Annotated in this window: 35 protein-coding genes (2 of these 35 cut by a window edge); 8 read left to right on the top strand and 27 right to left on the bottom strand. The window is 40.0% G+C overall.

Features of this window, described 5'->3' with window-relative positions; translation table 11 throughout:
- A protein-coding gene (locus tag IQ10_RS01265; RefSeq protein WP_144448667.1) for an S-layer homology domain-containing protein crosses the window boundary here: on the top strand, positions 1-861 show its 3' portion. 450 nt of this gene lie to the left of the window's left edge; the window shows 861 of its 1311 coding nt (coding positions 451-1311); its start codon lies off the left edge, out of view; the stop codon is at positions 859-861.
- A gap of 55 nt (positions 862-916) precedes the next feature.
- Here IQ10_RS01265 and IQ10_RS01260 read toward each other — a convergent pair whose 3' ends face one another.
- Positions 917-2155 (bottom strand): L,D-transpeptidase family protein, encoded by a 1239-nt coding sequence (locus tag IQ10_RS01260; RefSeq protein ID WP_144448666.1) that lies wholly within the window; start codon positions 2153-2155, stop codon positions 917-919.
- A 173-nt stretch (positions 2156-2328) separates the two neighbouring features.
- Positions 2329-3636, bottom strand: coding sequence for a stalk domain-containing protein (locus IQ10_RS01255; RefSeq protein WP_144448665.1), 1308 nt, complete (start codon positions 3634-3636; stop codon positions 2329-2331).
- A 270-nt stretch (positions 3637-3906) separates the two neighbouring features.
- Here IQ10_RS01255 and IQ10_RS01250 point away from each other — a divergent pair, with 270 nt between their 5' ends.
- From IQ10_RS01250 to IQ10_RS01240, 3 genes are all read left to right on the top strand, one after another.
- Positions 3907-5571 (top strand): M14 family zinc carboxypeptidase, encoded by a 1665-nt coding sequence (locus IQ10_RS01250; protein WP_144448664.1) that lies wholly within the window; start codon positions 3907-3909, stop codon positions 5569-5571.
- 61 nt (positions 5572-5632) lie between these two features.
- Complete coding sequence (locus tag IQ10_RS01245) at positions 5633-7282, top strand: stalk domain-containing protein (RefSeq protein ID WP_144448663.1); 1650 nt, start codon at positions 5633-5635, stop codon at positions 7280-7282.
- A gap of 351 nt (positions 7283-7633) precedes the next feature.
- Positions 7634-9547: a copper amine oxidase N-terminal domain-containing protein gene (locus tag IQ10_RS01240; protein ID WP_144448662.1), complete on the top strand. Its 1914-nt coding sequence runs from the start codon at positions 7634-7636 to the stop codon at positions 9545-9547.
- A 123-nt stretch (positions 9548-9670) separates the two neighbouring features.
- Here the strand turns inward: IQ10_RS01240 and IQ10_RS01235 are convergent, their stop codons facing one another.
- The 3 genes from IQ10_RS01235 to IQ10_RS01225 form a co-directional block, all read right to left on the bottom strand.
- On the bottom strand, positions 9671-10966 hold the full coding sequence (locus IQ10_RS01235; protein WP_144448661.1) for a copper amine oxidase N-terminal domain-containing protein: 1296 nt from the start codon (positions 10964-10966) through the stop codon (positions 9671-9673).
- A gap of 349 nt (positions 10967-11315) precedes the next feature.
- On the bottom strand, positions 11316-13790 hold the full coding sequence (locus IQ10_RS01230; protein ID WP_144448660.1) for an S-layer homology domain-containing protein: 2475 nt from the start codon (positions 13788-13790) through the stop codon (positions 11316-11318).
- A gap of 339 nt (positions 13791-14129) precedes the next feature.
- Complete coding sequence (locus IQ10_RS01225; RefSeq protein WP_144448659.1) at positions 14130-15833, bottom strand: S-layer homology domain-containing protein; 1704 nt, start codon at positions 15831-15833, stop codon at positions 14130-14132.
- A 737-nt stretch (positions 15834-16570) separates the two neighbouring features.
- On the opposite strand from IQ10_RS01225, the gene secA2 reads away from it, so the two are divergent.
- Positions 16571-18934 (top strand): accessory Sec system translocase SecA2, encoded by a 2364-nt coding sequence (gene secA2 / locus IQ10_RS01220; protein ID WP_144448658.1) that lies wholly within the window; start codon positions 16571-16573, stop codon positions 18932-18934.
- Between the two features lie 6 nt (positions 18935-18940).
- Positions 18941-19849: an accessory Sec system S-layer assembly protein gene (locus tag IQ10_RS01215; protein WP_144448657.1), complete on the top strand. Its 909-nt coding sequence runs from the start codon at positions 18941-18943 to the stop codon at positions 19847-19849.
- 46 nt (positions 19850-19895) lie between these two features.
- On the opposite strand, the gene IQ10_RS01210 is transcribed toward IQ10_RS01215, so the two are convergent.
- The 4 genes from IQ10_RS01210 to IQ10_RS01195 all read right to left on the bottom strand — a co-directional run bounded on the left by IQ10_RS01210 (position 19896) and on the right by IQ10_RS01195 (position 27909).
- Positions 19896-22358 (bottom strand): S-layer homology domain-containing protein, encoded by a 2463-nt coding sequence (locus tag IQ10_RS01210; RefSeq protein ID WP_144448656.1) that lies wholly within the window; start codon positions 22356-22358, stop codon positions 19896-19898.
- A 461-nt stretch (positions 22359-22819) separates the two neighbouring features.
- Positions 22820-23380 (bottom strand): TetR/AcrR family transcriptional regulator, encoded by a 561-nt coding sequence (locus tag IQ10_RS01205; RefSeq protein ID WP_144448655.1) that lies wholly within the window; start codon positions 23378-23380, stop codon positions 22820-22822.
- Positions 23367-26510, bottom strand: coding sequence for an efflux RND transporter permease subunit (locus IQ10_RS01200; RefSeq protein WP_144448654.1), 3144 nt, complete (start codon positions 26508-26510; stop codon positions 23367-23369). Before IQ10_RS01200 ends, IQ10_RS01205 begins: the two co-directional genes overlap by 14 nt.
- Before the next feature lie 4 nt (positions 26511-26514).
- Positions 26515-27909 (bottom strand): efflux RND transporter periplasmic adaptor subunit, encoded by a 1395-nt coding sequence (locus IQ10_RS01195; protein ID WP_144448653.1) that lies wholly within the window; start codon positions 27907-27909, stop codon positions 26515-26517.
- Between the two features lie 524 nt (positions 27910-28433).
- Here IQ10_RS01195 and IQ10_RS01190 point away from each other — a divergent pair.
- Positions 28434-33494 carry an S-layer homology domain-containing protein gene (locus IQ10_RS01190; protein ID WP_144448652.1) on the top strand — a complete coding sequence of 1687 codons (5061 nt, stop codon included), beginning with the start codon at positions 28434-28436 and terminating at the stop codon, positions 33492-33494.
- A gap of 327 nt (positions 33495-33821) precedes the next feature.
- Here the strand turns inward: IQ10_RS01190 and IQ10_RS17890 are convergent, their stop codons facing one another.
- The 3 genes from IQ10_RS17890 to IQ10_RS01180 form a co-directional block, all read right to left on the bottom strand.
- Complete coding sequence (locus IQ10_RS17890) at positions 33822-33980, bottom strand: hypothetical protein (RefSeq protein WP_158639951.1); 159 nt, start codon at positions 33978-33980, stop codon at positions 33822-33824.
- Between the two features lie 134 nt (positions 33981-34114).
- Positions 34115-35539: a TolC family protein gene (locus IQ10_RS01185; RefSeq protein ID WP_144448651.1), complete on the bottom strand. Its 1425-nt coding sequence runs from the start codon at positions 35537-35539 to the stop codon at positions 34115-34117.
- Between the two features lie 187 nt (positions 35540-35726).
- Positions 35727-38453 (bottom strand): S-layer homology domain-containing protein, encoded by a 2727-nt coding sequence (locus IQ10_RS01180; RefSeq protein ID WP_144448650.1) that lies wholly within the window; start codon positions 38451-38453, stop codon positions 35727-35729.
- 650 nt (positions 38454-39103) lie between these two features.
- On the opposite strand from IQ10_RS01180, the gene IQ10_RS01175 reads away from it, so the two are divergent.
- On the top strand, positions 39104-40126 hold the full coding sequence (locus IQ10_RS01175; RefSeq protein ID WP_158639950.1) for a C40 family peptidase: 1023 nt from the start codon (positions 39104-39106) through the stop codon (positions 40124-40126).
- Positions 40127-40353: 227 nt separating this feature from the next.
- Here IQ10_RS01175 and IQ10_RS01170 read toward each other — a convergent pair whose 3' ends face one another.
- The 15 genes from IQ10_RS01170 to IQ10_RS01100 form a co-directional block, all read right to left on the bottom strand.
- The gene (locus tag IQ10_RS01170; RefSeq protein ID WP_144448648.1) at positions 40354-42291 is read right to left on the bottom strand and encodes a S8 family peptidase; all 1938 of its coding nucleotides are present in this window, start codon (positions 42289-42291) and stop codon (positions 40354-40356) included.
- A 32-nt stretch (positions 42292-42323) separates the two neighbouring features.
- Positions 42324-43466, bottom strand: coding sequence for an acyltransferase (locus tag IQ10_RS01165; RefSeq protein ID WP_158639949.1), 1143 nt, complete (start codon positions 43464-43466; stop codon positions 42324-42326).
- 169 nt (positions 43467-43635) lie between these two features.
- Positions 43636-45567, bottom strand: coding sequence for a 5'-nucleotidase C-terminal domain-containing protein (locus IQ10_RS01160; protein WP_144448646.1), 1932 nt, complete (start codon positions 45565-45567; stop codon positions 43636-43638).
- A gap of 140 nt (positions 45568-45707) precedes the next feature.
- Positions 45708-47114: an N-acetylmuramoyl-L-alanine amidase gene (locus IQ10_RS01155; RefSeq protein ID WP_144448645.1), complete on the bottom strand. Its 1407-nt coding sequence runs from the start codon at positions 47112-47114 to the stop codon at positions 45708-45710.
- Positions 47115-47512: 398 nt separating this feature from the next.
- Complete coding sequence (locus IQ10_RS01150; RefSeq protein WP_242009656.1) at positions 47513-49108, bottom strand: C40 family peptidase; 1596 nt, start codon at positions 49106-49108, stop codon at positions 47513-47515.
- A 220-nt stretch (positions 49109-49328) separates the two neighbouring features.
- Positions 49329-49598, bottom strand: coding sequence for a DNA primase (locus IQ10_RS01145; protein ID WP_144448644.1), 270 nt, complete (start codon positions 49596-49598; stop codon positions 49329-49331).
- Between the two features lie 399 nt (positions 49599-49997).
- A complete protein-coding gene (fabZ, locus tag IQ10_RS01140; protein ID WP_144448643.1) occupies positions 49998-50423 on the bottom strand; it encodes a 3-hydroxyacyl-ACP dehydratase FabZ in 426 nt (141 codons plus the stop codon).
- Between the two features lie 248 nt (positions 50424-50671).
- Positions 50672-51004: a DNA-directed RNA polymerase subunit beta gene (locus IQ10_RS01135; protein WP_144448642.1), complete on the bottom strand. Its 333-nt coding sequence runs from the start codon at positions 51002-51004 to the stop codon at positions 50672-50674.
- A 57-nt stretch (positions 51005-51061) separates the two neighbouring features.
- Positions 51062-51904, bottom strand: coding sequence for a flagellar hook-basal body protein (locus tag IQ10_RS01130; protein ID WP_144448641.1), 843 nt, complete (start codon positions 51902-51904; stop codon positions 51062-51064).
- Between the two features lie 125 nt (positions 51905-52029).
- Complete coding sequence (locus tag IQ10_RS01125) at positions 52030-52851, bottom strand: flagellar hook-basal body protein (protein ID WP_144448640.1); 822 nt, start codon at positions 52849-52851, stop codon at positions 52030-52032.
- Positions 52852-53055: 204 nt separating this feature from the next.
- Positions 53056-54060 (bottom strand): rod shape-determining protein, encoded by a 1005-nt coding sequence (locus IQ10_RS01120; protein ID WP_144448639.1) that lies wholly within the window; start codon positions 54058-54060, stop codon positions 53056-53058.
- A gap of 109 nt (positions 54061-54169) precedes the next feature.
- Positions 54170-54457 carry a sporulation transcriptional regulator SpoIIID gene (gene spoIIID / locus IQ10_RS01115; RefSeq protein ID WP_144448638.1) on the bottom strand — a complete coding sequence of 96 codons (288 nt, stop codon included), beginning with the start codon at positions 54455-54457 and terminating at the stop codon, positions 54170-54172.
- Between the two features lie 97 nt (positions 54458-54554).
- Positions 54555-55211, bottom strand: a complete 657-nt coding sequence (locus IQ10_RS01110) for a 3'-5' exonuclease (RefSeq protein ID WP_367613644.1) — start codon at positions 55209-55211, stop codon at positions 54555-54557.
- A 63-nt stretch (positions 55212-55274) separates the two neighbouring features.
- The gene (locus IQ10_RS01105) at positions 55275-57200 is read right to left on the bottom strand and encodes a DUF294 nucleotidyltransferase-like domain-containing protein (RefSeq protein WP_242009655.1); all 1926 of its coding nucleotides are present in this window, start codon (positions 57198-57200) and stop codon (positions 55275-55277) included.
- Positions 57163-57671: the final stretch of a sodium:solute symporter family protein gene (locus tag IQ10_RS01100; RefSeq protein WP_144448636.1), read on the bottom strand. Its footprint extends 1153 nt past the window's final position; only the last 509 of its 1662 coding nucleotides appear in the window; the start codon falls outside the window, past its right edge — the gene reads right to left on this strand; the stop codon is at positions 57163-57165. Before IQ10_RS01100 ends, IQ10_RS01105 begins: the two co-directional genes overlap by 38 nt.

Genomic DNA, 57671 nt, shown 5'->3' with positions numbered 1-57671 from the left:
CAAAAAGAAAATCTATCACGCTTATTTCAAACGATTAAAAGACTTAATCCTGATGCAGCCGTTTATATATCAGGCTATTATCAAGCGTTCCCGTACCTTGCTAAAGAGCAACTTGCAGAGCTAGATTCCATATTTCAAGCACTAAATGGAACGATTCAGCTAACAGCAACTGAAAACAATGTCCATTTCGTTCCGCTAGAAGGTATTTTTGATTATGATGTGACTACTTATTTGCCTAATCAAACGGACATACATCCTTCAATTGAGGGATATGAACAGATTGCGAATGCTTTTATTACGTCGTTTCAAACAAAACCAATGATTACATTTGAAGACGTCCCTGAGAGCTACTGGGCTTATTCAGACATTTCACTGCTCGTCAACCAACAGATTCTTAACGGTATTTCAGATACGCATTTTGGCATACACATGCCGATTACAAGAGCGGAAACAGCTGAAGCTTTGTTAAAGTTAATCCCGTTCGATCAATCAATACCTGAAGATCCTGGTTTCGCCGATGTTAGTGAGTCAGATGATGCATATTATGCGATTGCTAAGCTCACGCAGGCTGGTGTCTTTAATCAAGCAGAGAGGTTCTATCCTGATGCCCCGTTAACTAGAGCACAGATGGCAAAAGTATTAACCGTTACGTTTAACTTACAGGAGGATGACGAGGCATCCGCGACTTTTAATGACGTGTCTGCTTCTCATTGGGCACATCCATATGTTGATGCTCTTGTTTCTTCCAATATCACAACAGGATATCCAGATCACACCTTTAGACCAGATACAGAAACAACGAGATCACAATTTGCTGCTTTTCTTGTCCGTTCTTATTATCACCTCGGTCAACAGCGTTAAGAAAGAACCAGCTTAGGACTTGTGCCTAGGCTGGTTCTTTTAACTTTGGTGGAATCTATTGATTAACCGTAATATGAAGTTTATTCGTAGCTGCGTCCCAAGAAATTCCGCCAGAGAATGTTTCGGTCACAGCTCGTGCTGGCAGATACAAGCGACCCTCTTTAATAATAGGTGCTGCAGGTAAGGTAGTGCTTAGTTGATTGATCGTTGCTGTTTTTTCACCTGCAGTTACGATCATCGTTCTTCCTTGATGTGAAGCATGAACAGTTTGTGACTGAGAGTTATAGGTGAAGCTTACACCGAGCCATTCAAAAATATTGCGCATTGGTACCATTGCCACACCTTCTATCATAAACGCATCACCAGCAACGGCGTTACCGTTTAACGTTACATTAATCGGTCTCGTTGTTGGGCCCGGGTCTGGCTTTTTAGGTGATGTTAACGAAACAGTGCGACTTGCTTTATTCCATTGGACTGTTGCCCCGAGAGCTTCACTGACAAAACGTGTTGGGACAAATGTATGGTTGTTTTCGATAGACGGTGCCACATCAAGCAAATACGTCTGCCCGTTTATTTTTGCTCGTTTTGAGCCGATGGTTAATTGAATGTTTTTCCCGTCCTTTGAAGCGGTCACAGTTTTTGTTTGGGCATTCCACCTGACTGATGCACCAAGCGCATTAAAAATCGAGCGCATTGGAACAAGAACACGATTATCACGCATAAATGGATCTGCGCTCACATGAATAGCCTTGCCATCTACTTGTACTTTAATAGGAGGAAGTAGGTTATAGCCATTTGCTGTAGCCACTTGCTCAAATGTCCTCGATGAACGAACAATGACGACATCTGTTTGGAGCTTAACTCGATCAAAGAGCCAACGAATATCGCTATTATGCATTCTGACACAGCCAGCACTCACATAATTTCCGATAGAAGCCGAATTGTTATTCCCATGAATTGCATACGTTGTTCCATACGTTCCACGTGCATCTAAGCCGAGCCAGCGATCTCCAAGCGGATTTCTTGGATCTCCACCAGGAATACCATCCTTGTAATAAGGACGGTTTTTAATTTTATTCACAATCGGAAAGCGCCCCTCTGGTGTCAAATCCGTGGTTCTACCTGTTCCTACAGGAAAGGCGCGAATAAGCTCCCCATTTTCAAAGAATGCTAGTTCATTCGTCGACTTATTAATAATGATTAGCTGCCCTGTTGAGGCAGCCTCTGTCATTTTCGGCACAAATATCGCCATGACCCCAAGCATGAGCATAAAAGCAAATATCCATTTTTTCATCATTTTCCCCATCTTTCTTATCTCTCTCTTTTTTCTCTCTATTAATCTATTAAGCTTCTAGTAAATATATGACTACTATTTTTCTGTTAAAACGTTAGTTAGTTACCAAGAAAAAGAATAAGGCTTTCTCATCCTAGGTTGCGCGCATAGGCTCATCAACGTTTTCTATTCACCTACTTCCAAGGTTTGTAAAAATTAATCGTGTAGTATGGCTTATCACCGCGGAAAGCGACGCCTGCTCCAGCCCGCTCAAATGTGGGCGCAAGAATATTGCGACGATGCCCATCAGAATTCATCAGCGCCTGATGAGCAAAGATTGGATGAAACTGCCCCATCGCTAGGTTTTCTCCTGCAGATTGAAACACAATCCCGTCACGATCAAAACGATCAAACGGAGACAATCCTTCTAAGTTTGTATGGCTAAAGTACTCATTTACTGCCATGTCATCACTATGTTTTCTAGCTGTTATCGCTATTTTATCGTCCCAGACAAGTGCTCCCTTTCCTTCTTTTAAACGTGTTGCTTGTATTAAATGAAACATATGCTCTTCATATGAAGCGCGGAGCTCCTCAGTCGCTTTTCCAAAGTAGCTTAGCTGAGCCATTTCCACGTCTTTTGCAATAATTTGAATCGCTGTTACATGATTGTTACGTAATATATCATAAAATAATGTGAAATAAAACCCATTTCCTTCAAAAATATTCCATTCTCTGTTTCCATTATAGCGAAAAACTTGTTCTTTCTTTGCAATCGTATGAACTGGTGGCATACTTGCTTGTGCGAGAATATCCTCTCGTGTTAACGATGCATGGAATGGAAGGTGACGAACAAGTGAATGACTATTTGTGTAGAATGCAACAACCTTCTTATCCTCAATCCCAATATGAATATGACCATCACCTACTTGATAGATAAGCCATTCAAAGGAATAGGCACTCCCAACTGTCGCCATTGGTTCTCCAAGTCTAGTTATTACTTGATCAACAGAGTCACCGATCCAAAGAGAAGCAATAGAAGGTGACTGAGACATCGTATTCTCAAGTGTACTTTCTGGTGCATCAGCCACAACCCTAATTAATTTTGCTTCTGGGTCCCAATTAACAGCAGCGCCAAGTGCTTCTGAAACAAAACGAAGTGGAACATAAGTTGTTTGTGATTCAATAAAAGAAGGAGTCGATAAGGTAAACAGCTTCCCATCTATGTATGCATGGTGCCTTCCAACGGGAATCTCGACTTTGTGACCATCTTTTACAACGCTAACTGATTTTGATGCAGAATCCCATTTCACACCTGCCCCTAGTGCTTGAAAGACAGGTCTCATCGGAATATAGGTGGTGCCTTGCTTCACTTGCACATCCTTTTTCATCTGAAGTAGTTGCTGATCGACGTAAACCCGTACGTTCTCATTTGAAGCATCAGCTTTCCCTCCTACACTAATGACGATAAACATGAGCAAAACCATTGCGATATACCGAGTCATCTCTATCCCTCCTACACTCTTCTATTTAATGTAATAAGAAGCGAAATTATTTTTTCTACATTTTTACAGTTATTTAATTCTGCACAAATATGTTAAAAACCTACTTAAGAATCAATTCCCTTTTTATTCGAGAAAGAAACTAGAAATCCAACATTATTCGTCACTATTTCACACTCATCCCATAATTTGTGATTGACTTCTATTAGGAGAACCTATTAATCTACAAGTAGTCTCATTTTTTTACAGAATTTGATAAGGACGTGACCTTTTATGGTATCACCTAGACAACGCTTCTCACTTATCTTGCTGTTTACTCTACTCATTTTTATGCTTCTACCATCCACGTTTGCAAAAGCATCTATTGTGAATCCAAAACAAGTTTATTCTTATCAACAAATGGAGCGAGATATCAAGACGCTTGCTGATACATACCCTGGTTTAATCGAGTATCACATCATTGGTGAAAGTGAATTTGGACGACCAATCTATGCCGTTTCTCTCGGAAATGGTCTCTCTACTTCCTATATAAATAGCTCAAACCACGCCCGTGAATGGATCACGACTAATTTAACGATGTACATGATTGATCAATATGCAAAAGCTTACAGTGAGCGTAGATCAATCGGCGGATACGATGTAAGGTCATTGCTTGATAAGCACCAAATGTGGTTCGTTCCAATGATCAATCCCGATGGCGTTATGCTCCAGCAGCAGGGCTTACCTTCTGTACCATCTGGAGAGCATGCCTCAGTCGTATTCATGAACAATAACAGCTTTAATTTCAAAAGATGGAAAGCGAACGGAAAAGGAATTGACTTAAACCGTCAATTTAACGCAAATTGGGCTAACTTAGCCAACAGTCCAGGTAAACCAAGCTTTGCCAATTACAAAGGGAAGGCACCGCATTCTGCAAAAGAAGTCAAAGCAGTGCTTGAGCTAACAGAAAAGATCAAGCCTGAAATGGCCGTTTCCTACCATAGCAGCGGCCAAATTCTTTTTTGGAACTTTCATCAACAAGGAGCTCAACTAACCCGAGATCGTGCTCATGCTCGTGCGATAGGACAAATGACTGGCTACAGCCTAATGGGACGCCCATCTTCAACGGGAGGTGGCGGTTATACGGATTGGTTTATCCAGGAATATAAGAAGCCCGCTTTCACACCAGAGCTAGGCACGTTTGTCGGGGCAACGAATGTTCCACTTTCACAGTTTGATCGCATTTGGAATCAAAATCGACTTGTTGGCCTCTACATTGCCCGTGAAAGTCACAAAATGTTTGAAAGCCGCCTCCTTAACACGTATGCACCTGTTTCCATTGAAATAAATGGTGAACGTATTCCACAAGCGGGAGGATCTTTCAGTGTGCACGGTCGAACTGTCGTGCCACTGCGCAGTATTTTTGAAAAACTCGGGGCGCAAGTTAAATGGGATGCAGCTAACCGTGAAGTCGTTATCGCATCAGCAGGTACAAATGTACGGCTACCTGTTCACCGCCCATATGCGTATGTAAATGACGAAAAAACGGCTCTAGATGTCCCTGCTCTATTAGTAGATAACCGGACATATGTCCCTGTTCGCTTCATTGTTGAAGCACTCGGGGCGCAAGTTGAATGGGTTGCAAGTGAACGTACAGTAAAGATTACTTATGTCCCTGAGACAGTTCAAGTCCAAGCAATGGTAGTAGAAGAAAGTCAGCCTATTGAACAAGAAAATGAACCTGCCCGTCAACCAATAAACGAAATAGTAGTAGAAAATCGTGTGGAAAAAGAAGGTTCATTCTCGAATCAAGGCGAACCTTTTGATGTTGAAGAAGAGAAATCTCTTGATGCTAGTTTGGAGATTGACATAGTTGAAGAAAATGATTCTCCAAGTGATCATCTTGAGACTGATAGTGAAGGAAAAGCTTTTGAAGAAAATCATGCCGAAATAGAGTAAACGGCATCGATCAAACAGCGCTAAGACTTTGGCGCTGTTTTTCCAGGAGGGAGATTTTTTCATGTTTAGGTGTAAACAAGTATTCATGCTTGCACTCATATCACTTCTTATTTTAGTACCTTTTAGATCAAGTACAGCAGAAGCAGCAATTCCTAGTACCCCTAGCCAAATCCAAGCCTATGAAGACTCCTATTTTTATTCTTATAACGGAATCGAGTCAATAGGTAGTAGTCCTCTCATTACATACAAGCAACAGTCCTATCTCACAATTGACGATGCTGCATCCATACTCGGCCTTAGCATCGATAAGAGTTCAGGTGACATTCGTTTCTCTGGTTCACCGACTCTCAATACGCAACAAGTAGTAGCAGGCTTCCTACCAAAGGATCCGACAAAAGCAAGTGACCAGTTTCGCATTAATCCTGCTATCGGTGCCCAAGGAGCTGTCGTTCTAGAAGATGATAACCCAACACCGATTTTTTCTAAAAACCAAAATCAGCACTTGTTTCCTTCTAGCACACAAAAAATCATGACGGCTCTGCTAGCGATTGAGAACGGTAACTTAAGTGATATGGTCACTGTTGGCCCTGGTGCAGCGACTGTACCATTTGACAGCTCAAAAGCAGGCGTGCTTCCTGGTGACCGTATGACACTGGAGCAGCTGCTCTATGCCTTAATGCTGCCATCAGGTAATGATGCTGCGGTTGCCATTGCCGAGCACATTGCTGGATCTCATCAAGCGTTTGTGAAGATGATGAACGTGCGTGCACGCGAGCTCGGTGCAACTCGTACTCATTTTGAGAATGCACATGGCTACCATCACCCAAGGCAGGTGACAACTCCAGCCGACCTAGCTTTGATTGCAAAAGAAGCGGCGAAGCATCCTATTTTCAAGAAAGTTGCAGGTGCTCCCTCTTACTTTGCAAGCTTTAACGACAGAAATGGACGCCAAAAGTCAAAGATGTGGAGAAATACGAATGCACTTGTTCGACCAGACAGTACCTACTTCACTTCATCTGTTTCAGCTGGAAAAACAGGCTATACGAGTGCATCACGCCACAATCTCGTCAGCTTTGCCAGCTCAAATGGTCATGATTACGTTGTTGTCTTATTACGTGGAGAACGCAATCAACGTTATATTGATACAAGAAATCTCTTACATGCTGCCTATTCAAAACGTGCACAAATAAACAGAGATGATAAAACACGGATGAACGTCTCACCTTTTAATGGACGACTGTTCGTCAATGATCGTGACATGACCGAGCAAGTTGAGCTCTTCACTCGTAACGGACAAGAATATGTATCAATTGATTTCCTATCAGTCGTTTCACCAGCCATTTCTTCGGTAAAAGCTAGTACCAATCAACAAATAAAAGCAGCACTTAACGGGGATCTCTTATCGTTTGATCAAGTAGAACCAACGATCCGAAACGGGCGCATGCTCGTACCTGTACGTTCCTTCTTCGAGAGAGCAGGACTGCACATGCACTGGGATGCAAGCACGAAAACAATCGAAGGACGCTCAGCAGACATGGTCATTAGAATGCAGCTGGATTCAAGACATGCTTCTGTGAATGGCCAAGCTGTGCTGTTAGATGTTCCTGCGACCGTAGAAAGTGGACGAACGCTCGTACCACTCAGGTTTATTTCCGAAGTAACGGGATCACAGGTAGATTGGGGTCGGGGAAAGACTCTATTTATCTATTAGAAAGTTAAATCGTTCGTATTAGTCGATTCCTCTCTATGCGGAATCGACTTTTTTAATTTATCGTTCTAAGCGAGGGTTTTCTGGTCTAACTCATACTCAGACTTTTATCAACCGAAGTCAGTACTTTATCGATAAAAGCTCATTTTTCAATATTTTCCGCTAATATCACTAGACAACTCCCGACTCGCTCCGTCTCTCATCTCTACTCAACATTCGTCTATTATGATCCAATGTTACAGTTCTACTAAATGGAAGAAAAATCAACATTTTCACAGTATTTTCTATATATCACCCTAATTTTATGTGTTATGATGGGAGTGTTGACAAAATGTATCACAAAAGGAGATAGCTATGCACATTTTTAAGCGTTTTTTGGCAGTTTTAGTTGCAACGACTCTTTTAACAACGACTTTACTAACTTTCCAAATGCATGAGGCACAAGCAACATCACTCATTAAACCTGGATTGTATAAAAAAGATAATATGTCCATTGTTATTAATGGGGAAAGATTACAACTTGCAGATCCTATCCTTAATAAAAATGGCCATACACTTTTGCCAATGCGAGCTCTTTATGAAGCATTAGATGCACAAGTCTCTTGGGACAAAGCATCTCTAACAGCAAGAGCCGTTCGTCATAACACAACGATTAATTTGACGATTGGTTCAACAACAGCTCTAGTAAATAACCAACGTATTTCATTAACAACTCCATCCATTATGTATCAAAATCGTACATATATACCATTACGTTTTGTTACTGAGAATTTTGATGGTACTGTCGTGTATAATCATCAGCAGCAGTCTGTTACAATCACCACTACACAAACACCAAAACCACCATCAGTTGTAACGGAGCCATATACACTGTATTTAAACAACCAAAGAATCATGATGGAAGAGCCTGCGATTATTCGAAATGGACGTAACTATATTCCAGCCAAATACTTTTACGGTTATCTTGAGAATACAGCGATTCAATGGTTAGACTCACAGACACTTGAAATGCAAATTGAAGGACTTGTCTTTACATTCAGAAACAATCAAAACAACATTTTGGTTAACCAAGAGCCTTCTCATTCCAGTGAAACACCGTTTTTTGTCGGTAATGATATGTATGTTCCCATTCACTTTATTGTCAATGCATTAGGTGGTAACCTACGCTTTATGAATGACACAAAACAAATCTATGTGTATTTAAATCGATTTATGTTCAATAGTGAGTTCCTTCCAAAGCATGAAGGATCTTTGAATACACCGATCCTTGTACCAGAAGCCAAATTAACTGGTGAACGTCAATTGCTTGTTAGTGATAACCCTGAAACACTTACATCAAGTGTCGTGCCAACACCAAGAGCTACTCTTTCTTGGCATCGTGTCACAACGACTAAACAGCTTAATGATCATCGTGTATTTGGTTGGCATGTGAACCAATTAGGAAAAAAGGTCAATATCGGTATTACAATCGAAAACACTTCAGAAACAAACAGCCTAACGATACCAGCATCTACTGGTATGGCAAAACAAAGCAGCAATAGCTGGATTAATTATGATATCGGCTTACCGATTGCCGATGCAATCTTGAATGACCGATTACAAAATAAGCGCAGCCGTGGTATCACAATCAAACCTGGTGAAACTGCATTAATTGATGAATTCGAGCTTTATCCAGGATATATTCTCGGTTTCCTTAATGACATAACGATTGAAACTGATGCGCCTGGTCAAGAAAGAAATTATATCATCCGAACTGTCTTAAGTGAAAATGCCAGTGATTTAACAACGATTAAGACGGAGCCAGTTCCAGTAAACCGTGCTGCAGCACATCCACGCGGGGCATGGCCACAATCAGCTCTTGAAACAACATTACCAGAATACAGAGTTGGATCTCCAGAACAAGGATACAACCTTTCGAACGGACGCACTGATCATCTTCTCACAGAAGGAAATTCACTTGCCACGACAAACGGAGCCATTGGGAACCCTGGTCATTTTGGAATGACTTATCGTATTAACGTCCCTCTTGTAAATGATTCAGCAAGAACCCAAACCGTTCGCTTAAAAGCAGCAGGTCGAGGTGGCTTATACAGTGGAGCGATTAAAGTGAATGGTGAGATTCATTTGATTCCTACATTAAAACCAAATCAAGACTACGTTGAACTCATTGACTATCCTGTTGGACCAGGAACAGATCAGATTGAGATTGAAGTGATGCACGCTGGCGGAGCTGCTTTACCACTTGCATTGTATATTGAGACGCTCTAAAGAACAACGTCACTAAGTAAGTAACATCGCTAACTTCGCGCACGTCCTGTGAGCAACGCCAAATACTGACGTCACGTGGGTATAGTAAGAGGAAGGATCAAATTGAGATCCTTCCTCTTTTTTTCATTGATTGATTAAATGGTTAGCTGCTGATTCTAGTACTACCTCAAACTCGAGTCCTAACTCAGCTTCTGCGTCTCCTTCAGTTCCAAACTCAGCTTCTATTAGTTTTAAATATTCTTCAAATGTAATAGCTGAATGAATTACTTCTTGTGGAATGACGATTTCCTCTACTTCATTATGGTTTGAATAACTAGATTGTGCATGTTGAACAAGGTGCATCTCTTCCCCATCAACTGAAATTGTCATATCTGAATCCATTTTCTCCGATAACGGGAACAGTGTTTTTTTGTCAAGAACCGTCACGATTGACATGCTATTAATGTCGAAATCAACATTGAAATCTTCAAGCGCCTCTTCTTCTAAACCAAGATCAGGAGCATTTAAGATAAAATCAAGTAAGTCTTGGAATCCTTCGCCAGATACTTCAAAATGAAGTTCATACGTATCTTCTTGTTCATACACTTTTAAATCTTCCATATAGCTTTGCATTAATTCAAATTGAGCCGTTGGGTCCATTTGACTTTCAGACATACCGAGTAAATCCGTATACATGCTATCATCATACTGAATCCACTGATCAAATGCAGAATCATACACAAAGAAACCGGCTTCTGTTAAATAAGATTCAGAAATATATTCTTCATCTATTTCTGCCATTGTCATTGTCATATATTGATACAACCCAAATGGATCCATGACAACATCCATTTGCATATTCATGTCCATTTCCATCTCTTCGCCCATCATATTCATTGATTGTTTAATGAAAAAATCACCTGAGTAGCTCGTTAAATTTTGATTCGCTTCAATTAGATCTTTTAGAAAGGCTTCTGTATCAGAAACGATTTCACCTGGTTGTTCCTTTTTCAAATAAACGGTTCGCTTTGCTTGATTCCAATCCACTGTGAATCCAGCTTCCTCTACCACAAAACGTAATGGAATGAACAAACGATTTTGTTTAATTGCCACAGGGACATCGACAGTTATTGTTTGACCATTGACGACCACTTGACTTGAACCAAGCTTCATTTTTATTGTAAGATCTTCCCCTTTAATGGTTGCACGTTTAGCAGATGCATTCCAATCTACTTCCAACCCAAGCTGCTCAAATACTCCACGTACAGGTACAAGCGTACGATTATTTTTTACAAAGGCAGATGAAGCATGATCTAAAATTAGTGCTTCTCCATCAATCACTATTTTGACGTTCGAATTCGTTGCTGCCGCTGCTTGAAAAGGTGCGAATGCCATAGCCAAACAAGCAACAAGCATCATCCAGATGACTAGACGTTTCAAAAAAATCACTCCTGTTTCTATATTTGTCTTACTTGTTTACAATTCGATCCTCCCAAGTAAATTCCTGCATAAAAAAGAAAATCGTATTTTAAAGGAAATTAAGCCTATCATCACATAACTTTTCATAAGACCACAATCCTTAAATGGATAAGCCTTATTTTTAAAACTAGCAACTAACCGACTTACAGAGAAAACTTTCATGAACCTATGCTCTTAACCCAAGATAAAAAAGTTTATTCTTTTCCTGCCCAACTTGCCCCAACCAACTTTCATACAGAAAAAAAGAGCTACCGCAATAAATGCGATAACTCTATCAAACAATGATTTCTTTATCTAGCTATGATGATGCTTATGGGCGAGTAATAGTGACAGGCTCAGCAAGTTCAACAGCATCACCTTTGTAGTCGAGTAAGTTAATAGCACTAATTGTAGTTGCATTAGCAAGTTCAGAAGCTGGATCTACAGAAATCGTAACTGTCTTACCATCTTGAGAAACCTGCGCATTACTTACTGCTACTGTTGCAGTCTCATCACTAGCATTAGCAATAGTTAAATCAAAATTTTCCACGATGTTAATAGCTTCAGAGAATGTTAACACAAGTGTTCCATTACTTGGCGTATCACCAGCTAGTGGAGCTACTGTAAATTCAGCTGAAGAAAGTGTTGCTGCGGGTACTAATTCAGCGTCAAATGTAAAGCTCTTACCACCATAAAGGTCGTGAAGTTTCACAATAACTTTTTTATCTGAATCAACAAATGTTACATTGTTGATCATTTCGGCTGTAAGAATTTCATTGTCATCTCTATCATGGCCTGCAGTTACAGCTGCTAAAACGTTAGCTTTAGAAATAGATTCACTGATAGGAGTATTTGCTACACCCTTAACTTTAGTAACACCTTGTTTGAAAGAAAGAGAAGAAACTTGAGGAGTTGTGTTGACGACTTCAACATCCAATGTAGCAAAAGTTGTGATAAGATCTCCTTCCACTTTTCTCAATTCAACTTTAGCAGTACCCTCTTTTTTACCTGTAACAGTAAATGTTGTTCCTAAGTCTCCAACTGTTAAAATTGAAGTATCAGAGCTACGTATTTGTAAACCTTCTAGAGCTGCAGTTAAATCTGCACCAGTTAGTTTAACACCTTTTACAAAAGCATTTACGTTCACAGCTAGAGTGTCAGCACCATTTAAATCAACTTTGGCTTTATCAGCAACTGTTAATGTATAGCTGTCCACTTTAGTAGGATCAATTGTAACTGTTTCCACCGTAAATGAACCAATTGCCTCTCCAGTAACAGAAGCTACAACAGTATATACTCCTTCTGCTTGGTTGAAGTTTTGAAGTGTTACTTTTCCACCAACTGGAACAGTCACTCCATTGGCGCTGTATACTTCCGCACCTTCTTTATCAACAATCTTCACATCAACTATTTTTGAACCAACACGTAATGCTTTGCTATATTGATCAAGAACAAAAAATTCAATGTCAGCATTTTCTTGCGCCTTTACTTTTACATTTTCAGCAGAAATGGTTGCAGCTTTTTGAGCAGCCTTCACGTTTACTGTTAAATTTATTGGCTCTTCAATACCTACAAATTTAATTGTGAATGTAACAGTCCCTTCAGATACAGGTACAATTACACCATTTTCAGCGCTGAAATAAGCAACTGTTACATCGCTAGACGTGATTTTTTCTACTTCAGGAAGTGATACATCTTCAGTTTCACCAAAGAAGTTAGCTACCTCTGTTGCAGCGATTGTAACATTCTCATCAGATAAAGTGATGTAATCAAGACCAAAATCTTCTCCGTTAGCTTTCAAGCCAACCTTTTTTACACTTACTGCTTCTAACGCATTTACTACTTTAACATCTGTCCAATCAGATGTAATAGTCTCTGTGTCTTTCGTTAACTTCACAGCATATTTGAAGTCAGCTGAGAATACACCTGTTGCACCATTCAATAAACCAGTAGTCTTTTGAGTGTTAGATGCTGTTCTATTGAATAAGAACTCCACTTCATACCCAGCTTCTTTTAACTCTTCAATTGTTACTGTTTTATTACCGTTCACTTTAATTTGTAGTTGTTGATCAGCTGCTTGCTTAATAGCTGTTGTTGATGCACTTACTGAATTAACAACAAGCTCTGTATCTTCTGCTACTTCCTTTTCAACGGCTAATCGTTGTTCTTCAACTTCTGTTCTATGTAAGAATGCAGCTGATTCTGCACGTGTTACATTTGAGTTAGGCTCAAATTTACCAGCGCCTTTACCTCCAACAACACCAAGGCTGAATAGAGTTGTTACATATTCTTCGTACCATGCACCAGGTACTAAGTCATTAAGTTCAACCTTTGCAGTTGCGTCTTTTTCAAGGTTGTAAGCTTCGACAACCATTTTAGCGAAAGCTGCACGAGTAATACTTGCATTTGGCTTGAATGTGCCATTCTCGTAGCCTTCAACAATACCAGCATCTACTAGCGCTGCTACATATCCTGCATACCAAGCGTCATTTTTCGTGTCTTTGAAGTCTAGTGTAGGCGTTTTAATTACTTCTAAACCAAGTGAAACAGCAAGCATTTTTGCCGCCTGTGCACGAGTCACATTTTCTATTGGACGGAATGTTCCATCAGTAAAGCCGTCTAGTACACCATTTCCTACTAAATACTCAACATTATTTTTGTACCAAGCATCTGCTTTAACATCTGAAAATTTATTAGTAGCTGCTTCTGCCGTAATTGGAGCGATTGGAGCTACAGCTGATACGACTGCTGCCGCTGCAACAGATGATGCTAAAAACTTACGATATGACTTCGAATTATACCCCATTTAAAATTCCTCCTAGATGACTTAATTTATGATAGTTGAGCGACTCAAACTATATGCATATCATACAATTAACCTTTTATTTATTCACTGCTGAAAAGATACCAATAGGCTCAAGTTGTGGATTTATTGCTGTATTATGGCAAATGTAAGCGTTATCATTTTTCTAAAATTTGTACCCTAATACCTGAACTTACAAGAAAGTAGCAGGATTTATAAGTTTTATTTCATTATTTTCGTAAGCTAACTAAATCCTGCTAGTCTTATAAAATAATTGATAAAAGCCCTTTAGGCTGAGAAACGATCTCTACCTAAAGGGCTGGTCGCAAATAACAAAGTAATTTACGCTATGACGAATTTTTCTTCCACGACTTCAACTTCTTCTTCGTCGTCATCATCATTGTCTTCTTCAACTACTTTTTTATTCTTCTTTTCAACTTCAAGCTTCACGCCTGAATCAAACTGGACTTTTACGTCTATTTCTTTCACATTTTCAAAGTTGATTCCTGCAGCTTGTAAGATGGCTTCTACAAGCTCATCCTCTGTCATACTGTCAGTCAGCTGCATAGAATCTAGGTATGCTTCAATTGCTGCCTGTGCTTCTTTACTTTTTAACTTTTCTTTCTTACCTTTATAAACTTTAGATTCAACCCCAGCTTTCACTTTTCCATTCTTTTCGTGCTTATATTCCCATTCATGTTCGTCTTTGTCATGTGTTTCAATTTCTACTTTTAATTCAAGCACGCCTTGGTAAGAGTCGTACTCAGAATGCTTGTCTTTCTCACGATCTTTGTGCTTCTTTTCATCTCTTTCTTTATCTTTGTACTTCACTTTCGTACCATCGGAAAATTTGATTTCAATTTCTAGCTTAATAAGCTCGCTTTCCGTAGAGAGAGACTCTCGAATACGAGTGACGATCTCATCTTGAGACATACTAGAAGTCAGGCCCCATTGATCAACATAAGCTTGAATCTCTTTCAATGCTTGCTCGCCTTTTACCTTACGCTCTGAATCATCCAATTCTTCTTTTAACTCTGCTTTAATGTGACCTTTACGGATCTTATACTCTATTTCAAGCTCACCATCATTTGCATACTTCGCTTCAATCTCAAACTCTTGAATGTCTTGGCTAACCACTTGCTCAGTCACATTTGAATCAAGAATTTCTGCTTCAACGACTTGATCATTTAATACATATAAAGATAGCTCGTCGCCTGCTTGTAATTGAGATGGTTGAATTAAACGACCCTTATAAAGTACATATAAACCATCAGCGTATGTAATGACTTGTTCACCGTTTACATGTTCAATTGTAAGAGACTTTTCCTCAGCATTATGAGAAACTAACGTACCACGTACAAATGTTACCCCTTGTTCATCTAGCAAGCCGTCATATGTACGGTCTAGCACGGCCGCCATTTGTGAACGAGTAATATTTGTGTTTGGTGAAAAACGTCCATCTGGATTACCTGTAATAATTCCATATTCTTCTGCAATGTTGACATACCCTACAGATCCTGCGGGAATTTGATTGGCATCAACAAATGATGGTGCAACAGTAATAGCTGCTCTAGCTTCCTCTTCTAAACCAAGTGCACGTACGAGAATACTAGACACCCATACTCTCTTTGCAGGCTGGTTTGGCGAAAGACGATCTTCAGACGCGTCAAACAATCCTTGCTCTAGTGCAACAAGAACATACCCCTTTGCCCATAGGTTTCCTGGATTTTTAAAATACTCAGTTGCATCCTTAAAGAAAACTGGCTTGCTCAAATCTTGTGCCTTTGCTTCCTCTTCAAGTCCAAGTAACCGAACAGCTGTTACGATTGTTTGAATACGGGTAACGGGATCATTTGGACGGAAAGTACCATCCTCATACCCTTGAAAAACACCCTTTGCTTTCATGCGCTCAATATATTCTTGAGCCCAATACCCTTCATTCGTATCTTCAAAATTTAGATCTAATGTTTCTCTGTCGTTTTCCGCCGCTGCAAACATCGGAACAGCTAGCAAGAAAACGAGCATCAAGATCATTATTTTCTTCATTTACACAATCTCTCCTCTACATGAATTTTCTGACTACAAGTATATATTAATGGATCTGGATCTCTTTCACACATTGCTATGTACCTATTTTCGACATAGTTCGCAAGAGGTTATTGATGACCAATCAAAAAAAACTTTGAGATAAATTCTTCTCAGTTCATCCCACTATATATCGGTATTGTATCTACTGAATTTAACCATTTATCAACCGTATTAAGTTATTTATCAACGAAACTAAGCTATTTATCCACTTATATCAACTTAACGATTAATTTCGTAAGTTGTCGACTTAGAAAAAGTGCTTCAAACGATACTCTACCGAATAACCTTAAATTTTTTTGCTAAATTCCAGAAAAAAAACTAGCTTAAACTGGTAACAATCGGGTATGATATAGGAGTATAACTTACGGTAATAGTTCGGTTGACATGACGCTACTTGTATTTTTTCAACAGGTAGCGTATTTTTTTTGCCTTTTTTACCTCTTATCGACCTCGCTTTTCCACGCCGACGCAGTGAAAAAATCTAACATTATTTACTATATCTCTCCTAAATCATGTATGCTATCATGATGCTAGCATAGGGATATTACCAAGATTAAACTTGTGTAAACATTCCCTTTATCTAAGACTACTAACTCTAGTTTTTTGAGAGGGCTAGGCAAGATAGAACGCCCTCGCTATCATCAGAAATCTCATGTTATAATAGAAACATTGTAAAAGTTAGGAGCGAAAATAGAATGTTACGTTCATTAAAAAAATTAATCGGTGATGAACAACAACGAAAGATCAAGAAGTACCAAAAGGTTGTTGATCAGATTAATCAGCTCGAATCGGATATTGAAAAACTCTCCGATGACCAACTTCGTGAAAAGACAAGCTATTTTAAAGATCAGCTTGTTGCTGGAAAGTCATTAAAGGACATCACAGCCGAGGCTTTTGCGGTTGTCCGAGAAGCTTCTAAGCGCGTTCTTGGTTTACGTCATTATGATTCACAGCTTATCGGTGGGCTCGTCTTAACCGAAGGCGATATTTCTGAAATGCCTACTGGTGAAGGAAAAACACTTGTTGCTTCTTTACCCAGTTATCTCCGTGCCCTTGAAGGCAAAGGGGTTCACGTTATTACTGTTAACGAATATTTAGCAAGCCGTGACCGTGACTTAATCGGTAAGGTACACGAATTTCTAGGCTTAACGGTTGGTCTTAATATCTCTAATATGCAGTCAGCTGAAAAACAAGCTGCTTACAATGCTGACATTACTTACGGTGTAGGTAATGAATTTGGCTTTGATTTCCTGCGTGATAATATGGTATATAACGTTTCACAACGGGTACAACGTCCTTATCATTTCGCGATTATTGATGAGATTGATAGTGTATTAATTGATGAAGCGAAAACACCGTTAATTATCGCTGGTAAAACGCAAGTTAGCCCGAATTTATATTACATCTGCGCAAAAATTGCTCGTAGCTTCAAAGAAAACGAGGATTATTTATACGACCGTTTAACGAAATCAACGAACTTAACAGATGACGGAATTACGAAAATTGAACGAGCGTTTGGCGTCGACAACTTATACGATTTGGAACACCAAACATTGTATCATTTCGTTCTTCAAGCGCTTCGTGCACGTGTTATGTTTCAACGTGATGTGGACTATATCATAAAAGAAGGTGAAGTTCAGCTCGTTGATATGTTTACAGGACGTATCATGGAAGGTCGTACCTTTAGTGATGGTCTGCATCAAGCACTAGAGGCAAAAGAAGGCGTTACCATTACAGAAGAGAACAAGCAGCAAGCTGTGGTCACTGTACAGAACTATTTCCGAATGTATCCACTATTATCGGGAATGACAGGTACAGCAAAGACGGAAGAAAAAGAATTCCAAATGCTGTACGGAATGGATGTCGTGCAAGTTCCGACAAACAAACCACGCATTCGTGTAGACCGTAATGATTTAATTTTTAAAACAGCGGATGAAAAATACAAAGCCGTCGCAAATGAAGTGAAAGCTCGTTATGCGAAAGGACAACCTGTATTAATCGGAACAACTTCCATTATTCAGTCAGAAACAATGGCTACGTATTTAGATGAAATTGGCGTACCTTATGAACTTCTCAATGCAAAGAGTGTTGAAAATGAGGTAAAATACATTTCCTTAGCTGGGCAAAAAGGACAGGTTACGATTGCGACTAACATGGCTGGACGTGGTACAGATATTATGCTCGGTGATGGGGTCGCAGAATTAGGTGGCTTACTCGTTCTTGGTACTGAACGCCACGAAAGCCGTCGAATCGATAACCAGCTTAAAGGACGTTCAGGTCGTCAAGGTGACCCAGGTGAAACACAAATTATGATTTCTCTTGAAGATGATATGATCCAACGTTTTGGCGAAGAAGAGCTCGAAAAACTGTTCACAGAAGTAAAAACAAATGAGCACGGTGTCGTCACAAACACTGAATTATACGAGTTAGTAGACCGTATTCAAAAACGAAGCGAAGATCAAAACTACGCAGCTCGTGAGTATACATTAAAGCTTGATGACATTGTCAACGAACAGCGAAACGTCATCTACAATCTACGAAATCGTACTCTCGAACAAGAAGATGCCTTATCTCTCTTGTTCCCAATGGTGAAAGAAAGCGCAGAAACATTTGTAGACCAATATTGTCCAAAGGAACTGCTTCCAGAAGAATGGAATGTTCAAGAGCTTAAACAGCGACTTGGCTACATCCTTCCTTCAGACATTCAAATTAGCACTGACGTTGAAGATTCAAAAGAAATGAAACAAATTGTTCTTGCTGCGGCTGATGACTATGTGAAACGATTAGAAGAATTCATCGAAAATAGTGATCTCCAAGATAGAAGTAGACGAATTTTACTCATGACGATCGATTTTCATTGGCTTGGGCATCTTGAAGAGATGAATCGCCTGAAAGAAGGCATTGGTTTACGAGGCTATAGCCAGGAAGATCCAATGCGCATATATACAAGAGAAAGCTATGAACTATTTACGATGATGTATAAATCACTTCAGCGTGAAGCAAGTATTCACCTTTACAAAGCAACTCGTAATTTGCTTGAACAAGAAGAGGAGGCATAATCATAAATGGGGATTTTTTCGAAACGCGATAATAACGAACAACCAAAGTTAGAAGGAAAAGAAAATGCCGTTTCTTCATCAGATTTATTAAATGAAGAATCAACTACTGAACAAAATAAAGAGATTCAAACCGAGCTTTCGATACATTCAGAATGGGAACTTCCAAAAGAAGATATCTATGCATATCAGTTTTTGAATATGGAGTGCACTCCACTTAAGCCAAATCAATTATCTTTATCGGGAATTAACTTAGATGAAGAGAAAGAAGGACTTTATCGGGTTACAGCTTTTGTCCGTAACAGCTTAGATAAAGCAATTAAGCTAGAAGAGACGACCCTTGTGTTAGTGAACAAAGAGGGTCAAACACTTGGTCGCAAAGCATTTGATTTAAGTGAGTTAGGTGAAATCCCAGCTCGCAGTAGCCGACCATGGCATTTCTATTTTACTCATAAAGATTTATTTACACAGGAATTACCTAGAGAAGACTGGCAGCTAGCATTCCAGCTTAAGCCCTCTTCTCGCAAGCATTCACTTGATTTAGAAGCTAGTTGGGAAAAATCTCTAGCAGAAGATAGCAAAGCTAGGTTAGAAGAAGTGGTTAATAATCTTACTCCTCCAAAAGAGGGTGAGGTTAATTTCATGGGTCTTCAAGTAAAGAAAGCAGACAACGGCGATTTGCATGTAACACTGTTGATTCGTAACGGAAGCGAAAAGAATATCAACCTTGAACAAATTCCACTTCAAGTTGAGGATGCAAATGGTGATGTAGTTGCTAAAGGTGGCTTTAAGCTCGATCATTTAACCGTAAAAGCAAATACGAGCAAACCGTGGACATTTATTTTTCCAAAAGCAATGATCGTGAAGGAAGATGCAGACTTCTCTAAATGGAAAGCCTATGCACCAACTCAAAAATAAATGCTAAAAAAGAGTGACTTAAAAAAGTCACTCTTTTTCTATGTGATTACTGTACATTTACCGTAAATACTTGCGGTGTGTTAAAGTCAATCGTTGTAGGAGCATTATTTTCATCTGCAGTGTCTAAATCAACAGTCACAGACGTCACATAAATTGTGGCTGATCCTTCTGCAAGTACTGCAGCTCCACCATCATTATCATTCACGACTGCATCATTCGAAGATACGAATTCTAGGTCTGTTACTTCTGCCCCTGCAATGGTTGAACCTTCATGAGAAATTGTGGCAATATCATTAAATCTGTCAACTAATGTGTTACCAACTGCTGCATTGATTGTGCTAGATGTAAATCTTACTTGAGGAGGAACGGTTGTATCTACAACTTCAAATGTAGTTGTTTCAATCACGGCATTATTTAAGCGAACGGCAATCGTATACGTTCCAACACCATTTAACGCTGCTGCATCAAGAACTAGCTCCCCATTCTCATTGATGCGAGTTGAAGCTACGACTTGGTTTCCATTTGCATCACGTACAGTGTAGGTTGCGTTCGTAGTTTCATCTTGAATAAACAATCCATTTGAATCGACTGCTACAACAGAAAGATTGCTTGTTGTTGTATTAGAGTTCAGATCAAAAGAAGATGGTAATCCTCTTACTTGATAAGAAGCAAATTGACCTGGCTCAACAACACGAACATTAAGCTCTGCTGTTACGTCAGAGTTTGCAACACCAAGCTCTACTGTATAATTGCCTGCCGCTGCATTATCGGTAACGACGTACAACTGTCCATTTTCATACGTCATGGTTAAGCCGTCCACTTGTTGAGGAACAATATCCGCATCAAATGTTCTCCCATATTGGTCAAGTACTTGGGCATCCAGTGTGACACCAACAGTATCAAGTGTCGAAAGGGTCACTGAATTTGATTCAAGTGAAATTTCATTCGCAGCTCGTTCTGCATTTACATTAACTTGTACAGTTTGTGAAAAAATAACACCATTATCATCCCTCACAGAGACTCTAATTGGAAGAGTACCTGTCGTAAAGGGTTGAATTTGTCCTGTATGACGATCAACAACTGCCACATTTGTATTTAAAGACTCGAAGACAACTTGGTTACCAGCTGCTGTTGGGTTATAAATGTTACCGAATCGATCTTGAAACTGGACGTTTAAATAGTCTGGCTCGCCTCCAGCATACACATCTGTCACTTGCTCATAGTTACCTGCCGCAAAGTTTGCAGATCCTTCAGCATTTGTGATCGTATAGTTAGAAAGTGTCGTTGGTACAGCGTCCACTGATGTAATCGTGATTGTTTCACTTTCAACGACATGATCACCGTTCGTGTAGACAACTTGGACGGTTGTTGACGTTCCTGCTGCTAATCCAGATACCTCTCCTGTATTCGGGTTCACAGCACTTGATGGAGAACGGAAAGATACATCTACCTCACTTGTAAGGTTAACCCCATTCTCATCATACACGTTATATTCTAATTGACTCGTTCTATGTGCTGGTACATACTGATTCTCAATCACGATTTCTGCCACATCCGTTAATTCAAAAGCAAAATCGTACGTGAGCGTCTCTCCTGCTGCATTCACACTAAATCCGTAAGTTATACCAGAAGATAATGCATTATAAAGCTGTACAGTTGCACTTTGTCCGTCGGCTGCTAGTGTGACAGATTCAGGGTATACCCTTCCGCCTGTATTTGTATTTCTGATGACAACATCATTTGCAGTTAAGCTCTCAACAGGCTGTGTAAAAGTGATTTCTACCGATGAAGGAGTAACTGCTCTAACTGATTGCACGGCAAGTTCTGGTGTTTCATCTCCTGGCCCTTGATTTAGACGCTTCTCTGGAACCTCTGTACGATGTAAGAAAGCTGCAGATTCTGAGCGTAGTACCGTTGCGTTTGGCGCGAAGTTCCCGTTAGGCAATCCACCAACAATTCCGTGTCCTGCAAGCGTCATGACAGAACCTTCATACCACGAACCAGAAACGACATCAGGGAAAGTATTATTGTTTGGATTTGTGGCACCCGTTATACCATATGCTGAAACAACCATTGCGGCAAATTCAGCACGTGTGATTGTTGCATGAGGGCGGAATGTTCCATTAGGGAAACCATTAATCACTCCACGCTCTACTAATGCTGCGACAGGGCCCGTGTACCATACGCCATTTCTTGTATCCGAAAAGTTAAGAGTAGCATTGCTTGAAACACTGATGCCAAGCGATGCAACAATCATGGCTGCAGCCTCTGCACGTGTTAACGTTGCTGACGGACGCAATGTGCCGTCTGGATATCCATTGAGTACACCTTTGTCATAAAGGTATTCAACATGTTCATAATACCAAGCATTTGCATTCACATCACTAAAGTCACTTGCTGCAGCTGCACTTACATGTGTTGTTGCAATTGGAGCTCCTACTGTAGCAACCATTGCAGCAGATACCCCAGTGGCCATGTACTTACGGTAAGACTTAACATTATTACTCATGAAATAAAACTCCTCCTTTTAAATAATAAAGATTAATAGTCCACCAACCATAGCCCTTATTACGGGAGATAGGTCAGCATTCCATGTGAATTTCGCTAGCAAACTATTTTAACTACTACTTCTACAACTTTAACTACTACTTCAACAGCGGGTATGCATTATGACATACAAGTCTAACGAACTCACAATTTATCTTAATTTATCTTACATGGTAGGCATTACCCTGAGCTCTAGTAAACTAAACGATTTTCCTTCATTAAAATCAGATCTTTCAGTAAAATGAGGAAAATAGCCTACCAATCAATTGATAAGCTTCAAAAGCGACTTATTGACTATGAATATTCGAGCAATTGGTTTAGCTGAATTAGCGATTCATGTTTTCGAAGTATTAACTTTACTAAAATAGTGATTATACATAAAGGATCACAATCGTAATTGACTGTGATCCTTTAAAAAACCTTTTATTTCATTCCGTATAAGAGAATATGAATTTGCTCTCTTAGAAAGTCCTCTGTACGTTTCTCATTTATAATTAACTTTAAATGCACAGCCAGTCGAACCATATTTAAGATGGTCCATGCTGCACTTTCAGGTTGAACATTTTTCATTTGCTTACTACTTATAAACTGTTTTAGTTTACTCGTTAAGGCAACATGTAACTTTATTTCCTCGTTCATAAGCCATTTCTGCAAGTCTTTTGAAATGTGTTCGAGATCTTGAGTAAGAACCTGTAGTTTATCTGCATGCTCATCAATTAACAGGATACATTTTTTTGAGAAACCTTCTAATAATTCTTCAATCGAGTCAGCATGAAATATGATCTCTTTAATATCGTTGAAAACGTAGGAAGCAACACTTTGCATCATTTGAGTAAATAATTCTTCTTTACTAGAGAAATACTCATAAATCGTCCCTTTTCCAACACCCGCTTGCATCGCAATGTCTTTAACGGTTGATTTTTCGTAACCCGATTCAAGAAAAACCTCATTCGCCGCCTTTAAAATGATTTCACATTTTTTCATGGCCCTCACCAAATTCCAGCTCTTCTAGATCCTCTTCGTTTTTCTTCCGTTTAAATAACCCTTTCAATCTCATTGCGATGTTATCAATAATGACATACATAACCGGAACGAAAACGAGTGTGAAAACAGTAGAGGACAATAATCCAAATACGACAACGACTGCCATCGGTTGATTGGTTTCGGCTCCTTCACCAAATGCCATGGCTAAAGGTACCATTCCAAGTACTGTCGTAAAGGTTGTCATCAAAATAGGGCGCAAACGACTTCTACCTGACTCTACTATTGCTTCAAAACGCTCCATTCCTCTAGCACGTAGAATATTAATATAGTCTACGAGGATAATACCATTGTTTACAACAATACCAGCAAGCAAAATGAGCCCCGTCATAGCAGGCATACTTAATGGCACATTTGCTACTAGTAATCCCGCAATGGCGCCGATGATCATCGTTGGTAGAGAGAACATAATAATGAATGGATACATGAATGACTCAAACTGAACCGCCATAACCATGTAAATTAAGAAAATTCCCAGCACGAGTGCAAATCCAAGCTGAACAAAGGATTCTGTCATTTGTTCCGTTTCCCCGCCGACTGAGATTGCATAACCATCTGGCAATGATAATCTACTTAATTCTGCTTGAATATCACGATTAACACTTCCTAAATCACGTCCTGCAACATCACTCGTCACCTGAACACCACGTTGCTGGTCTTCACGACTGATTTCCGCAGGTCCTTGCGTTTGTTTCAAACTTGCAATGGTTGTTAATGGAACATTCATACCTTGGTTATTTCGAATCATCATCGTTTCTAGGTCACGAACCGTTTGTGTTGAATCCTCTGGAAGTAGCACTCTCACATCGTACTCGTTACCATCTTCCTTATACCTTGTTGCTACTTGACCATTAAAGCCAAGGCTTACTTCATTCATGACACTCTGATATGATAAACCGTATTGATTTGCTAACTGACGATCAACCACTACCTCTACTTGCGGACGACCTTCTGCTGCTGAGCTAGAAACGTTTATCGTACCATCTACATCTTCAAGAATCCACACTACTTGTTGAGCGATATCACTTAACACGTCTAAATCATCACCAGTAATACTAATCGAAATTGGAGCTCCTGTGCTAAAGCCTCCACCAGTGTGTTCAACGCTAATCTTTGTACCTGGTATTCCAAGATTTTCAATTGAGTCGTTTACTTCTTTTACAAATGCGGTTGTCGTCATTTCACGTTCAGTTGAGCTGATTAATTGAATGGATAAATTCGCTATATGTGAATTAACAGCTTGTACTGGACCACCAGCAGTAGCACCTCCACCAATTGAGATGTAATTAGTATTAATGATGTTGTCATAATCAGCGAGCACAGTATTAATTTGATCGACAACTAATCCCGTTTCTGATAATTGCGTACCTACTTGTAATTCCACGTTGATAGCGACCGCACCGTCATCAGCTGTAGGCATTAATTCTGTTCCTAACAGCGGAGTTAGTGCTAAAGACCCAAGAAATAGCCCCATTACAATAAGAACAACTGTTTTACGGAAGTTCAATGCTTTTCTTAAGATATTTGTATAGACATCTCGTAGTTTATTTAAGCCACGATCGACCAATCCATCACTCTCTTCACCGTCAAATGATACCTTCGCATTACCGAGAAATTTGGATGAGAGCATCGGAACTAATGTAAGGGCACAAATAAGCGATGCTGTTAGCGAGAAAACAACCGTCAATGCCAATGGCTGGAACATTTCTGCTGCTAAACCACTAGTAAAGACAAATGGTAAGAATACAACAGCTGTCGTCAATGTCGACGCGATAACGGACGAAGCAAGTTCAGAACCACCGACAAATGCAGCTTCTCTAATCAACATCCCTTCCTGTCGCTTCTTGAAAATATTTTCTAAAATAACGATCGAGCTATCAACCATCATTCCAATACCGAGAGCAAGTCCCGCCATCGATAAAATATTTAAAGTTTGACCCGTAAAATACATCAGAGTAAACGTAGAGATAATCGCAATTGGAATCGATAGTCCAATAACGAGCGTTGTTCTAATATTACGTAAGAATAGTAATAAGACTAGAACAGATAAAACACCACCAGTAATCAGATTATTAACAACCGAATTAATGGAATCTCGGATGATTGTGGAAGTGTCCATGATCTTTGTTAACTGAAGATCTCGTTCTGCTAAACTACTATTTAAATTTGCTAGAACCCTTTCCACACCATCAGCCACTTGTACGGTATTACCGTCAGACTGTTTCATAATGGTGAACATGATGACCTCTTCACCATTAACAAGTGACACCATATTTTGATCTTTAAACGTGTCAATAACTTCAGCCACGTCACTTACTCTTATAGTTCCACCATTCGGTAAGGAAATCTGAGTATTTTCAATGTCTTGAATGGACGTGAATTCCCCGTCGATTCGTAGTTGTAATTCTTGATTTCCTCGCTGTACGGTTCCAGCTGAAACAGCGCGATTCTCTCCTCCAAGTGCTTGAACAACCTGAGAGCCCGTTATTCCGTAATTGGAGAGCTGATTTTGATTCAAAGCAATACGAATTTCGCGTTCAATTCCACCTTCAATCGTAACAGACCCTACTCCTGGTACACGCTCTAGCATCGGTTGAACTTCATCTTCTGCGACTAACTGCAAGTTCTGTAGTGAATCACCAGTTAAGCTAACGGTCATGATTGGGATCGCTTGTGGATCAAATTTCATCACAGTAGGATCATTTGCATCCTCAGGTAACAACCCAGAGACTTGATCAATTCGATTGCGCATATCATTAATGGCATTGTCTATATTCGTTCCATAATCAAACAATAAGATGACAAGAGAAGAGTTAGGAGATGAAACGGATTGAATCGAATCGACTCCTTCAATACTCCCGACTGCTGCTTCAATATGCCGAGTAACTAACTCTTCCATTTCTTCAGGTGCAGCCCCGTCATACGTTGTCGTAACAGCTGCCACTGGAAAATCGATTTCTGGAAAAAGATCGACGACAAGCCCTCTTACTGAAATCACACCTAGTACAAGGGCAAGCACTACGATCATAACAACGCCGACTGGGCGTTTTATTGAAAGATCAACGAGCTTCACGGTCTTATTCCTCCTCCATCACTTCAACAAAATCTCCGTCTTCAAGGAGGTTCTGACCTCTGACTACAATTTGATTATTTTCTTTTAAGTCACCCGTAACAGAAGTGAATTCTGTATCAAATCGGTTTACTTCAATGTTCTTTCTAACAGCCACGCCTTCTTCGACAATAAAGACGAATGACTCACCTTGTTTTTCAACAATCGCTTGCGTCGGAATGAGGATGCCCTCATCAGCTAATACCTCTTCCATCACAATTGAGCCAAACATCCCTGGTCTCAACTTCCTGTCTGGATTGTCAATCGCAACTTCTACTTTAAACAGGCCTGTATCTTGGCTTGTTGCTGAGATATATGAAATCGTTCCACTTAACGCCTCAGTAGAATTGGCAACAGCAACTTCAACCGTTTCTCCTTGGTTAAACATCGCGATCTGTTCTGCTGTAATATCAACACCTAACTTGACTCGATCAAGCTCTAAAATTTGGGCAAAAGCAGCTTGATTGGAAATCATTTCTCCTACATATCCATTGACTGAGACAACTTCTCCTGGTGAGGGAGCAACAATTCGCTTGTCATCTAGACGATTTTGGGCAGCATCTACTGATAACTGCGCTTGCTCAACAGCAATTTGCGCCTCTCTTATACCGATGTCCGCTTCAGAAATAGCTGATTGCGCCATCGATACGCCAATTCGTGCTTGATCAACGGACGCTTCTAGTGAACGAAGACCTGTGTCACTTGAGGCTTGGTCCTGATTTAATTTTGCTTGCTCATGAGCAATTCTTGCACGATTTTCTGCATTTACAGCACCCTCAAAATCTTGGTCTGAAATGAGTCCTTCATCGTACAATGCTTGCATCCGCTCCAAGTTCTTTTGTGCCTCTTCTAAGGCAACTCTTGCATTCTCGACATTAAATCCGCTGTTATTTAGATTTGCCTCTCTACCTTCACGCGCTTCAGCTAAACCCCCTTCTGCTTGACGAAGAGAAGCTTGAGCCTGTGCATAGCTTTGTTCAGCAGTAGACTTACCCATCTGTGCACGCTGTAAGCTACTTTGCGCTTGTCTTAGGCGAGTTTGTTCTTGTTCAAGTGCATTACGTTCAGACGTATCATCCATTCTAGCAAGCAACGTACCAGTCTGAACGATATCCCCCTTTTCCACATTCATTTCAACTAATTCACCAGCTACCTTAGGTGCCACATTTACCTCTTCATACGCCTCGATTGTTCCACTTAATTGATTGCTGCCGCTCAATGCGCCGTACGATACAAGGTCAACTGCAACTGGTATTTGTCTTACTTCTTCCTCTGTCGATACTTCCGTATTACTACAACCTGTTATGAAGCCCGCAGCTACCACAAGCGATATAACCCCTACTAAGCTAGTGATCCTCTTCATCTTAATCAAACTTCCTCCCTACCCATCTATTAACGAAAACGGCCTATGACTGACCGGTCGGTTCTGAGTTGAACTTTCCTCATTGTAATAGTTCGGAAGGATTAGCGTCAATATTTTTCAAACATTCTTCCACATATTTTCATAGAAAAATAATGATCGACACACTTTAGCCATAAACTAGGTTTTGCGTAGTCTTTATGTTAAAAAATAGCTCCATTACAAAAAGGACTCATCATTGACGAGCCCTTCCTTGCAATTATTGAATAGTACCTGCTTCAAGTAATTGTTAAAAAAATTTAAAACAGTATTACAAAAAATTCCTCTTGTATAGGTTTTTTTACCTAATTAAAATGCCACAAACATAATATTCCATGGTATTATTATGCATGTATATGTAATATTATCTAATTAATCTGGATAATAACATATATTCTAATATTCACTTAATACATCATATACATGGTTACGTATTAAGTAGAATGAAAATAGTCTTATTCACATTAAAATCTTAGGGGGTCTATGTATTGTCTTATCAACCAAAGTCTTATCGTAAATTTCTAGCTTCAAGTATGTCAACAGTAATGGTTGCAGCAGCTGTTACAACTGTAGCACCTGTGCATGTAGGGGCATCCACCGCATTCAATGACGTTTCATCAGATGCATATTATAGTGAACCAATCTCATATTTAGTCGAGAAAGGAGTCTTAGCTGGGTATTCTGATGGTACATTTAAGCCTTCTCAGCAAGTAACTCGTGCGGAAGCGGCAAAAATGATTGTGGAAACATTAGGCTTACAAACTAGTAATGCTGTCGTTTCTTTTTCTGATGTAGAGCAAGGTGTATGGTACACACCATATGTAGCAACTCTAGTAAATGAAGGAATTGTAGCTGGTTACCCAGATGGTACTTTTCAGCCTAATGGAGCTATTACTCGTTCAGAATTAGCAAAAATGCTCGTTGAAGCTTTTGATTTAGAAGCAGGAGCAAGCTCTTCTTTTAGCGATGTAAATAATAGTGCTTGGTATGCACCGTACATAAGTGCTCTAGTAGAGAATGAAATTACTTCTGGGACAACCCCTACAACATTCTCTCCTGAACGAAATGTCACTCGTGGTGAAGCTTCAACATTTCTATACCGTATTGATACTAGTTTAGAACATGTAACGGTTGAACAAGTAAATGATTCAACTGTCACCATTAATGGTACAACTTATGAAATAGCTGAAGATTTAAAAGGATTATTTAACGTTAAAAATGTTGCTGCATTAGCAAATGCAAAAATTAAGTTTGAAGCATCAGAGAATTCCATCACAAAGGTAACCTCTCTTATTCTTGTTACTAGTGGAAAAGAAAACGAGGAGGTTGTCTTAGACGCTCAAGGAGTGACAATCGATGGTTATGTTCATATTAATGCTGATTACACTTCTGTAAAGAACATGGTTGTCACAGATGATTTTGAAATTAGTACGAGGGTAGAAAACTCTTTTCATTCAGAAGAGCTGACAGTTAAGGGCCATTTCATCATCAGCGACAAAGCTATTTCAAAAGCTGATATTCGTAAATCAGAAGCAAACGCAAAAACTAGACTTACTATTGAAGATTCAACCCTAGAAACCATTGATGTTAATAAAGCAAATGTGAACGTAGAAATTAAAGGAAATACGTCTATAAACGTAGTAAACATCTCTGGCAACCATGCTGCTATTGTGGCGCCTTCAGGAGTGAAAATTCCTCAACTGACAGTCAATGAAGACGTAAGTGGCATTGAACTTAATGTTGATGTTGAATCTTTAACTTTAAACAATAGTAAAGGACTCGTGATTACTGGTAATGGAAATGTTGATACATTAAAAATTGAAGGTGAAGGGAATTTAACTCTTGCTACTGCATTAAAAATCGGTAACATCGAGCTCAGCGAAGGAAAAAAGATAGAAGATAGCATTACAAACTATAACAACATTAAACAAAATATCGGTAAAATTAATGGTGAATCGAACTCAGCTCCAGCAACACCTTCACGTAATACGGGAGGAGGCTCTTCTGGTGGTTCAGGTGGTTCAGGTGGATCTGACACAACTCCAGCTCCAGCTCCAAATCCAATTCCAGACCCGATTCCAGCTCCTGAAGTCAAGCCTCAGCTTTCAAAGTTACTCTCGACAAAGGATTCTGTTTTGATTGGTGAACCAACTGCAGTCGATTTTAGAGTCAACATTAATACTGAGGATGCTGATTCAGTCCAAGCCTTTTTAATGGCGAAAGATACACATGGTAATTTTGTCCATGTCTTAAAGGATGACAATCAAGTCAAGCTTTTGGATGATGGGAATCAAAACAACGGCGACATCATGCAAGGTGATGGTACGTACAGTACGAGAATTTCAATTGATGCAGAAAATGCTGGATTTCAATCTTATCATGTCAAAGTAGAACTAACAAAAGGTGAAAACGTAACTACTTTAACAAGCTCTAATGTTAATGTATTAGTGATGGCACCACTTAACGAAAAAGAGAAAAAAGTCATTGCTGAGACTAATTCAAGTACTCAACAACTTTTCCAAAACCTTTTAACGGAAAATAGCGAGCTTTCTCCCGAGGCAGTACAAGAAAAGGTTGTAGAAGCACTTGTCAAAAATGAAAATATAAAATCAGCTGGAAAGTCTGACTCTGGCAATGGAGTATGGTATGCCCTTAGTTCTGGAGCATTGGGTGCAGTCACACTACAACAAGATACTCAAGTCTCTGCAAACAGCATGTCTATTTCAAGTGCAAGCTTAACAGCATCATCACTAAGCGCGAGTGCTACGAATACAAACCGTATCGGAAACTATCAAGCTCTTATTCTTTCTCCATTCAAAAATCAAGGAAATGCGCTTCCTTCTAATGAAATTGATGGTGTATACGATTTGTTATCTTCTAATCCTACCTTTAATGTAACGAGAGTAAATGATGCTCAAGTAACTGTGGAATTACTCAGAAGCTATGCCCAGTACGGACTCATCGTGTTAGACACACACGGAGAAGCGTTATTTAATGAAAATTTAACAACAGCATTTCCAACACTAGCCGATATTTTCGCTACAGCTGAGTCAAAAGTCGTTTTCTTAACGGGTGAAGAAGTGAAAGAAGAGAATATTGGTCTTTATCAAGCAGATTTACAAACAGGACGCATTGTAAATGTTGATGGTTATTATGCAATCACACCAGCATTTATCGAATACTATAATAATGAAAATGCTAATAGTATTTTCTACAATCGTAGTGATAAGAGCTTCTATAACGATACGATGGCAGAGGCATTTATTAACAGTGGAGGTCAAACCTACTTCGGTTATGCAAATAACTCTCAAAGCAAAACAACAACCAAATTATTTGAACACCTGCTTGAAGGTGAAACAACAGGGGAAGCATTTGCAAATATTAACAATCAAGAATTAAAAATTGCAGGAAATAAAGATCTTACACTCATTACACCTGGCATCAACAATGGTAGCTTTGAAAATGGTACAGCAGGTTGGATCGGCGCTGGGGATGTTCGAACTGTTTCTCAATTAGGGACAAATAGTAATCCTAATTGGCAAACACTTTATCCTACAGACGGAAATCAAATGGGGATTATCTCTTCTGGAGTCAAACCAGGAGCAATTGGAAATAGACATAGTTGGATGTACCAAACGATTGTCATTCCGGAAGGTGTAACTGCACTAAAATTGGATTATAACGTTTTATCAAATGAGCCGATGAACTTTATTGGGTCAGTATTTGACGATAAATTCAAGGCAACAATTATTCCAGGTGTTCTTCCCGAAATAGCAATTGCAGAAGCTACAATTGGCACAAGTCCATCCACTGGCATTGATAATAAACAACAAGAATATGAGGATTCCCCTGATCAGGGGAATAATGATTACTCTAATGATTGGTTAGCAGACACTGTGGATGATAATGAAGTCATTATCGCCTTTGAATCCATTAACTCATCCTATTGGGGTCAAGGATTTGATCAATTCGGTTATGTGTACGAAGAAGATAGTAGCCATCGTGTTGATGTTGTATTCCCTAATGGAGATGACACCACATACATGACTGGTTGGAAACAGGTTACATTTGACGTAAGTGAATATGCTGGCAAAGGTCCTGTTACTCTAAAATTTCAAACATGGGATTTAGGAGATACTGCTTATCCAACAGCTGTCCTTCTTGATAACATCCATTTTACAGAGTCTGAAAAAACAGGCGTTCAGATTGGTGGAGAAGAGACAATTGTCGTATCTAAATCAGCAGACACTTCCGTTGAATATCAACTATTTTCTATCGATCAGTACGGCGATCAATGGACAGGTCCTATTACAATCGAAAAAGATGAAAACGGTTATGACCAACCGATTCGTTCTTCAGAAAGTGCAACATGGTCGCTTAAAGAAGATATTACTGGTGTCAGCATTGATGAAAATACGGGTGTGGTGACCGTTTCCGCTGAAGCTGATCCAAACGCTTCATTTATAATTATCGCTACAACATTAGATGGAAATAAGAAAGCAGAAAAAACAATTAGCCTAAAAGAAGCACCTAGTACAATCGAGATTTTTGGAGAAAATGAAATTTCTATCAAGGACGTAGAGCAAACAACTTCATATACAGCAGTTGTAACAGACAATGAAGGCAATGAATTAGCCAATACTGATATTCAATGGTCGATTGTTAACCAGGATGGTATTAATGGTGTTCAAATTAACAATGAAGGAGAAGTCACTATTTCTCCAGATGCAGAGCCATATACATCCTTTACCATTGTCGCTTCAACGAAAGATGGTGCATCAACTGTAAAAGTTGTTTCCTTATATACTTTCTATGATGAGGAGAATATTCCATCTACTGTTGATATTTTAGGACCAAATGTACTACACATGAAAGAAGATGAAACAATAGAGTTAACAGAGCAATACACGGCTATCGTAAAAGACCAATATGACAGTGAATTATATAATGCTGAAGTTTCATGGTCTATTAAAGAAGATCATGTTCCTGGTGTTCAGATCGATGCACAGACAGGTCTTTTAACTGTTTCTTCCGAGGCAGTGACAGGATCAGTCTTCACGATTGTAGCGTCAACTGTGGATGGAGCCGTTGTAGATCCTTCTAATGATGGGCAGATTATTGCAGAAAAACAAATCACTTTACAACCGTTCGTTCCTTTAACGTTTGAAATTGAAAATGGATCTGAAGCGATATCGACAACGCAAGACATTGTGGTCACCTTCTCGACTAGTGTTGAAAACATACATGAAGATTTCCTTGATCAATTTACTATAACAACAAGCGGCGATAAAGAAGCAATTAACAAAATTGCTAATGTTGCTATTGATCCAGAAGATGATAGACGCTTAATCTTTACGTTAGAAGAAAATTTAAATTTCAATACCGAGTATGTAATTAGCATACCCGTAGATGCGATCTGGCGTAAGGATGAGGGGTCTCTAGGAATTTATCCGTTTAGCGAGAATGTGGTCATAGTAAACAATTCGTTATTTATACATCTTCCATTTACCACAGAGGTTGAGGTTGCAGTTGAAACAGGTTCAGAATGAGGAGTTAACTAAAGAACTATTATTTACAAAAAGAAAGTTCTAATCTAGTAATAAGGATGAAGTGAGCCCAAAAAAGGTAGACATGTTATTTCAGTAGGCAGCTTCTAGGGCGTGAGTTCGGTATTGTACTGGGCTCACGCCTTTTAACTTTACCTTAATTTGTTTATTTGTGTATTAATTTATATAATTTCTTGGTTATTTCTTAACATTAATAACACTCTCTCCTTTACTATTTCCACCTAGCCCAAGTGAATTCACTTCTAATTGTGCAAATTCTCCACGAGTAATTTCTTTATTTGACTGAAAGCTTAGACCATTAAGAATACCTTAATTAAATAACTCATTTAATTCAACAGTATACCAATCTGTTTGCGCTTGGATATATGTAGACGTAGCTTTTGTTGTGACTGGTTCAATGACAGAAACGGCCGTGACAAGACTTAATGTTAGAATAAGAGATTTAGATAAGGACGTTTTATAAGACATTGGTATTCCTCCTGCTTTTTGGTTGAAATAAGTGCAGTTAGTAAATCATTCGTTATTTATACATCTTCCATTGAACGTTAAAAAAGAGGAACCTAAACAGAATAGGTTCCTCTTACAATATAATATGATTACGGTTACGGCTGAATGAGACCATTTTGCATCGCTTCTACTTGCTCTAGCAATAAATAATAGCTTAATTCTGCCATTTGTAGTTCAAATGCAGCCTGCTTCACTTGTATTTCACCTTGATTATACACAAAAGCAGAGATTAAACCAATTTCATATTGACGCTTCAACTTACTATAATCACTCTCTGCATAACGAAGCTCACGTTTCCCCTTTTCAACCGCTTCATAGGCTTTTGCAGCGTCATAATAAAGATCATCGATGTTCTCCTTTAGATCTCGCTTCAACTGCCTCATATTCTCTTCTTCTACTTTAACAGCTAGTTCTGCTTGATTGATTTCATATGAACTGACATCTCTTTTATTTTTAACATGATCAACTTCCAATTTGGCCATTGCTAAATCTTGCTCAGCTTTGCGCATCGCATAAGAGTTATTTACGAGTTGATCAATATTATTATTTGATTTAAGTGGACGGAGACTAGTAACAGATACAGGCTCAAGTTCAAGATCTTCGTGGTATTGAACGCCAATATCAAGAGCAAGCTTTGCTAATTCTCTTTGAAAATCTTTGTTTGCCTGTTCAAGGTCTCTTTTTTGGCTTGCGAAATCACGTTCAGCTTGCTCAAGCTCATAGGCAGACACGAGACCAAGCTCAACTTGACGCTTCATCTTTTTCATTTCTTTTTCCTTTTGATCTAATGCTTGTTGTGTGAAGTCATTTTGCTTTTCGGTTGATAATAACTGGACAAAGTTTGACTTTAACATCGTTTCTAGCATCAATGTCGATTCTTCGACTTCAAATGTCAATTGGATCTTACCTGAACTAAGCTGTTGTATGGCAAGTTGAAGCTGATAAAGCGCGTCCTCTAAGGCCTCAATTTGAGCTTCAAACACCGCAATCCCCTGATCGAGACCACCCTTTGCTTGCTCAAGCTCACTTTCAGTCATCGTTAATTGCAATCTAGCAAGCTCCTGTTGTAAAAGAGCTAACTGTCCTTCAAGTAAATCGATTGAATAATTTGGCGAGTTAGGATCAAGAGCAGCTAGTTCTTCTTGTACACTCGCCATCTCTGCTTCAATAGCTTCTATTTGAGCTTTAAGACCATTAATCCCTTCATTTAAATCATTTCTTCTATCTCTCATTTCATCTAGATCATCCTTGGCATCAACCAAATCCCAGCTCGTATTATCACGATCTCGAATTATTTGATTCTGTTGATTTTCGATGATCTCCATTTGATAACCTAACAATAAAAGCAAAGATTGTCGTTTGAGACCACGTTCAACAACATTATCAATCGTTAACGTTGAAACATTCTCAACCTCAGACAAAATATCCTTTTCTTTCTCTACACCATCAGCTAACACATCAGGCTGTATCATTGAAAAGCAAAGACTAGCACTCAGCATCATTATCGCAAACTTCTTCACATCTATTCTCCTCTCGAAATTCCTTTTTCCTCTACTGTTTAATTATACCTACTATACCATATGCAAATGATAAACATCTTTAAAAATGTACTGTTACCGAAATTGACATTAAAAGAAGAGCAATGACATAAAAAAGAGAGTTACCGCTTAATGCGATAACTCTCATAATGTCATAACGTTCTACAAATTACTTAATACCAGTAATTGTTTGTGAACTTGCTTCGTTACCTTTTGTATCTTGAACAGTTACAGTTGCATTTTTAGTGTATACAACTTTAACATTTGAAAGATCAAGATCTGACTTAAATGTGTCAACCTCAGAGAAATCAACTAAAATTGTGTCTGCAGCTACAGTAGCAAAAGTTCCATGAGCGTTTTTGCTTGCATTTTCTACTGTGAATTGTAATGCTGATCTAGGTACATCGCTACCTTTAAGTGCTACAGCTTCACTGTAAGTAATTTCAAGTGTATCAGCATCATTTTTTACTGCTCCAATCATAACAGGTGCAGCACGGTCAATAACATTATTAGCTGTTACAGATGCAGTATTTAGCGCTAAATTCTCTACACCACTACCGCTGCTCTTAATTGAATCTGCTGCAATTTGTACAAGATCAAGAACATTCTCTGTAGCAAATTTAACATCAGAAACAGCAGGTGTAATCGTTAATGTATTTCCACTTGCAGTAAATTTAACTTGAGAGTCGCCTCTAAGATTAATAAGTTCACTGAAGTTTCCGCCTCTATATCTTTCATATCCTTTAACTGTAATATCAGATGCTTTTAAGTTACTAGCATCAATATTTTCTTTAAATTCAAGAACGATTCTTTCTGCAGACTCAAGACGAACTTTATCTAACGTCGGAGCTGCAACACTTAATCCAGTTAAAGTTGTTTTTAGTTTTTCTAGGTTTGTCTTAACACCAGTATCTGTTTTCGCAGCACCTACTGCCAACTCAACTTCATAAGTTGTACCAGCTTCTGGTACGAATGCCGTTCCACTATCAGCAAATGATGCATTCACATCTTTAATAATAATTGTTTTACCAGTTGTATCACCTGGGTACAAAGCAACACCACTAGTATTAGAAGTAAACGTAAATGTATCTCCGCCATCTTTAATTACAACTGATCCATCTGTTTTGCCTGCAAAATTGGCAACATCTACACGTTGGTCAAATGTAAGCAAAAGATCTGCTTTATTTTTATTGTCCACTTGAGGAACAAGTCGTGCAGAAACACTTCGTACTTCAATATCTGCTTGAGCTTGTGCTCTAAGATTCACTGTTTCTTTATTTGAAGCATTAGGGAATACTGCATTCGCTACGCCGTTTGCAGGAAGATCGATTGTATAAGTTAAATCTGTATCTAATGTCCCACTTACAGTAACAAGAAGTTCTTTTGGATTAGTTCCTGCAGTTACGCCTGTTACAGCAACATTTTGACCACTTGGTGTTTTTACAGTAACTTGACTTGCATTAAAGTTTGGAGCAGCTAAGTCTTTGTCAAATGTAAGAGCAATTTCAGTAGAACTTACAACACGAGCAATTCGTGCTACTGGTTGTGCTTCTGAAATAGCAGGTGTTTGTACTGAAATTGTTCTTTGTGTTTCAGACAAAGCAGTACCTCTATCTGTTTCAACAGCAGGAGCAACTTGAATTCTATACGTTTTGCCTGCTAAAAGTTTATTTAAAGCAGCTTTGTCTAACTTAAATTCAACTGAAGTTTTTGCTGTTGAATCTACCCATTGACCAGCACCAGTTACAAAATTAGTTAACAATCCTAGCGAAGTGTTATTTTCAAAAACTGTGTAATTAGCGTTTGTAAGAGCAGCAGCTGACATTTTTTCGTTGAACTTTAAGATAACTTTATCTTGAGCTGCATTAACAGTAATTTCTGGTTGTGTTGCACCTTGTTTAAGAACAGATGCAGTAGACTGTGCAACTAATGATGCAACTTGATTATTATCACCATCAATTAATGCAACAGTATAATTAATATCAGTATTAGGAATAGTATCTAGAATAACAGATGCTACAGTACGATCCGCATTAAAACTAATTGTTGAAGATTGAATAACACCTGAAGTCTTTGCAGTTTGACCACCGTGGAAAGCAATAAAACGCTTGCCACTTTTTTCAATTTCAACTGCTAAATCAGCATCAACTGCTTTGTTGAACGTAACTTCAAGTTTTGTATCATTAACTGCAGTTACAGAAGAAACAGCAAGCTCAGCTGGAACTTCTACTACTGGTTCTTTTGTAGGAACTTCTACACGCACTTCTGGAACTTCTGTACGTTGAACGAATACAGGAGTTTGTGCACGAGTTACTAGACCGTTAGGAGCAAATGTTCCTGTTGAGATACCTTCAACGATTCCAAGGCTAGCAAGAACACTTACATATTCTGCACCCCAGCCAGTGTTGTCATTGAATGATACATCTGCTTCTTCGTTAAGCTCAAGACCATAAGCAGTTACAACCATTTTCGCCATTTCTTGACGAGTGATGTTGTTGTTTGGACGGAATGTACCGTTCTCATAACCATTGATTACATCTTCAGTTTGCTCTTGAATCGCTGCGATGTATGGAGAAGCCCAGTGATTTGCTGCATCAGCAAAGTTTGTCTTTGCGTTTAAATCTACTTCAAGACCAAGAGTGATAGCAAGGATCTTAGCTGCTTCACCACGAGTAATAGAAGCTGCTGGATCAAATGTACCATTAGGACGGCCTTCTAGTGCACCTTTTTCTACAAGGTAATCGATTGCGTCTGCAGCCCAGTGAGTTGCAGGTACATCAGGGAAATTCGCTGCTGCTTGAGCAGGTGTTGCGAATGGTGCAGCAACTGTAGCTACCATTGCAGCTGTTACAGATGTTGCTAAAAACTTACGGTAAGACTTAGGTTGATAAGCCATGTGGGTAAATCCTCCTTTAAATTATGTACAATTGAATGTACGTATTTCTACTAATTGCTAAAGAGCGTCTACTATCTGATTAGTAGGTCGGTCCATGCTGCGTTGAAGTTCGATAGTAATAGGATGAACGTTTCAGAGTTAATTGTTAAAAAAACTCGGATAGCGCTATTCTCTTTAACATTAGTAAATATCAGGGTGTAAGACTTGCAAGATTAGTATAATTTCCATTCCAAACAATGTCAACCACTATGAAAAAGTTATGGCTAAAGCACTAAGATTTCACAATGACTCTCATAATAAGGAAAGGCAGTTAAGTCTTATTTTACATGAAGTTATATAAATTTCAATAGTTTTGTCAAATTTATGTAGTCATTCATATTTTCGAAGTCTTTCATTAAACATTGCGTATTTCTTCTATGAAAATTGGGGAATATTTTTTCTTGTTTTACCTAATAGTTTTTAAAATGTAATAGTTGCATTTAGAGAGTTTGTTACCAACTTGTAACATAAAAAGACAAAATTCTGTGATAAACTAAATCTCGTACTTACCCAGTTCATGAAGAAATAAACATGATTTATATAGATATTGTCATTTTTTTAAGAAGTTTCAAAGAGGAGTGTATAGTAGTATGTTAAGGAAGTTTATCCCTATGATCGTGTTTGCTCTATTATTTACGACCGTGATTCAGACGCACACAGCAGAAGCAAGTACGCGAGATAACGTAGTAAGTTATGCGAAAGAACAATTAGGTGTTCCTTACCGATTCGGCGGAACGACTCCAAGTGGCTTCGATTGCTCTGGCTTCATTCGTTATGTGATGAATCAAGTTGGTGTATCAATGCCTCGTACTGCAAGTGAACAGTACAATACAGGTAGAGCAATTGCAAAGTCTGATTTAAAAAAAGGTGATCTGGTTTTCTTTGAAACATACAAACCTGGTCCATCCCACTCAGGAATATATGTAGGAGATGGCAAATTTATTCACGCTTCTTCTTCAAATGGAATTACCATTTCATCAGTAAATGATCCTTACTACTGGGGATCTCGTTACTTAGGCGCAAAAAGAGTGATTAAGGATGAAACGGTTGAGGTAGCTGTTAAAAAAGCTGAACCTGCTCGTGTTCTTGGCGAAGGGGAATACCGTGATGTTCTTCCTACCCACTGGGCTTTTAACGAAATAAAGGTGCTTTCAAAAGGGAATATGATTACAGGTTACGGCGACGGTCTGTTTGCACCAAATGATAAGGTCACACGTGCTCAAATTGCCGCATTAATTACTCGTGCAACAAGCTTACCTACTTCGGATGGTACGACTGGTTATAGTGATGTACCAGCTAATCACTGGTCAGCGTCTTCTATTGCAGCAATGGAACGCGCAGGTTATTTCTCTTATATTGAAGGCGGATCATTCAATATGAATCAACCCGTTACACGTGAAGAAATTGCCGTTCTTTTCGCAAAAGCATTTGATCTAGTTAATGCAGAAACATTATCTGCTTCTTCTGCTTCTACTTTTACTGATGTCGATCAATCAAATTGGGCATACGAAGAGATCCATGCTCTTCAAGCAAGCGGAATCGTTCAAGGCTTTGATGATGGTACATATCGTCCTTCAGGTCACGTTACTCGTGCTGAATTTTCGAAAATTCTACATACGACTCTTCATCATTAATAGAGGAGATCATCTGCTAAAGAAGCAGGTGGTCTTTTTTGGTTCTGTCATTAACATTTCATGACCCTCTGCCCTCAAATCAGAATGAAAAACACTTTTTTTCTGTTCAACTTAAAACGAACCAACTTCACATGAAAAAAGCTCGTCTAGGCTTCATCCTAAACGAGCTTTTTTGGTCTATATTTTATGAGAAGTTGGTTCGTTTCCAGTTGGATAAAAAAGGCAGATTAGTAAGCAAGTGCTCTCGTTAAAAATGAGGCAAACTCTGCTCTTGTGACAGGGCTTCTCGGCTTAAAAGTTCCGTCTGGCATCCCTCTTGCAATATTTGCTCCAGCTACAATGGTGATGTCTGTATAAGCAAAATAATCTTTTGAAACATCAGGAAAGCTTACATGTGATACTGGGGTAAATCGATAGGCTCGATTCAAAATTGTTGCCACTTCCCCTCGTTGGATCGATGTATTTGGGCGGAAGGTACCGTCGCTATATCCACCGAAAATGCCTTTACTAGTCATGGCTTGAATGTATTCTGCCGTGTAACTTTGTGGTCTGACATCTGTAAATGCTTCCCTATATGGTGCTGTTTGTTCCTTTAATGCTCTTGTCATCATCACAGCGGCTTCTCCGCGAGTAATCGTTTGATGAGGTCTGACTGTTCCATCTGGGTAGCCTTGGATAATACCTTCTCTTACTAGTAGTTTGATAGAAGAAGCGTACCATTCATCTCCAGTCATATCAGTAAATGATGGGGTGATGACTGGTTCCTTTTCCTTCTGAATGATAATCGATACTCCTGCTGGTTTTTTTGATTCTTGTCCGTCTTCGCCAATAGCCGTTACTGTGTACGTGTATTCCCCTTCGCCCACTTCGTCTATATAGCTTGTCGTGGTCGTCTCTGTTTTGACGAGCTTTTCATTGTTGCGATAAATTTGATATTCTACTGCCTTTTCTCCTGTCGTAGCGGCTGACCACGTCATTTCAACCTGTGCCAAGCCTCCTTCCCAGCCAAGGCTTGAGACTGCGACATTGCTCGGAGAAAGTGGTCTTTCGATCACACGAAGCGTCGAAGGTATTGCAATTCGGCCAAAGCCGTAGAGAGGGTCGCGGCCTATAGGTCCAAGGTCTACGGTTTGCTCCCTAAGCATTTGTCTTAATTGAACGTTCGTAGCGTTCGGATACGCTTGCTTGAGTAATGCAAGATGTCCTGTAACGTGAGGGGCTGCCATCGATGTTCCGTGTACTTGGACATATTCGTTGTTCAAATACGTACTGCGAATAGCGACCCCCGGCGCCGCTACTTCAACGGCTGGACCAGTTGCTGAGAACGACGCACGGCGATTTTGCTGATCGATTGCAGCGACTGCAATCACGCTTTCATAAGCAGCCGGGAAATCAACCGTATCCCCTGTTCCGCTTGCATTGCCTTGGTTTCCAGCTGCGGCAATGATCAGTGCACCGTGTTGATAGGCGTCATCTAGAGCAGCTTCTAAATGGCGAGAAGAAGTCTTCCCACCCATGCTTAAATTAATAATATTAACACCTTGATTAAGCGACCATTCAATTGCTTTAACAACATTAGACGTGAAGCCATCGCCGTTTTCATCAAGAACTTTAGCAACATAAATGGATGCTTCTGGTGCAACCCCAACAATACCGATGCTATTATTTAGGGCTGCAATGATTCCTGCTACATGGGTGCCATGCCCGTTATCGTCTTGATAGGAATCAGTGTAGCTAACGAATGACTGTCCTTTGACAACCCTTAAATCAGGGTGATTGGCGTTAACTCCTGTATCGAGAATCGCGACCTTTACGCCTTTTCCTGTTAATCCATTTTCCCATACAGAAGAAGATCCAACGGCTTTTACTCCCCAATCAACGACTTGGCTCTTCACTTTCACAGGCTCATCCTCTTCAATGTACGATACGTACTCGCTTTGCTCAAACAAATGAACCTCAGTTGGGGAAAGCTCGATTGCGACGGCTTGAATACGTTCGAGTCGTTGGTAGATTCTTTCTGAAAATGGCTCAAGTAGATCTTCTTGAATCTCTGGTTCAAATCCGATAATGTATCGTTTGTTTTCACTTGCTTGTGCTGTCTGATCATGCAGTACAAATAAAAGCATGACGATTGCGACGATATGAAGCCATTTTTTCTTGAACATTGATTGTTCCCCCAATTTTCACATCTTATCTGTTACGGTGCAGGTGCATTGTTTTTATTGATCTCTCGTTTGTTTATTCTCGGTCTTGCACCGAAAAAGACCCAGCCCCATTTGAATTTATACAAAATTAGGTACACAATTAATCCTGATATGAGTAGCGCTCCAAAGAAGCTCCCCGCGATAAATAAGTAATACAAGGTCATGTTTCCACCTGGATCAACATACTCTCTAAAGTAGAATAAGTAAAGAGGATGGATTAAGTAGATACCAAATGATAAGTAGCCTAATTTCATTAGACTCCCAGTGATCCATGCTGGTGCTTTTTTAACAATTACGACGGAGAGATATATTAATAGAAGCGCTGTTAGGATCGTATGAGCATTCCACATGAATGTGTACAGAAGTGAGTGAAAGGCATTGCCTAGTACTCGTGTGCTATGCCAAATCGAGATATGACCGATTACTGCTGCCAACCAAGCGACAAATAAGCCAGCAACAAGCCATTGTCTCGTTTTGATCCACGCTTTGATGTCTGCATAATAAATACCTATAAATGCACCTGTTAAATAATAAGACATATAAGATAAAGAAATACTTCCTGTGTCTGGGTATTGCCATACAAAGCAATTGTAAAAGACAAACGTCCATTGAATGACAAATCCAATCCAGATTAAATGCTTCGTTAGTGCAGGCCACTTTTTCAAAACGACCAGCAGCAACGGAAAGAGTAAAAAGAATTGAATACTAATAAAGACAAAATAAAGATGTGTATATGCATTCCCTAATAAGAGCTCTTCGGTAAAGGTGCTAATGAATTCTTGAAAGCTCTCGTACGTTTGAAAATACTCAGTCCGTATCCCATTATAGATGAAAGAAAAGATCAAATATGGGAGTAGAATATATAAAAGTCTATTTGAATAAAATTTATGAATAAGCTGTCTCGACAATGGCTTATGATAATAGCTATAGAATAAAACGAGGCTACTTAACAAAATAAATGTTGGTGTCCCGAATCGAAAGAACGTATTGATTGCGTTAAAAAATACAAAAGCATTTGAGTCAGGTACTAACTCGATAATCGTAACAGATGTGGAATGAACCATGAGCACAGCAAGAATGGCAATGGCTCGTATGATGACTATTTCCTGTAGTTGTTTCTTCGCTTGTTTACTCATCTTATCTCCTTTTAACTCTTGATCTATCATTAATATTAGTGTACTACTCCTCTACCCTAAATCAATGCTTGAAATTGCAGAAGATAATGGTAAGCAAGTCGATACTTTCTCACATTTTACAAAAAGATGAGAATGACTAAGTCTTGTCATCCTCATCTTTTTTCTACTATTATTGGACGACCTGAATGCGGTTTTCAACGCCTGGAATTGGCTTGCCTGAGCGGATGTAATCAATTAATACGGTGCTCAAGTATTCACCAGTGTCAGCTACAAGGGTGCCTTCGGTGAACCACTCATAGCCATCACCACCAGCTGCTGTAAAGTCGTTTGTGGCAACTATATAATGCCGATCTAACTGTAAGGCTTCACCATTTACATGTGCTTCCACAATTCGCGAGCCAGCGGGTTGGCTCGGATCAAAGCTAAAGGTGAGTCCAGATGTTTGCAGAAAGCCACCATTTTGCTCTGGATATAAGCGAACGGAATGCTCTAAGCTATTTAAAATTTGCTCTCCTGTTAGCTCAAGTGCAATGACGAAGTTCGGGAATGGAAATGCTGTGTTCACATCACCGAATGTCACTTCGCCTGCATCAATATTGGCACGAATACCCCCACCGTTTGTTAACGCAATATCAGCTTCCACAACTTGTCGCATCGCATCTGTGATTGTATTCCCAAGGTTTGTTTCTTCCACCCGAACAGATTCACGTGCACCATTTAAGTCTGTTTCGATTGTACCAATTACTTGAGAATATACCTCTTCCACTTCTGCTGCGTAACCATCAAGAATAGAAGAAACGGTCGCGTCTTCTCCAAGATCTGCTTGATCACGAACAAGATGCCCTTGTACGCCAATTAATTCATCTTCAAAGTAGACCATGTGCGCGACACCTAATGCTTTACCATGCTCGAAAGCTTGTGTAATATATGTGCCGTTATGAAGCTCTGGCTTCTCAATTGTCGTATGACTGTGTCCACCTAAAATAATATCAATACCTTCTACTTGTTCAGCAATCTCTTGGTCAATCTCATAGCCTGCATGTGACAACAGGATTATGTGATCGACTTCGTCTTGTAATTGTTCTACATACTGGGCAGCTACGTCTGTTTCAGCATTAAATGTTAATCCTGCAATATTGTTTGGATGAGTTTTCACAACTGTATCTTGTGCGGTAATGCCGATCAGTCCATACGTTTTTCCTGCCATTTCGACGACTTCATATGGTGGAAGAATCGTCTCACCCGTTTCTTCATTAATTACATTTGCACTAAGAATCGGGAAATCGGTTAATGTGTTTAATTCGACTAAATGATCGCTTCCAAAATTAAAATCATGGTTACCTGGTACCATTGCGTCATAACCAATTTCATTCATTGCATCAACCGCTGCAAGGCCTTCATTTAAGTTGACGTAATTCGTACCATGGAACGTATCACCCATGTCAAAAACAAATGTGTTCGGGTTTGCCATACGAACTTCGTTTATAACGGAAGATATTTTTGCTAAGCCCATTTCGCCATTATCTGCGTTATATAGGACACGTCCGTGTAAATCGTTTGTATGTACGATTGAAACGCGTTCAAAATTTTGATGATAACGTTTTAAGATTAATTCCATGTGGCGATATTGTAAATTGGCTTTTGGATGAAGGGATCGATCAGTATACCCTTGTAATAAACCTAGTTCAATTGCTGCTGCTATTTCTTGTTTTGACCAGCTGCTAATTTTGTTCGAATCTCTAAATGTTTCTATGATGTCCGTGTCGTATTCACTTGATAGATTTAGAGCACGAATCAAGAAGACATATGCCTGTTCACGAGTGATCTTCTCATTAGCACCAAAGCTTGTCTCACTTATTCCGTTCGTAATCCCGAGTGTAATCGCTGCTTCAACATACGGCGTTAATTCAGGAGAAACATCAAGAAAACGTGCTTCTTCAAGGTTCTCATAGTGAGAAACATCTACATTTAGTGTTTGCAATAGCTCTGTGATGAACTCTCCACGCGTCACTGCTTTTTGCGGATTTCCATTCGCTAGTGTTTCATTTGCATATGTAAATGTTAGCAGCAAAACAAGGAAACTAATGAATCCTTTTTTCATCCAAAACCCTCCGTTCCAATGATTGATTTATATGAAATTATACCATAATTGTTGGATATAAATCACAGTTCCACGATAATTTTCTTCCTATTAAAAGAATAAGCTGCTAAACCATTATATTGGTTTAACAGCCTATTTCCTTATTTATAGAAATTAGAAACGCCTTTGAAAATGGCATCCGCAGCGTCCTCTTGGAAGGAATTGCTCGCTAGTTTTTTCGCTTCAGTTGCATTTGTTATAAATCCGAGCTCAACTAACACACTTGGCATACGTGAATTACGGATAACTGAGAAGTTTCCTTGCTTGACTCCGCGATCTCTCGTATCTAATGCCTTAATCATTTCACGTTGAATTTCTTCTGCTAGCTTTTTGCTGTCTGAGCTAGCATGAGTAGAATTCCAAAATGTCTCTGAGCCACTTGCTGAACTAGCGCCCGCTGCATTTGCATGAATGCTAATGAATGCATCTGCATTGCGATTATTGGCAATTGCAGCACGTTGGCTTAATTCAATAAAAACGTCTGTGGAACGAGTCATAACAACTGTTGCACCTGCAGCTTCTAGCTTACGCTTTAGCTTAAGTCCAACAGAGAGAACGACATCCTTTTCCCTTACCCCATTTGCCACTGCACCTGGATCCTTTCCTCCATGCCCTGGGTCGACAACAATCACTTTACCAGCGAGTGACGTTGAGCCGCTAGATGGTCCACGAAGATAGGAAAGAGATACATAGGCTGTTTGCCCTTCAAAAGTGAAGACTGCCCAATTACCTGTTGTTGCGTAGTATTGAACAACATCTCCATTTTGAAGTCTGGCGATCGGGGCACGACTCGTATCTGGAGTAGAGCGAACATTCAGGCCTTCTGGTGCATTGTAGACAACCGCTCTTGTCGCATTAGCATCTAGTAGACCCTGATTAGGTTGATATGCTGCTAGTTTAAACTCAGGATAAAGTGCTCTAGCAAGAAAGAGAGCAAATTCTAAACGAGTAGTCCCGTTTGATGGACCAAACGTTCCGTTCGGATATCCTGCTGAGATTCGTGCTGTCGTGATCGCATTAATGGCCTGTGCACCAAATGTATTGGCTTGGACATCTCGGTACATCACATCTGGACGCGTTTGTGTGATGTTGAAAGCACGTGATAAGAATACAGCCATCTGTGAGCGGGTGACATGATTACTTGGTGAAAATGTCGTCGTCGTTGTACCTGCGACAATTCCACGTTCAGAAGCTTCTGCTATGTACCCTGATGCATAGTGGCGCGAGGGGACATCTGAGAATTTCGTTGCTCTTTGCGTACCATTTAGCTCAAGGGCTCGTCCAATTAACGTTACCGCTTCAGCTCGAGTGACACGATCATTCGGTCTAAGCGTGCCATCAGGATTCCCGATTAAGATTCCATCATTGTTAAGACGCTGGATCTCACTGCCTCCATATGCAGGCATATCCGAGAATGGGCCGCTTGCTTCAGCTACGTTTTGTCCATTTGGCAAGAAAGAGACAAAAAGCAAAGCCAAAATCATTGTTACTAACGTACTCTTGCGCATTACTACACTCCATTCTTTTAAAAATCTATGAGTCTATCAAAGCGTGCTAGATTAATTAATTTATTGTTTGTTGTTTAATTGGAATCATAAATGGGTAGAATAACTTTAATGACTCATACCTGTCTATTCGAAATGGTAACATAGATTGCCGGCAAAATGATGGTGAATTTGTCTTATTTTACATTACAATTACATTACTTTTGCACATTTCGTTCGCTTTTTTGTAATATTGTGTAGTGTGAGGTCTAATTGTAGTGTGTTATTTCGAGGGTCATCAGTCGTTTTCTTTCATTAATATAGCTATCAATTTAAGTTTTTTACATACAAAAAGGGACACTCAAATGAAAAGTTGCAGCATGATGTCAACTAACTTTTGAGTCTCCCTTTTTTATTTCATATTAATGCAGTCTCTTCGCTCCGATATAGCGATCATTCCAATATTTCGTACTCATATTGGCAATCGTCACTCCTGTGGAGCTTCCACTATGAACGAATTGGCCATTGCCAATGTAAATACCTGCATGAGAAGCACCTGGTGCATAGGTTGTAAAGAATACGAGATCCCCTATACGTGGCTCTCCAACGGAAGTTCCAACTTCCCACATGCTTGCTACCGTACGCGGAATTGAAACGTTACTTTTCGCAAATATATATTGTAGGAACCCACTGCAATCAAAGCCTGCTGTCGTCGTTCCACCCCACACATATGGTACCCCTAACTGCTCAGAGGCATCAGCCACGAGATTCATCACATTAAACGAATTTGTCGCTTCTGCTGGTGCAGGACTACCCGCAAGCTGATTTAAGAGCTGAACTGTTTTCGGACCCGCAATGCCGTCTGGTGTCAGTCCTTGCTGACGTTGAAAAGCACGCACAGCTTGTTCCGTAATCGTCCCAAAATAACCTGTCGGGTTCTGGTTAAATAAGCCAATTACTTTAAGTTGTGATTGAAGATTTGATACTGCTGGACTTTGCGAACCCACACGCAACACCGTTGACCCTGACGTCGAACCAGTTTGCGCTGGAGTGGATGGAGCCGGCGTCAACGCTGATGGCTTTGCAGGGGCTACAACTGATGCCGAGTCAAGCGCTCTCCAGGTTTGCGGCCCAACGATCCCATCTACACTAATACGCTGTTGTTGTTGAAAACGTCTAACAGCTTCGCTTGTTGTCTCATTAAATTGACCATTTACCGTGCCTTGAAAATAGCCTAGGTCACGTAGTCTTTGCTGAAGTCTTTCTACAGCTTGTCCTGTTGATCCTACACGAATAACCGTATTTGATTGTGCAGGCGTTGCACTTGACGTAGTTGGTGCAGGTGATGGCTGGACCTGTTCCATTGTAACAGCTGTCGCATTCTGCAAAGCATTCAATGTCTTCGGACCAGCAATCCCGTCTACTGTTAGCCTGTTTGCACGTTGAAAAGATCGAACTGCTTCCGTTGTAATTCGACCATAGTAGCCTGTAACCTCATGCTTAAAATAACCCGCTTCTTTAAGCTGACGCTGCAGACTCCCCACTTGACTACTGCTTGTCCCTTGTCTGAGGACCTGCTGTGTTGATAAGGAAGCGTTAGCTGTAGCACTCTTAGATGAAACCTGCGATTGTGCCAGGATTTGATCTAATGTTGCTCTCGTAGCTTGTCCATTAACAGGTAGTCCGTGTGCACGCTGAAAATCAGCTACGGCCTTTGCTGTAATAGAACCGTAATAGCCTGTCGCCGTATGATAGGTGAAATGACCTTTATCCTTTAGGGCCTCCTGCAGTTGCTTTACATCTGGATGTGACATCCCCTCTGTCAAAGGCTGATCACCAAGAGCTGCTTCCGTTATTAATGGCGCACTAAAAAAAAGACCCGTAGCGACCGTCGAGGAAAGCATCATATGTTTCATTTTCGGTGGAGCAATATTTGGGTTTCTATGTACTTGTACAGTCTGTAACCTATTTTTCCCTTCAACTGTTGAATGGTTTTGGTCCACTTCAACGTCGTACATTTACAGATCCCACCTTTCATCATCTATTGCAATTTTCTTTCATTTTACTTGTTTCATTACCAGGCTGTCTATAGGCAATTGTGACTGTCGATGTCGTTTATTGCTTTTTAGTGAGGATCGTTGCCATAACTCAAGAGACGTTAAGGAGTCTTAGTAAGCCTTCCTAATAATGAAAAAACCTACCACCAAAAGGTGATAGGCTTATATATGAGAAGCAAAATTAGTTAGTAGCTTCTTCTTCAACTTCTACATCTGCTTCAACGTCAGCGTCTGCTTCAACGTCTGCATCTGTACCTTCTTCAACATCTTGTTCGATATCTTCTTCAATTGCTGGCTCGTCGACAGCTGGCTCTTCAATTGGTGCTTCTTCAACTGCTGGATCTTCTACAGCTGGATCTACTGCTGGCTCTTCTTCTGCTCCGCCACATGCTGCTAATACTGAAAGTGATAATACAGCTGCTGCTGTTGTCATTAAAAACTTCTTTTTCATAATTATTACCCCCAAATTTAATATATGACTAACAATTCATTATTCAATTTCCCTTTTGTTAGTCTGAGTGTATCTTATCAAGTCTAGTCGTTCTTGTCTATGCCTTCCTGTCTTTTTTGGCAATCTATAACTAACTTCACAACTTATCACACTATTTTTCACAATGATGTCAAAGGATATGCTCAAAATTTCGCATTGCTGCCGATATTGACAATTTATGTCGTTCAATTACCGATTCGCTTTTAGTCAATGAATCAAGTCTATATTTTATTCTCTATAGGTTGCTACACCTTTTTTCTAGATTTACATGAAAAAAAAGCTGTTGAAATTACTTTTTCAACAGCTTGAATGGGTCTATATAGGCCCTATAAAGAACAAAAGACATAAAAATATTCGTGATTACTTCCCAATGGCAAACGTAATATCAGCCTCTGCTGCAATTTCTCCATCAACTGTGGCTACGGCATGACCTTTGCCAACTGGTCCTTTTACACGTGTAATTTCCACTTCTAGGCGAAGTTGATCACCTGGCTTCACTTGTTTTTTAAATCGGCACTTATCGATTCCTGCAAAAAAAGCCAGCTTCCCGCGATTTTCTTCCTTTTTCAAAATCGCCACGGCACCAACCTGAGCAAGCGCTTCAATAATAAGAACACCTGGCATGACGGGATATTCTGGAAAATGCCCATTAAAAAATTCTTCATTTGCACTCACGTTTTTCAAACCAACAGCTCGCTTGCCTTCCTCTACCTCTTCAATTCGATCAATTAATAAAAAAGGATAACGGTGAGGAATAATCTCTTTAATTTCTTCAATAGTTAGCATGACGCTCATCCTCTCAGAACAATTTCATGTTGATCATTATACCACAATTTGGACTGATTGGCGTTTGGCAGCGAGTGATAACTAATCTAGGCATATCCTAAACTTTTTTAAAAGGGAAAAGAATGAAAAGAAGTGGTATTGGCGATAATGAAGGAGGAAGTAAAAATTGGATCTGTTTTTAGATGTACCTTTTCCATAAAACTTAGGAAAACATAATGAGTAGATTAAAAAAAATCATCCGAGGGAATTTATTCTTTGCCCCGAATGATGTTAATAATATGATACCACGTCTCTAGGCTGAGGGCATCTGTAGGATTTCCATCACCGATCACTCCGTAGCCAAAAATTATGCCAAGCAGGAGACTCCCACCAATTAAGACGATTGACACGAGGATACGTAGCCAAATTGGAAAGATTCTTAAGCGCGGTTTTCGCACTCTGCGATCATGGCGCTTAATGTTTTCGTCGTTCTCAAGCTGTTTCTCACTTTGACTAGTATTCGCTTCCTGAGACAAGTCTTTCTCCTCAGTATGTTCTACGTCTTTTGTTTGCTTTTGCTTCTCTAATTCTTGTTCAGTCATCGTTCTCTCCTCAAATCCACTCAGCCTACGCATCATAGGTGATCGCCTGCGACTTTATTACCTGCGAATGCCGTTAATAAGCCCAGCCATTTCGTCAGCCATAGAAATCGCACGTGTATTGAATTGATAATGGCGCTGTGTTGATAGTAATTCATTCATCTCTCTGCTAAGATCAACATTTGACCCTTCAAGAGAGCCTTGCATAATGCGACCTTCATTTCCTGGTACTTCTTCAAGGACATCCCCTTCAGCAAATCCTAGTGCAGCTAAGTTGGGAATGCCGTACAGGTTATCACCGATCGATTCAAGCAACTGCGGCTTCAAAACACGAGTCAAAGCAAGTTGCCCAAGTTCTTCAACAGTACCATCATTTAACGTAGCTGTTAATATACCTTGTTCTGTTAATTGAAGCGACTCAAAATTCATCGGCACATTTATACGTTCAAATCCACCATTTAATAAGAAATCGCCATTGCTCGTCACAATTGTAAGTAAGCCAGGATTGTCTGGATCCTCACTTAAATAGAAAGCACCATCTCTCGATAAACGTTCGACCTGCTCCCCGTTTTCGATCGTCCCAATGCGAAAGAAGTGGTCCTTTTCTGTTATCGCAAAGTCTAGTTCTCTACCTGTCTGAATCAAAGATCCTTGCTCAAGACGTAGAGCCGTCTGAGCGATTCTCGCCCCTGATCCAACGCGCAAACCGTTTGGTGTTAAGCGACCTGCTTCAAAATTAGGATTCGACTGGTTGTTTACTTGCTGAAAGAGTAAATCAGAAAACGTCGTTTCACGGCGCTTATAACCAGTTGTATTCGTATTCGCTATGTTTTGAGAAATGGTATCGAGCTTGCGTTGCAGCTGCCCTGCTGTAACAGAAGCAGAAATCATCGATGTATTCATCGTTATCCCTCGTTTTCACTTAAAGTTAAAGATATGGCGCGGCTTATCACACTATGCTTCATGAATTTCATGAGGGGTAGTGTAGCATACCGCAGTAGTAATAAAAGTTACTTTGCTACGTGTGATTAGCCAATTCGTCCGATCTCATTAACTGCTTTTTCCATACTTTGATCATATGCTTGAAGGATGCGCTGATTTGCTTCAAAAGAGCGATACGCACTCATCATCTCCGTCATCGTTTGCGCAGCATCCACATTCGAACGTTCTAGGAAGCCTTGCTGCAATTGATACGTAATCGCGTCATTCCCAATAGCAGTCGGAAGCTCTCCTTCACCTTCAAAACGGAGAAGCCCACTTCCTTCTTTAACAAGCTGGAGCGGATCTTCGGCATAAGCGACATTTAATTGAGCGATGGCTGCGCCGCCTTCACCTATAATTAAACCAGCATCATTAATCTGAAACTCTTCGTTATCAACTTGTATAGGCTCACCTGCTGTATCAAGGGCATAATGGCCATCTGTCGTTATTAAGAAGCCTTGCCCATCTATTGTAAAATTTCCGTTACGTGAATAACGTAACTCTCCATTTTCATTCTGTACAGTATAAAACAGAGCACCAGGTCGACCTGATTCAGTTGGCGGCATAACACCTTGCAGCAAGGCAATGTCCGTGTTATTACCTGTCTCCATCAAATCTCCTTGACGGAAATTTGGCATGCGTTCTTGCAAATAAACACCCGTTGTCAATGTACCAATTGCAGGTGCTTGCCCTCTCGGTACACTATTTGTACCCATTGCATGGATCAGCATGTTTGGAAATGATCGCAAAGATGCTTGCTCTGCCTTGAATCCTGGTGTATTCGCATTGGCAATATTATTTGTCAACATTTCTTGACGTTGTTGCTGCGCGATCATCCCTGCTGCAGCACCATACATTCCACGAAGCATCGTAAATCCTCCTCTGCCCTCGTGACGAGGGTACTCGGCGTTACTCGCAGGACGCGAGTGGTTTTCCGAGTTTCATCTTTTTAAGATGAGGGTACTTGGTGTTGCTCACACGACGCGAGCGTTTTTAGCCGAAATTCTTTCAAGACGTGGGTGTCCTTAACCAAGTTCTTTTCCCCTCACGACGTAAGTATCATTTATTCAATTCTATAAACGAATTTTTTTACTTGACATACGGTCTAAATTTTCCAAAATAATACCTGTTCCTTTTGCTACACAGTTCATTGGCTCATCTGCTACGAGAACAGGAACCTTTAACTCCTCTGCTAAAAGCTGATCAATACCATGTAGGAGCGCTCCTCCACCTGTAAGAATGACACCGCGATCAATAATGTCCGCAGATAGCTCTGGAGGCGTCTGTTCAAGTACCTGCTTTGAGGCTTGTACAATATAGGAGACTGACTCTGTTAATGCTTCTTGAATCTCTTTTGAGTGTACCGTAATTGTACGTGGAAGTCCACTGACCATATCACGTCCGCGTATGTCAATCTCTTCATGACGTGCACCTGGAAATACAGTCGCTACTTGTACTTTAATATTTTCCGCTGTTCTCTCTCCGATAAGAAGCTTATATTTCTTCTTAATATACGTTAAGATGTCAGCGTCAAAGCGATCACCAGCTACTTTAATGGAAGAGGCGGTGACGATATCACCCATCGAAAGAACAGCAACATCTGTTGTCCCACCGCCTATGTCTACGACCATGTTACCGCTCGGTTGAAAAATGTCCATTCCAGCTCCAATTGCAGCAACTTTCGGCTCCTCTTCCAAATATACATTCTTCCCGCCACTTTTCTCAGCCGCTTCACGAATTGCCTTCTGTTCAACAGATGTAATATTCGTTGGACAACAAATCAGAATGCGCGGCTTCGTGAAAAGATTTTTGACGTTAATCTTGCCTAAGAAGTGTTTTAGCATTGATTCGGTCATTTCAAAGTTTGCGATGACCCCGTCTTTCATCGGGCGTAAAGCAACTATATTTCCTGGTGTACGTCCAACCATGCGAAACGCTTCTTCCCCTACGGCTAGCACTCGTTTTGTTGTTGTCTCAATGGCAACAACAGATGGTTCATTTAAAACAATGCCGCTGCCCTTCACATAAATAAGGACGTTTGCAGTACCTAAATCAATTCCAATATCTCGACCAAACATGATTCCTTGCCTCCCTGTTTTCCGAACATCAATCGTATTTAATATTACGATTTACCTAATTGTTAATTTTATCACAGAATGTTCGAACAGGGATGTGTTTTTCATAATTTTAGTTACGTGATTTCACAATTGGATGAATTGGCATATCTTGAGTTTTCCTATACTTCACTTTCGTCGCCTCACCACCCCTTAGGTGACGAATCGATTTATGGTATTCAAGGATTTCCTTCACCTCGTTGGCAAGATCGGGGTTAATCTCTGGCAAACGTTCTGTGAGGTCCTTGTGTACAGTACTTTTCGAGACGCCAAATTCCTTTGCAATCGTCCTCACCGTTTTTCTCGTCTCGACAATATACCTACCTATCTTGATGGTTCGCTCTTTGATGTAATCGTGCACACGACTCGCCTCCCTAATTCTGTGTTGGTGATTGGTACAGTTTATTAGGGGGAATGTGTAGATATACCATCTTATTCAAGGGACGAGCGCGACTTCTTTAGAATTGGATCGTTCGACTATTCATTTCACTGATTTCAATCAGATCAGCAAATGTACGCTTTCCTCTTTGTTCAAGTAGATACAGGAGTTCACAAAAGAGATGAGCCGTTGTTAGTGCATCGCCTAATGCTTGGTGCCTTTCATACATCCTCGTTCCAAATTGACTTGCATATTTTTCTAAATCAAACATGTGCTTCGAGGGATTGATAAATCCAATTAGATCGAGGGTATCGACGCAAATAGGCAGCTCTATTCGATGTTGATGACGTTGCGCCCCCTTCTTTAGAACCATTACATCGAAGCTGATGTAATGGCCTACCCAAATACCGCTATCACCTTGTTCATTAAAGGCTAAAAAAGCTTTGATTGCTTCAAGTGAGTTCGGTGCATCTTCAATTGTTTCCCTGGAAATACTAGTGAGCTCGGTTATCTCTGTAGGAATCTCTCTTTCTGGATTGACATACAATCGAAACGTTTCTTCTGTTACTTCTAGTTGCCTAACGTGTACGGCCGCAATCTCAATAAGCCGATCTTTTGAACCGACTGCAAAACCTGTCGTTTCTGTATCAAATACGGTAAAGGTCAAATCTTTTAGGGGCGTATTAAGTGGATATTCCTTTACGAAGTGTGGCAATAACGGCTTCTTCCAAAACATCATCCACCTCCTCGGGGTCAGATCCCCTTTCCAGCACATTTTTCGACATCTTTCGGCTATCGTTTAAAAAGCAAGCGTTTGATTTTGCAGGCTACGTATGGTCTTTAATGCCATCATCAACTCTTCTTTATCTTTTGTACGCAAATGACTAAACTGGATTTCACTTGTTGTTGCCTCATTAAGCTGATAAGCATTCCAAGCTTTTTCAACACGAATACGTAGCACAACCTCATAAGCAAAGCGAAGGTCTTCTGCTGTTTGCGCTGATAAAACATTTTTCTCTTTTAACTTTTCGATTAATTCCAGTGGCTTGCCGCCAATCATTTCATGCTGGGCTGCAAGTAACTGCAGGCAATGATGCAGAGGAAAAAGGGCATGCTTTTTAATATCGATCGCCTCTCGCTTCATCCGGAAAAGAGCACGAATCGGGTGATCCAGCATTGGTACAGGCGTCTCTTTTTCTATTTCGGCCATTCTGTACAAAAAAATTCTTGAAGTCGTCATTTGTTCCTTCACCATTTTTACGAATTGATCGTGCAGGACTTCATCACCATACAGACATCTAAATGATAAGAAATTATGGGCTAGCAGAAGGTTGTCATTGGTTGCACGCAGTCCCCAACCCCTAAGGCGATCTTGCCAACCTGTCAACGTCCCGCGCCACACGGCCTCACTCGCCATCATCAGCCCTTGGCATCGTTTGTAGCCTGCTAACTCTAAATGCGTGACAATTTCTTTTCCTAGCTTTTCAAAATAGCTTGTGACCTCCTGCTTTTTAGCTGAATCTGGATCTGCATAGACGAGAAAATGATCTTGGTCTGTCAGCATAAATTGCTCACCACGGCCCCCACTGCCCATCATGTACCATGCAAAAGCTACCGGTGGCTCTCCCTCTCCTTTTTCGCGCAGCGACTGAAGAGCAAGCACCACGGCATGACGCACAACACGATCATACAGTTTTGTCATGACATCTAATGTATGAACCGTTGGAATGCCATCAGAAATGAGATGACCGAGGACATCATACATGGCAGGCTTTAGCTCATGAAATGTCTCTGCGGTTGATTCTTCAACAGACTGAAGAATGCCCATCATTCCACGGTTTTTCTTGCGGAGTAAATCCGATAATGTCACCATCCCAATGACACGGCCTCCGTCCATTACTGGCAAATGCTTAATCCCGTTCATCAGAAAACTCGACATTGCCTCGTAATAATAGGCGTCTCGGGAAATAATATACGGATGAGGCGTCATCACATCCTTGGCAATTGTCCCTATGCCAAGACCTTTGGCAATCACTCGCTGCACTAGATCCTTTTCAGTGATAATCCCAATTAACTGATCACTATCATTTAAAACAACAACAGAGCTTGTTGATTTTTGCACCATGATCTCCGCAACGTCCTGTACATCGTCTTCTATGTCAACGACCACTATCGGTTCCATCATGACATCTTGAATCCTACGTATAAACGGTTCACTTTCTCCCCATTGATTGGCGAGCTTCACTTGTTCAGCAAAGGAAGCGTAGATGTCACGAAGCCTAACTGTTGCTTGTCTTAATACAAAATCACGTACAACTGGGTCATGCCATCTTGCTTCTATGACAGGGTATGGAATGTGAAGGCATGTTGAATCCTCGACTGCCCTTACTTCAACTGTATAACGCTCGGGATTGTCTGCTTTTTCCCCTAAAAAGTCTGCCAAGCTTGAAAAACCGATCATGTCATCCTTTTGTAGCACTTCCAGGACCTCCCGCTGGTTGCTACGTGACACAAAAACTTCTGCCACCCCTTTTAGGATAAGCAGAAGTCCCTCACGCGGTGTCTTTGAATAGAGCACCTTTTCGGCTTTTTCGTAATGCTTGAGTGCGCAGGCACCCAGTAATTCGCTGAACTCAGATTCCTCAAGTCCAACAAATAAAGGGTGCTTGCGAATAACGTTAAGTTCGTTATTTTCCAGATGCATCATCCATCCAAACCTCGCCATCACGATAGCTCATTTGTTCTGGATAACGGAGGTCAACGACTTCATCCTGTAATTTTTGAGAAGGAGCTGGCGTCATTAATGTTACAACCACTGTCACAATAAAGTTGATCGGTACACCGATAAGACCAGCACCTGTATCTTGAATACCAAGAATTGTGATTCCATTTTGAGCCATGAGAATATAAGTAAGAGTTACCCCTAACCCAACGAGCATTCCTGCAATCGCACCTTGTGCATTTGCTCGCTTCCACCAAACACCGAGAAGGAGGACAGGGAAGAATGTACCACCTGCAATCGCAAATGCCCATGCTACAATTTGCGTAATAACCCCAGGAGGATCTAAGGCAATGACCCCAGCGACAAGAGTCGAGAGGACAATGGCCCAACGACCAGCGGCAAGTCGTTTCTTATCACTCGACTGCGGATTAATAAGTCTATAATAAATATCATGTGCAAACGATGACGAAATGG

Source organism: Halalkalibacter nanhaiisediminis, from assembly GCF_007830185.1.
Lineage (GTDB): Bacteria > Bacillota > Bacilli > Bacillales > Bacillaceae_D > Halalkalibacter > Halalkalibacter nanhaiisediminis.
This window is presented reverse-complemented; position numbering and strand designations above follow the sequence as displayed.

What these genes read in the sequence shown, in the direction of transcription:
- secA2 (WP_144448658.1), top strand. Translation starts at nt 16,571, where the DNA reads ATGTTACGTTCATTAAAAAAATTAATCGGTGATGAACAACAACGAAAG.
- IQ10_RS01260 (WP_144448666.1), bottom strand. Translation starts at nt 2,155, where the DNA reads ATGAAAAAATGGATATTTGCTTTTATGCTCATGCTTGGGGTCATGGCG.
- IQ10_RS01170 (WP_144448648.1), bottom strand. Translation starts at nt 42,291, where the DNA reads ATGTTCAAGAAAAAATGGCTTCATATCGTCGCAATCGTCATGCTTTTA.
- IQ10_RS01135 (WP_144448642.1), bottom strand. Translation starts at nt 51,004, where the DNA reads ATGACTGAACAAGAATTAGAGAAGCAAAAGCAAACAAAAGACGTAGAA.
- IQ10_RS01255 (WP_144448665.1), bottom strand. Translation starts at nt 3,636, where the DNA reads ATGACTCGGTATATCGCAATGGTTTTGCTCATGTTTATCGTCATTAGT.
- IQ10_RS01145 (WP_144448644.1), bottom strand. Translation starts at nt 49,598, where the DNA reads ATGAAAAAGAAGTTTTTAATGACAACAGCAGCAGCTGTATTATCACTT.
- IQ10_RS01165 (WP_158639949.1), bottom strand. Translation starts at nt 43,466, where the DNA reads ATGAGTAAACAAGCGAAGAAACAACTACAGGAAATAGTCATCATACGA.
- IQ10_RS01245 (WP_144448663.1), top strand. Translation starts at nt 5,633, where the DNA reads ATGTTTAGGTGTAAACAAGTATTCATGCTTGCACTCATATCACTTCTT.
- IQ10_RS01125 (WP_144448640.1), bottom strand. Translation starts at nt 52,851, where the DNA reads ATGCTTCGTGGAATGTATGGTGCTGCAGCAGGGATGATCGCGCAGCAA.
- IQ10_RS01155 (WP_144448645.1), bottom strand. Translation starts at nt 47,114, where the DNA reads ATGCGCAAGAGTACGTTAGTAACAATGATTTTGGCTTTGCTTTTTGTC.
- fabZ (WP_144448643.1), bottom strand. Translation starts at nt 50,423, where the DNA reads ATGCTAACTATTGAAGAAATTAAAGAGATTATTCCTCACCGTTATCCT.
- IQ10_RS17890 (WP_158639951.1), bottom strand. Translation starts at nt 33,980, where the DNA reads ATGTCTTATAAAACGTCCTTATCTAAATCTCTTATTCTAACATTAAGT.
- IQ10_RS01205 (WP_144448655.1), bottom strand. Translation starts at nt 23,380, where the DNA reads ATGAAAAAATGTGAAATCATTTTAAAGGCGGCGAATGAGGTTTTTCTT.
- IQ10_RS01180 (WP_144448650.1), bottom strand. Translation starts at nt 38,453, where the DNA reads ATGGCTTATCAACCTAAGTCTTACCGTAAGTTTTTAGCAACATCTGTA.
- IQ10_RS01175 (WP_158639950.1), top strand. Translation starts at nt 39,104, where the DNA reads ATGATCGTGTTTGCTCTATTATTTACGACCGTGATTCAGACGCACACA.
- IQ10_RS01110 (WP_367613644.1), bottom strand. Translation starts at nt 55,211, where the DNA reads ATGTTTTGGAAGAAGCCGTTATTGCCACACTTCGTAAAGGAATATCCA.
- IQ10_RS01210 (WP_144448656.1), bottom strand. Translation starts at nt 22,358, where the DNA reads ATGAGTAATAATGTTAAGTCTTACCGTAAGTACATGGCCACTGGGGTA.
- IQ10_RS01160 (WP_144448646.1), bottom strand. Translation starts at nt 45,567, where the DNA reads ATGAAAAAAGGATTCATTAGTTTCCTTGTTTTGCTGCTAACATTTACA.
- IQ10_RS01250 (WP_144448664.1), top strand. Translation starts at nt 3,907, where the DNA reads ATGGTATCACCTAGACAACGCTTCTCACTTATCTTGCTGTTTACTCTA.
- IQ10_RS01230 (WP_144448660.1), bottom strand. Translation starts at nt 13,790, where the DNA reads ATGGGGTATAATTCGAAGTCATATCGTAAGTTTTTAGCATCATCTGTT.
- IQ10_RS01150 (WP_242009656.1), bottom strand. Translation starts at nt 49,108, where the DNA reads ATGTACGACGTTGAAGTGGACCAAAACCATTCAACAGTTGAAGGGAAA.
- IQ10_RS01130 (WP_144448641.1), bottom strand. Translation starts at nt 51,904, where the DNA reads ATGAATACATCGATGATTTCTGCTTCTGTTACAGCAGGGCAGCTGCAA.
- IQ10_RS01120 (WP_144448639.1), bottom strand. Translation starts at nt 54,060, where the DNA reads ATGTTTGGTCGAGATATTGGAATTGATTTAGGTACTGCAAACGTCCTT.
- IQ10_RS01225 (WP_144448659.1), bottom strand. Translation starts at nt 15,833, where the DNA reads ATGAAGAAAATAATGATCTTGATGCTCGTTTTCTTGCTAGCTGTTCCG.
- IQ10_RS01240 (WP_144448662.1), top strand. Translation starts at nt 7,634, where the DNA reads ATGCACATTTTTAAGCGTTTTTTGGCAGTTTTAGTTGCAACGACTCTT.
- IQ10_RS01105 (WP_242009655.1), bottom strand. Translation starts at nt 57,200, where the DNA reads ATGGCGAGGTTTGGATGGATGATGCATCTGGAAAATAACGAACTTAAC.
- IQ10_RS01215 (WP_144448657.1), top strand. Translation starts at nt 18,941, where the DNA reads ATGGGGATTTTTTCGAAACGCGATAATAACGAACAACCAAAGTTAGAA.
- IQ10_RS01195 (WP_144448653.1), bottom strand. Translation starts at nt 27,909, where the DNA reads ATGAAGAGGATCACTAGCTTAGTAGGGGTTATATCGCTTGTGGTAGCT.